This window comes from Flavihumibacter sp. ZG627 (assembly GCF_000814325.1).
In the GTDB taxonomy this organism is placed as follows: domain Bacteria; phylum Bacteroidota; class Bacteroidia; order Chitinophagales; family Chitinophagaceae; genus Flavihumibacter.
The window spans coordinates 519,044-576,714 of sequence record NZ_JPHF01000001.1; the positions used below are offsets into that span (position 1 = coordinate 519,044).

The 57,671-nt window shown below is 43.1% G+C and carries 45 protein-coding genes and 1 pseudogene (2 of these 46 running past the window's edge); 34 read left to right on the forward strand and 12 right to left on the reverse strand.

Annotated features, from left to right (window positions below):
- The 16 genes from HY58_RS02300 to HY58_RS02375 form a co-directional block, all read left to right on the forward strand.
- Positions 1 to 1,081, forward strand: the final stretch of a protein-coding gene (locus tag HY58_RS02300) for a hypothetical protein (RefSeq protein ID WP_052323778.1). Its footprint begins 1,118 nt before the window's first position; only the last 1,081 of its 2,199 coding nucleotides appear in the window; its start codon lies beyond the left edge, outside the window; it ends in the stop codon at positions 1,079 to 1,081.
- Between the two features lie 35 nt (positions 1,082 to 1,116).
- A complete protein-coding gene (locus HY58_RS02305) occupies positions 1,117 to 2,895 on the forward strand; it encodes an ABC transporter ATP-binding protein (protein WP_039127023.1) in 1,779 nt (592 codons plus the stop codon).
- A 77-nt stretch (positions 2,896 to 2,972) separates the two neighbouring features.
- Positions 2,973 to 4,073: a F0F1 ATP synthase subunit A gene (gene atpB, locus HY58_RS02310; protein ID WP_039127026.1), complete on the forward strand. Its 1,101-nt coding sequence runs from the start codon at positions 2,973 to 2,975 to the stop codon at positions 4,071 to 4,073.
- A 44-nt stretch (positions 4,074 to 4,117) separates the two neighbouring features.
- Complete coding sequence (gene atpE / locus HY58_RS02315; RefSeq protein WP_039127029.1) at positions 4,118 to 4,366, forward strand: ATP synthase F0 subunit C; 249 nt, start codon at positions 4,118 to 4,120, stop codon at positions 4,364 to 4,366.
- A gap of 119 nt (positions 4,367 to 4,485) precedes the next feature.
- The gene (gene atpF / locus HY58_RS02320; RefSeq protein WP_039127033.1) at positions 4,486 to 4,989 is read left to right on the forward strand and encodes a F0F1 ATP synthase subunit B; all 504 of its coding nucleotides are present in this window, start codon (positions 4,486 to 4,488) and stop codon (positions 4,987 to 4,989) included.
- Between the two features lie 25 nt (positions 4,990 to 5,014).
- Complete coding sequence (gene atpH, locus HY58_RS02325; protein WP_039127037.1) at positions 5,015 to 5,578, forward strand: ATP synthase F1 subunit delta; 564 nt, start codon at positions 5,015 to 5,017, stop codon at positions 5,576 to 5,578.
- Between the two features lie 30 nt (positions 5,579 to 5,608).
- A complete protein-coding gene (gene atpA / locus HY58_RS02330) occupies positions 5,609 to 7,186 on the forward strand; it encodes a F0F1 ATP synthase subunit alpha (protein ID WP_039127039.1) in 1,578 nt (525 codons plus the stop codon).
- Between the two features lie 285 nt (positions 7,187 to 7,471).
- Positions 7,472 to 8,185 carry a hypothetical protein gene (locus tag HY58_RS02335; protein WP_156123540.1) on the forward strand — a complete coding sequence of 238 codons (714 nt, stop codon included), beginning with the start codon at positions 7,472 to 7,474 and terminating at the stop codon, positions 8,183 to 8,185.
- 36 nt (positions 8,186 to 8,221) lie between these two features.
- The gene (locus HY58_RS02340; protein WP_156123541.1) at positions 8,222 to 8,668 is read left to right on the forward strand and encodes a hypothetical protein; all 447 of its coding nucleotides are present in this window, start codon (positions 8,222 to 8,224) and stop codon (positions 8,666 to 8,668) included.
- Between the two features lie 313 nt (positions 8,669 to 8,981).
- The gene (locus HY58_RS02345; RefSeq protein WP_039127050.1) at positions 8,982 to 11,216 is read left to right on the forward strand and encodes a TonB-dependent receptor; all 2,235 of its coding nucleotides are present in this window, start codon (positions 8,982 to 8,984) and stop codon (positions 11,214 to 11,216) included.
- A 38-nt stretch (positions 11,217 to 11,254) separates the two neighbouring features.
- The gene (locus HY58_RS02350) at positions 11,255 to 11,896 is read left to right on the forward strand and encodes a hypothetical protein (protein WP_039127055.1); all 642 of its coding nucleotides are present in this window, start codon (positions 11,255 to 11,257) and stop codon (positions 11,894 to 11,896) included.
- A gap of 50 nt (positions 11,897 to 11,946) precedes the next feature.
- On the forward strand, positions 11,947 to 12,621 hold the full coding sequence (locus HY58_RS02355) for a hypothetical protein (protein ID WP_039127058.1): 675 nt from the start codon (positions 11,947 to 11,949) through the stop codon (positions 12,619 to 12,621).
- Complete coding sequence (locus tag HY58_RS02360; RefSeq protein ID WP_039127061.1) at positions 12,614 to 12,904, forward strand: transcriptional regulator; 291 nt, start codon at positions 12,614 to 12,616, stop codon at positions 12,902 to 12,904. Before HY58_RS02355 ends, HY58_RS02360 begins: the two co-directional genes overlap by 8 nt.
- A 66-nt stretch (positions 12,905 to 12,970) precedes the next feature.
- Entirely contained in the window at positions 12,971 to 13,906 is a 936-nt protein-coding gene (locus HY58_RS02365; RefSeq protein WP_039127063.1) for an ABC transporter ATP-binding protein, read from the forward strand.
- Positions 13,884 to 14,723 (forward strand): ABC transporter permease, encoded by an 840-nt coding sequence (locus HY58_RS02370; RefSeq protein ID WP_039127065.1) that lies wholly within the window; start codon positions 13,884 to 13,886, stop codon positions 14,721 to 14,723. Before HY58_RS02365 ends, HY58_RS02370 begins: the two co-directional genes overlap by 23 nt.
- A 1-nt stretch (position 14,724) precedes the next feature.
- Positions 14,725 to 15,477 carry a hypothetical protein gene (locus HY58_RS02375; RefSeq protein ID WP_052323781.1) on the forward strand — a complete coding sequence of 251 codons (753 nt, stop codon included), beginning with the start codon at positions 14,725 to 14,727 and terminating at the stop codon, positions 15,475 to 15,477.
- A 22-nt stretch (positions 15,478 to 15,499) separates the two neighbouring features.
- On the opposite strand, the gene pdxA is transcribed toward HY58_RS02375, so the two are convergent.
- Positions 15,500 to 16,600 carry a 4-hydroxythreonine-4-phosphate dehydrogenase PdxA gene (gene pdxA / locus HY58_RS02380; protein WP_039127067.1) on the reverse strand — a complete coding sequence of 367 codons (1,101 nt, stop codon included), beginning with the start codon at positions 16,598 to 16,600 and terminating at the stop codon, positions 15,500 to 15,502.
- Positions 16,601 to 16,672: 72 nt separating this feature from the next.
- Here pdxA and rsmA point away from each other — a divergent pair, with 72 nt between their 5' ends.
- From rsmA to HY58_RS02420, 8 genes are all read left to right on the forward strand, one after another.
- Positions 16,673 to 17,434: a 16S rRNA (adenine(1518)-N(6)/adenine(1519)-N(6))-dimethyltransferase RsmA gene (rsmA, locus tag HY58_RS02385; protein WP_039127070.1), complete on the forward strand. Its 762-nt coding sequence runs from the start codon at positions 16,673 to 16,675 to the stop codon at positions 17,432 to 17,434.
- On the forward strand, positions 17,427 to 18,350 hold the full coding sequence (locus tag HY58_RS02390) for an NAD(P)-dependent oxidoreductase (protein WP_039127917.1): 924 nt from the start codon (positions 17,427 to 17,429) through the stop codon (positions 18,348 to 18,350). Before rsmA ends, HY58_RS02390 begins: the two co-directional genes overlap by 8 nt.
- Before the next feature lie 143 nt (positions 18,351 to 18,493).
- Positions 18,494 to 21,691, forward strand: coding sequence for a SusC/RagA family TonB-linked outer membrane protein (locus tag HY58_RS02395; protein WP_039127073.1), 3,198 nt, complete (start codon positions 18,494 to 18,496; stop codon positions 21,689 to 21,691).
- 21 nt (positions 21,692 to 21,712) lie between these two features.
- A complete protein-coding gene (locus tag HY58_RS02400) occupies positions 21,713 to 23,155 on the forward strand; it encodes a SusD/RagB family nutrient-binding outer membrane lipoprotein (protein WP_039127076.1) in 1,443 nt (480 codons plus the stop codon).
- 187 nt (positions 23,156 to 23,342) lie between these two features.
- A complete protein-coding gene (greA, locus tag HY58_RS02405) occupies positions 23,343 to 23,816 on the forward strand; it encodes a transcription elongation factor GreA (protein ID WP_039127080.1) in 474 nt (157 codons plus the stop codon).
- A gap of 146 nt (positions 23,817 to 23,962) precedes the next feature.
- Positions 23,963 to 24,670 carry a hypothetical protein gene (locus HY58_RS02410; protein ID WP_039127084.1) on the forward strand — a complete coding sequence of 236 codons (708 nt, stop codon included), beginning with the start codon at positions 23,963 to 23,965 and terminating at the stop codon, positions 24,668 to 24,670.
- Positions 24,667 to 25,065 carry an HIT family protein gene (locus HY58_RS02415; RefSeq protein ID WP_039127087.1) on the forward strand — a complete coding sequence of 133 codons (399 nt, stop codon included), beginning with the start codon at positions 24,667 to 24,669 and terminating at the stop codon, positions 25,063 to 25,065. Before HY58_RS02410 ends, HY58_RS02415 begins: the two co-directional genes overlap by 4 nt.
- A gap of 245 nt (positions 25,066 to 25,310) precedes the next feature.
- The gene (locus HY58_RS02420) at positions 25,311 to 25,871 is read left to right on the forward strand and encodes a hypothetical protein (protein WP_039127089.1); all 561 of its coding nucleotides are present in this window, start codon (positions 25,311 to 25,313) and stop codon (positions 25,869 to 25,871) included.
- Positions 25,872 to 25,883: 12 nt separating this feature from the next.
- On the opposite strand, the gene ruvC is transcribed toward HY58_RS02420, so the two are convergent.
- On the reverse strand, positions 25,884 to 26,453 hold the full coding sequence (gene ruvC, locus HY58_RS02425; protein ID WP_039127921.1) for a crossover junction endodeoxyribonuclease RuvC: 570 nt from the start codon (positions 26,451 to 26,453) through the stop codon (positions 25,884 to 25,886).
- A gap of 19 nt (positions 26,454 to 26,472) precedes the next feature.
- Between ruvC and HY58_RS02430 the strand changes: the two genes are divergently transcribed.
- Positions 26,473 to 27,516 carry a lysylphosphatidylglycerol synthase domain-containing protein gene (locus HY58_RS02430; RefSeq protein WP_039127091.1) on the forward strand — a complete coding sequence of 348 codons (1,044 nt, stop codon included), beginning with the start codon at positions 26,473 to 26,475 and terminating at the stop codon, positions 27,514 to 27,516.
- Between the two features lies 1 nt (position 27,517).
- Entirely contained in the window at positions 27,518 to 28,315 is a 798-nt protein-coding gene (locus tag HY58_RS02435; RefSeq protein WP_039127093.1) for a DUF3108 domain-containing protein, read from the forward strand.
- A 54-nt stretch (positions 28,316 to 28,369) separates the two neighbouring features.
- On the opposite strand, the gene HY58_RS02440 is transcribed toward HY58_RS02435, so the two are convergent.
- The 5 genes from HY58_RS02440 to HY58_RS02460 all read right to left on the reverse strand — a co-directional run bounded on the left by HY58_RS02440 (position 28,370) and on the right by HY58_RS02460 (position 32,620).
- Positions 28,370 to 29,263: an MBL fold metallo-hydrolase gene (locus HY58_RS02440; protein WP_039127923.1), complete on the reverse strand. Its 894-nt coding sequence runs from the start codon at positions 29,261 to 29,263 to the stop codon at positions 28,370 to 28,372.
- Positions 29,244 to 30,572, reverse strand: a complete 1,329-nt coding sequence (locus HY58_RS02445; protein WP_039127095.1) for an MFS transporter — start codon at positions 30,570 to 30,572, stop codon at positions 29,244 to 29,246. Before HY58_RS02445 ends, HY58_RS02440 begins: the two co-directional genes overlap by 20 nt.
- Positions 30,573 to 30,584: 12 nt before the next feature.
- On the reverse strand, positions 30,585 to 31,406 hold the full coding sequence (locus tag HY58_RS02450; protein ID WP_039127098.1) for an undecaprenyl-diphosphate phosphatase: 822 nt from the start codon (positions 31,404 to 31,406) through the stop codon (positions 30,585 to 30,587).
- A gap of 7 nt (positions 31,407 to 31,413) precedes the next feature.
- Complete coding sequence (locus HY58_RS02455; RefSeq protein WP_052323782.1) at positions 31,414 to 31,677, reverse strand: DUF3098 domain-containing protein; 264 nt, start codon at positions 31,675 to 31,677, stop codon at positions 31,414 to 31,416.
- 70 nt (positions 31,678 to 31,747) lie between these two features.
- Positions 31,748 to 32,620: an ABC transporter permease gene (locus tag HY58_RS02460; RefSeq protein ID WP_039127102.1), complete on the reverse strand. Its 873-nt coding sequence runs from the start codon at positions 32,618 to 32,620 to the stop codon at positions 31,748 to 31,750.
- A 198-nt stretch (positions 32,621 to 32,818) separates the two neighbouring features.
- Here HY58_RS02460 and leuS point away from each other — a divergent pair, with 198 nt between their 5' ends.
- Together leuS and HY58_RS02470 are read left to right on the forward strand one after the other, a co-directional pair.
- Positions 32,819 to 35,608, forward strand: a complete 2,790-nt coding sequence (gene leuS, locus HY58_RS02465; protein WP_039127104.1) for a leucine--tRNA ligase — start codon at positions 32,819 to 32,821, stop codon at positions 35,606 to 35,608.
- A 57-nt stretch (positions 35,609 to 35,665) separates the two neighbouring features.
- A complete protein-coding gene (locus tag HY58_RS02470) occupies positions 35,666 to 36,757 on the forward strand; it encodes a class I SAM-dependent methyltransferase (RefSeq protein WP_052323783.1) in 1,092 nt (363 codons plus the stop codon).
- A gap of 8 nt (positions 36,758 to 36,765) precedes the next feature.
- On the opposite strand, the gene HY58_RS02475 is transcribed toward HY58_RS02470, so the two are convergent.
- Both HY58_RS02475 and HY58_RS02480 read right to left on the reverse strand, forming a co-directional pair.
- On the reverse strand, positions 36,766 to 37,890 hold the full coding sequence (locus HY58_RS02475; protein WP_156123543.1) for a hypothetical protein: 1,125 nt from the start codon (positions 37,888 to 37,890) through the stop codon (positions 36,766 to 36,768).
- A 126-nt stretch (positions 37,891 to 38,016) separates the two neighbouring features.
- On the reverse strand, positions 38,017 to 41,304 hold the full coding sequence (locus tag HY58_RS02480) for a S41 family peptidase (RefSeq protein ID WP_039127111.1): 3,288 nt from the start codon (positions 41,302 to 41,304) through the stop codon (positions 38,017 to 38,019).
- Positions 41,305 to 41,463: 159 nt separating this feature from the next.
- On the opposite strand from HY58_RS02480, the gene HY58_RS19835 reads away from it, so the two are divergent.
- Positions 41,464 to 42,057 carry a hypothetical protein gene (locus HY58_RS19835; protein ID WP_253271485.1) on the forward strand — a complete coding sequence of 198 codons (594 nt, stop codon included), beginning with the start codon at positions 41,464 to 41,466 and terminating at the stop codon, positions 42,055 to 42,057.
- Here HY58_RS19835 and HY58_RS02485 read toward each other — a convergent pair.
- A pseudogene (locus HY58_RS02485) lies at positions 41,977 to 42,882 on the reverse strand (LacI family DNA-binding transcriptional regulator); the annotation flags it as partial. The gene HY58_RS19835 and the pseudogene HY58_RS02485 overlap by 81 nt on opposite strands.
- Positions 42,883 to 43,144: 262 nt before the next feature.
- Here HY58_RS02485 and HY58_RS02490 point away from each other — a divergent pair.
- The 4 genes from HY58_RS02490 to HY58_RS02505 all read left to right on the forward strand — a co-directional run bounded on the left by HY58_RS02490 (position 43,145) and on the right by HY58_RS02505 (position 54,396).
- Positions 43,145 to 46,114, forward strand: coding sequence for a SusC/RagA family TonB-linked outer membrane protein (locus HY58_RS02490; protein WP_052323784.1), 2,970 nt, complete (start codon positions 43,145 to 43,147; stop codon positions 46,112 to 46,114).
- 18 nt (positions 46,115 to 46,132) lie between these two features.
- Positions 46,133 to 47,668 (forward strand): RagB/SusD family nutrient uptake outer membrane protein, encoded by a 1,536-nt coding sequence (locus HY58_RS02495; RefSeq protein WP_039127117.1) that lies wholly within the window; start codon positions 46,133 to 46,135, stop codon positions 47,666 to 47,668.
- Positions 47,669 to 47,742: 74 nt separating this feature from the next.
- A complete protein-coding gene (locus HY58_RS02500; RefSeq protein ID WP_039127120.1) occupies positions 47,743 to 51,057 on the forward strand; it encodes a VCBS repeat-containing protein in 3,315 nt (1,104 codons plus the stop codon).
- A 9-nt stretch (positions 51,058 to 51,066) separates the two neighbouring features.
- Complete coding sequence (locus HY58_RS02505; RefSeq protein WP_039127123.1) at positions 51,067 to 54,396, forward strand: VCBS repeat-containing protein; 3,330 nt, start codon at positions 51,067 to 51,069, stop codon at positions 54,394 to 54,396.
- On the opposite strand, the gene HY58_RS02510 is transcribed toward HY58_RS02505, so the two are convergent.
- Both HY58_RS02510 and HY58_RS02515 read right to left on the reverse strand, forming a co-directional pair.
- Positions 54,390 to 55,298 carry a hypothetical protein gene (locus HY58_RS02510; protein WP_039127126.1) on the reverse strand — a complete coding sequence of 303 codons (909 nt, stop codon included), beginning with the start codon at positions 55,296 to 55,298 and terminating at the stop codon, positions 54,390 to 54,392. The genes HY58_RS02505 and HY58_RS02510 overlap by 7 nt on opposite strands.
- A 6-nt stretch (positions 55,299 to 55,304) precedes the next feature.
- Positions 55,305 to 56,264 (reverse strand): GyrI-like domain-containing protein, encoded by a 960-nt coding sequence (locus HY58_RS02515; protein ID WP_039127128.1) that lies wholly within the window; start codon positions 56,262 to 56,264, stop codon positions 55,305 to 55,307.
- A gap of 65 nt (positions 56,265 to 56,329) precedes the next feature.
- Between HY58_RS02515 and HY58_RS02520 the strand changes: the two genes are divergently transcribed.
- Positions 56,330 to 57,671, forward strand: partial view of a glycoside hydrolase family 65 protein gene (locus tag HY58_RS02520; protein ID WP_156123544.1) — the 5' portion only. The gene runs 704 nt beyond the window's last position; the window shows 1,342 of its 2,046 coding nt (coding positions 1–1,342); its start codon is at positions 56,330 to 56,332; the stop codon falls past the right edge of the window.

Sequence of the window (57,671 nt, forward strand, 5' to 3'; positions counted from 1 at the left end):
ACTTAAAGGAGTTCCCACCGATAGCCTGTTCATGACCATGAACTTCGACTATTTCAGGAAGTTCATCAAAATGGCCGCTGCTTACAATGAGCTTGATACCCTTCTTAAGCTTATGCCCGATTCAAATGCAACCGTGCTCATGAAATCGTTCATGTTCGGACTTGAGAAAACAACGGATATGAACAACGTAGAAGACGCCGTTGACGTTGCGGATGCCTATAGCTCCATCTTTGAAAAAAATAAAGTGCTTGCTGCCAATATGCTGGAAGAGGCCAGATGGAACTATGACAGGGCTCAACGTAACGGTGACCCTAACGGTCAGAAAGTTTATTTCATAGAGAAGACCCTTTTTGAATCGGCCGACGCCAGCGCAAATATTGACCTCTCCAAAGCGCTTGGTATCCCTCCCGTTTATACCGTTGATTATAATCGCCTGGCTGATTCATCCGGACGTATCATCCAGCAGGTTTTCTTTTATGGGGATGATGATAAAGATGGACAAATGTCTTATGCCAACTTCATGAGAATGTTTAGGGGGAAAGACGACTGGAGCATTACTGAAAATGCGGATTTTGTAACAATAAAGAATACAAAGGGGAAACCAGTATGGATATTCGCCAATAAACCTCTTTACGGTGAAGATGATCCGGATACAAAAGCCCAGGAAAAGCTCCGTGCTTACCTCGACAAAGAAGGTCTGGAACCTACTATATTCATCCATCGCGGACATAGCTACCATGTGAAATCATCACTTGGTCAAATAACACCTTCGGCCCGTATTGTGATATTGGGTTCCTGCGGCGGATACAATAACCTTAATGATGTTCTCACCATAAGCTCAGATGCGCATATCATTTCTTCCAAGCAGATCGGTACGCGCACAGTTAATGAACCGATACTGAACGCCATCAATACCAATCTGAGAAATGGACAGAATATTGAATGGATGCCCATGTGGAACGACCTTTCCAAATTGTTCAGTGGTGAGTCTAAGGAAAGGTTCGATGACTATATACCGCCTTACAAAAATCTCGGTGCTATCTTCATTAAGGCTTACAGGGGCGTGGAAGAAGAAGAGTAAGTTTCTTACCGTTTACTGTTTCCTATATTTGCCGGATGTCATCTACCGCCGCAAAGAAGATATTTGATGTTGCCTTGTTGAAACGCGTATTTCAACTGGCTGCACCTTATAAAAAGAAGGTATTCCTTTCACTGGCTCTGGCAATTTTGCTGGCATTATTGTCGCCCGTAAGACCCTACCTCATTCAGATCACGGTAAATGATTATATCCGTAATGGAATGCTCGATTGGGTGATCCGGATAACCATTATCCAGGCGGCCTTCCTGCTTGTGGAGACAATATTCAGGTTTTTATTTTCTTTCACAACGGCATGGCTTGGACAATCAGTTGTTAAAGACCTCCGGATAACAGTTTTTAACCGCGTTATAAGGTTAAATCTTTCCCAGTTCGACAGGACCCCGATTGGTACCCTCACCACCCGTACCATCAATGATATTGAATCGATCAATGATATTTTTGCTGATGGTCTCATTCCCATCATCGCTGATCTTCTTTCCATTATATCTATTCTTGCCGTTATGTTCTGGGTCGATTGGAAGCTTGCCCTGATTGCGCTGGCACCATTCCCCTTCCTTATACTTGCTACCTATATATTCAAGGAAAGCGTCAACCGCTCCTTTATAAGGGTGCGAAATGCCGTAGCTGCACTTAATGCCTTTGTTCAGGAGCATTTGACCGGCATCCAGGTTGTACAGGCTTTTGCCGCGGAAGAGAGAGAGTATAAAAAATTCAAAAAGATAAACGCTGAACATCGTAGTGCCAATGTGCGCGCCATTTTCGCTTATTCAGTTTTTTTTCCCGTGGTGGAAATAGTTCTGGCAGTATCTACCGGGCTACTGGTTTGGTGGGGTGCCAGCAAGGCAATGCAATTGCCAGAATCGGAAGCAGCTGAAATGGCGGGGAAAATGATCGCCTTTATCCTCTATCTCAACCTCTTATTCCGCCCCCTCCGGGTTATAGCCGATAAATTCAATGTGCTGCAGATGGGTATGGTAGCCAGCGAAAGGGTTTTCAAGGTGATAGATAATGATGATTATATAAAAAATGAGGGCAGCTTCGCCCCAAAAAAAGTTAATGGTAAAATAGAATTCGACCATGTATGGTTTGCTTATAATGAGGAGCGGTATGTGCTTCGCGACCTCCATTTTACTGTTCAACCCGGCGAAACTGTAGCATTGGTTGGACATACCGGTAGCGGAAAAACTTCTATTATAAGTCTCATAAACCGACTTTATCATATTCAGAAAGGCCAGATCTGTATTGACAGTGTAAACATTGAAGATTATTCCCTCGATTCACTTCGTGCCCAAACGGGGGTGGTTCTACAGGACGTCTTTCTTTTTTCCGGATCCGTGATGGACAATATTACCCTGCGTAATCCGGAAATTAGTCGCGAGCAGGTTATCAGGGCCGCCCAACTGATAGGAATGCATGATTTCATTATGGAATTACCCGGTGGCTATGACTATAAAGTTATGGAGAGGGGTAGTACCCTTTCATTAGGACAGCGGCAATTGCTGTCGTTTATACGGGCATTGCTCTATGACCCCAGTATACTGATCCTCGATGAGGCAACTTCCAGCGTGGATACTGAAAGCGAAAAACTTATCCAGCATGCCATTGAAACCCTCATCTCCGGCAGAACGGCCATCGTAATTGCCCACCGTCTGAGCACTATCCGTAAGGCAGATAAGATCATTGTGCTCGATAAAGGTGAGGTAAGGGAGATAGGTAACCATGAAGAACTGATGCAGAAAGGAGGTTATTACCATTCCCTCTATGAAAGCCAGTTTATGAAGGCTATCCAGGATTGATGAATCCAAACAATTTCCCTGAGATTTTTCTACATTCAACCACTCCTCCCTATCTTTGCGCAAAATTTAGGATCGGCATGGCAAAAAATAGCATCAAATCTTTACTGGTAGCGGCTTTCAGCGCAGTTTTATTGGTATTGGGAACGGCTGTTCACGCCAATGAAGGCGAGGGTGAGGGCCCGAAAGCGGAATTCAATGCCGGTGAAGCCATCCTCCATCATATTGCGGATGCACATGAATGGCATTTTTTTACAATAGGTGATACCCATGTCACGCTTCCCCTGCCGGTAATACTCTATTCTCCACAACGTGGACTGTGTATGTTTTCCTCCGGCAACTTTCACCACGGCGAGTCGGCCTATAATGGATATAAACTTGATCATGGCCATGTAGTTGCAGTAAATGAAAATGGAACAGTTGACGAATCGGTTAAGGTCTATGATTTTTCGATGACCAAGAATGTTGTGCAGATGCTCCTTGCCGTTATAACCCTGATCTGGCTCATGACCAGCATCGCAAAAAAATACCAGCAAAACGGCGCAACCAAAGCACCAACTGGTTTGCAGAATGCAATTGAACCCGTTATCACCTTTGTTCGCGATGAAGTTGCCCGCCCCAACCTCGGCGCTAAGTACAAAAAATACCTTCCCTATCTACTGACGGTTTTCTTTTTCATCCTAATCAATAACATATTCGGTCTAATACCCGGTGCTGCAAACGTAACAGGCAATATTGCCTTTACAGCCCTGCTGGCGCTTATATCTTTAGTGGTGATACTTTTCAGCACGAACGGTCATTTCTGGGGACATATATTCTGGCCTCCGGGCGTACCCTTCCTGGTGAAACTGATCCTGATACCGGTTGAACTGCTTGGTGTTTTCATTAAACCCGCTGCCCTCATGATACGTCTTTTCGCGAACATGACTGCAGGTCACATCGTGATCCTGAGTTTTGTGTCGCTGATCTTTATTTTCGGTCAGATGAGTACGGTAGCAGGATGGGGCTTCTCACCGGTATCAATTGCATTTTCTGTATTTATATATGTGATCGAAGTTCTGGTTGCTTTTATCCAGGCCTTCATCTTCACCAACCTTACTGCCGTTTTCATCGGTCAGGCATTTGAAGGTGAACACCATCATGAAGATGCTCACGGGCATGAAGCAGCGAAAGCACATTAATAATTAGAATAAAGATTTTTTATAAACATCAAAACACAAAGTGTATGTCAATCATGAACATCCTGTTGGAAGTAGGCCAGGCACAGTTGGGTGGTGCAATCGGAGCCGGACTTGCCGCAATCGGTGCTGGTATCGGTATCGGTCAGATCGGTAAAGGTGCGGTAGAATCAATTGCCCGTCAGCCTGAAGCTGCTAACGACATTCGTGGAAACATGATCCTGACTGCAGCGTTTATCGAGGGTGTTGCCCTGTTCGCTGTAATCGCAGGTCTCTTGGCCGTATTGACCAAGTAATCCACCTTAAAAAAGTGCTGCATCCGGAGCAAAGGGCCGAGGGTGCAGACCTTCTTTACAGGTAAGAGGTAAGAGGTAAGAGGTAAGATTTGAGATTTAAGATAATTTAATATAATACCATGGAATTATTACTGCCTGCTTTAGGGTATTTTGTCTGGACACTGGTAGCCTTCCTTATCGTGTTCTTCATTCTGAAAAAATTTGCCTGGAAGCCCATATTGTCAGCTTTGTCTGAAAGGGAGAAAAATATTGCAGATTCAATTGCAACTGCCGAGCGTGTAAAAGTGGAGATGGCACAGATGAAGAGCGAGAATGAAGCACTTATGCAGCAGGCACGGGAAGAACGTTCCCAGATGATGCGCGAGGCAAAAGAGATCCGCGATAGAATGATCAATGAGGCAAAAGACCAGGCCAAGCTGGAAGCGGGAAAAATTCTTACAGATGCACAGGCATCTATAGAACAACAGAAGAATGCCGCACTAACTGATATGAAGAATAGTATCGGTAACATGGTCATAGAGGTAACGGAGAAGGTTATCCGCCGCGAGCTTGCAAATAAAACAGAACAGGAAAGCTATATCCGGACTCTCGCCAACGAACTTGGCACAACAGCAAGGAATTAATTGAAACAACTAGAACAAGCGACCCATGCGTAATACACGTGTTGCCAAAAGATACTCAAAGGCCCTGATGGACCTTGCCGTCGAAACCAACCAGGTGGAAGCGGTTAAAATGGATGCTGATTCCATAAGGTCGGCCATTACTGGTGAACTTAACCAGGTACTGATGAGTCCCGTCATTAAGCATGAGAAGAAAATAGCCATATTCAAGGCCATTTTCAGTGGAAAGATCTCCCCGCTCACAGAATCCTTTTTCAACCTGCTTTTTGCAAAAGGCAGAGAAGTAGGTACTGTAGATATTCTCAATGCATTTGATGAAGCTTACCGCGAACTGAAAGGTATCCAGATCATTGAACTTACCACTGCTGTACCAGTTTCTGATGAAGTTAAAGAAGTGATCATCCACAATTTCAGTCAGCTAGAAAGGTTCAAGAATAAAAAATTGCAGATCAACGAAAAAGTGAAAGAAGAAATCCTCGGTGGCTTTGTTGTTCAACTCGATGACCAGCTTTATGATGCAAGTATCCGCCACGACCTGGATGTGATCAAAAAGCAGTTTGTGGACAATATGTATATTCAGAAACTGAGATAAGAAATAAAAAAAACGTCTAAATAAAACGATATGGTAGACATTAAACCAGATGAAATATCAGCGATACTGCGCCAGCAGCTTAGCAACTTCAACACTTCTGCCGACCTGGAAGAAGTGGGTACCGTTTTGCAGGTGGGTGACGGTATTGCCCGTGTTTACGGTCTGAACAATGTACGTGCAGGTGAACTGGTTGAATTTGCCAACGGTGTTAAAGCCATTGCATTGAACCTGGAAGAGGATAATGTGGGTGTGGTATTGATGGGTGAATCTTCCGAGATCAAAGAAGGCGATAAAGTTAAACGTACCGGTAAGATCGCTTCCATTAAAGTGGGAGATGGACTTGCCGGTAGGGTTATCAATACACTTGGACAGCCAATTGATGGTAAGGGTCCGATTGCAGGCGAATTGTACGAGATGCCGCTGGAGCGTAAAGCCCCGGGGGTTATTTTCCGTGAGCCGGTGAAAGAACCACTCCAAACCGGTATTAAAGCTATCGATGCAATGATCCCTATCGGTCGCGGCCAGCGTGAATTGATCATTGGTGACCGCCAGACAGGTAAAACTGCCATCGCGGTGGATACCATCATTAACCAGAAGGAATTCTTCAAAGCAGGTAAAACTGTTTATTGCATATATGTAGCTATCGGGCAGAAAGCGTCCACCATCGCCGGTGTGATGAAGACCCTCGAAGAGCATGGTGCAATGGAATATACCACTATCGTAGCTGCATCGGCTTCAGATCCTGCTCCACTGCAGTTCTATGCCCCCTTTGCAGGTGCCGCTATTGGTGAATTTTTCCGTGATACCGGACGCCCTGCCCTTATTATTTATGATGATCTTTCAAAGCAGGCTGTGGCTTACCGCGAAGTATCACTCCTGCTGCGCCGTCCGCCGGGCCGCGAAGCTTATCCTGGTGATGTATTCTATCTTCACAGCCGTCTTCTGGAACGTGCTGCCAAGATCATCGGAAAGGATGAAGTGGCTCGTAACATGAACGATCTTCCTGATACTATCAAACACCTGGTTAAAGGCGGGGGTTCCCTTACAGCTCTTCCGATCATTGAAACACAGGCTGGTGATGTTTCGGCATATATTCCAACTAACGTTATCTCCATCACTGATGGCCAGATATTCCTGGAAGGAAACCTCTTCAACGCAGGTATCCGTCCCGCTATTAACGTTGGTATCTCGGTTAGCCGCGTAGGTGGTAACGCACAGATCAAATCAATGAAAAAAGTAGCCGGTACGCTTAAGCTTGACCAGGCCCTTTACCGTGAAATGGAAGCCTTCTCAAAATTCGGGGGCGACCTTGATGCCGCTACCAAAGTTGTACTTGATAAAGGTGCCCGTAATGTGGAGATCCTGAAACAGGCGCAGTATTCACCTTTCTCAGTAGAAAAGCAGGTTGCTATGATCTACCTCGGAACACAGGGTCTGCTTCGTGATGTTCCCGTTCGCCGTGTTAAGGAATTTGAAGCCCAGTTCCTCCTCGAAATGGAAAACAAACTTCCAAATGTTCTGGCTGAGTTCAAGAAAGGAAACCTTCCTGAAGATGGCGTTGGGAAAATGGTTGACCTCGCAAGGGGAATTATGAACCAGTTTAAGTGAGGAAGTAGGGAATAGGCAATAGAAAATAGAAATATCAAAAAGGTCAACGGATACAATCTGTTGACCTTTTTGCATAAAATACGGTCCATTCGTCGAATTCTACGAAAGCCGGCTTGCATATTCCGGATATCCATGCCATCTTTGTACTGCTACCTAGCACTATTCCAATCCTCCTTTGAATTTCTCCGCTCAAGATCCCCATATCCCCCTCTCCCAATCCTAAGAATTACATACTGGTCGTTTCCAATGCCTGTGAGCATCGTACACTACTTCTGATCATCGATTATGAATTTAAAGTACCCTGGCTCCATGGTTTCCTGTTTTGCAACAACATTTGCTGCATTCCTGATCATTGCCACTTCATTTATAGCTAATAAAGTTTCAGCGCAGTCATTCGACCATAGCGTTAGTAATAAAGTAGCAGCTTCCGCTTTTACAACCGGCGGCATGTCTTTTAAAGCCTTACTTAAACAAGGTTTTGTATCACTTCAATGGAATGCTGCCGCCAATGATTCAATCCAGGAAGTGACTATCGAAAAAAGTCTGGATGGCATATTATTCCATACTGTTAGTGTGGTAGATCAAAGTATCAGCACTAATATTTCAGAACCCTCCGCGTATAATGACGACCTTATTGCAGATAAAATGAATCCTGTATTCTATCGTCTCCGGGTAAAGCATCAGAATGGCAGGGAAACGATCTCGTCCGTGAAAAAGATTGATCCTCAATCAGCTCCGCAAATGATCATGATCTCCATTCCCGCCCAGGTTACAGGCGATAGTTTACAGTTTTCAATTCCCGACAACTGGGTTGATAAAAAAGTTGTGATCGAGATTTATAACAATGCTGGTGAACTGGTGCGTAGAATCACAGAACCACAAGCAATGCAAATTATAGATGTAGAAATGTTTGACCTCGCTGCAGGCACCTACCTGATCAGGACAGGCTGTGAAAAACAACTTGCCGTAAATTATGTAGTGAACCCAGCAAAGCTCTAGGCCTGCCATTTGCATCGGCATTATAAAATGTCTGAGATGAAAAGGTACAATATGAAATTCCCCATAATGGGAACAGTGTGGATGACCATGGTTCTGGTGCTGATGCAGGTATCGCTCCTTGCGCAAACAGTGTCTTTGGCAGAAAATGTGAATGATAATGAAAAAGTTTTCCGGGCTATTAAGCAAAAGGATAAAGTGATGCTGGAATGGGATGCGTTTACAATTTTAAGGGGAAGTCATTTCGCACTGGAGCGTAGTATTGATGGAAAGTCGTACAAAACCATCGCTCTGGTTTTTATGGCGGAAGATCCTGCAACAATACCAACTTATGGATACGCCGACCGTTCTGGGGTAAATGAAGGAGGGAATGTGTTCTACAGGCTTTTGGTTTACGACCGGAATGAGAAAGTTGTCAGGAAAATGGAATGTAGCAGGGACGATAAGATGGATTTACATAAAGGAATGGCGGTTACAAAATTTTAATGTGCATATATGTTGAAATTGTAAAATACGGTAACGATATTTGTACTCCGCGTCTTTATCCAATTTCTCCGATTTACCAGCTCATCTCCAATATTATGGAAACCAGATAAAATATTGGTGAGTTGGCTCCTGATTAATAATACAATGTAAGTTTCAGATAAATAATACCTGTTCAGGTGAACAGGACTATATACTATTTAAGACAGTTTTAAAGGGTACGATCAACAAGGCCTGGTTATTCTTAACCGGGCATTTTTTCATCCAATTTGGTTTATATAATAAACTGGTTTATATTTGAAATAAAATAAGCAAGGTGAGAACATTGTGGGTATTATTCCTGGTTTCAATGCTGGCGGGCTCTGTAACCGCCCAAACCACCATTCGGGGGAAGGTGAAAGACAACAAGGGAAAACCTGTTCCGGGTGCTAGTATATCACTTAAGGGAACCTATGATGGAGCTACAAGCGATTCAACCGGAACCTTTCAGTTCATGACAGTCGAAAATGGCGAGATGTTTCTGGTGGTCAGTTCCATCGGCTATGACCCACTCGAAAAGGCAGTGTTGCTGAATGGGCAGCCTCTTGACCTTCCATTACAGCTTCGGGAAGCCGCCGATGAGTTAAAAGCAGTAGTGATAACAGCCGGGAGTTTTGAAGCGAGTGATTCCAAAAGAACAACCGTTCTGAATTCCATTGATATCGTTACCACGGCCAGTGCCAATGCTGATGTAACTGCTGCGATAAGAACCCTTCCGGGTACCCAGCAGGTAGGGGAGAAGGAGGGTCTTTTTGTAAGGGGGGGCAGTGGTGAAGAAGCCCGGGTTTTTATTGACGGCACCCTTGTCAACAACTTCTTCTTTACATCGGTCCCCGATATTGCACAACGCGGTCGGTTCTCGCCTTTCCTGTTCAAAGGCACTGTGTTTAGTTCGGGTGGTTATTCAGCTCTTTATGGACAGGCACTATCCGGAGCACTCGTACTCGAAACCATTGACATGCCTGAACAAAATGCTGCAAGTATCGGAATATCCACGGTGGGTGTCAATGGCGGATATCAATACCTCAATAAAGAGAAAACCTTTACCTGGGGCGCTAACTATTCTTACACTAACCTGCTTCCATATTTCGAGTTGGTGAAGCAAAGACCTGATTATTTTAAAATCCCCGTCTTACATTATGGGGATGCAAATTTCAGGATTAAAACATCGAAAACCGGTATTCTCAAATTCTATGGAACCTGGCAGGTTAACCAGTTAGGATTAAGATCTCCTGATATAGATTCTACCCGTCTTAAGAATTCATTTAGTCTCTTTAACAACAATCTATATGCGAATTTATCGTGGAAGGAAAAAATAGGCAGTCATTGGAAACTTTTCCTTGGCAGTTCCTATAGCAATAACCTTGATGAGATAAGTAATCAGTTACAGGACGAAAATAATGATCCGGTTTTTAGTACGGAAATGCCTTACCGGTCAAAGAATTTTAACGGCGATATCCGCGCAGAATTGTCACAGGTTAAAGGAGTACTGGATAGAAGGCTATGGGGTTTAAGCATACTGCGGTTTGGTGGTGAATGGCTCTATTTTCGGGATCAATTGAATTTTACTGATTCAATAAGTAGTCGTAGCACCACTATCAATGATCATTTCAAAGCAGGATTTCTGGAAACCGATATTTATATCACCAATAATATTGCTGCCAAACTTGGAGCGAGATGGGAGCATTCCTCTTTGATGCAAAAATCAAATCTGGTACCGCGGGTGTCACTAGCCTATAAACTCGCACCCAAAAGCCAGGTTTCACTTGCCTATGGAATCTTTTACCAGAAACCCGAACGCAATCAGTTGGTTATTAACCAGGAACTTGATTATACCAGGGCAACACATTATATAGCCAATTACCAGAAAATTACAGCGCTGAATGTTTTCAGGGTGGAAGCGTTCTACAAGAAGTATGATGACCTGGTAAAGACGGTTCCGTTATTATCAAATCACGGAAAAGGATATGCGAAAGGGATTGAGCTTTTCTGGCGCGATAAAAAAACATTTAAAGGGGTCGATTATTGGATTTCTTATTCCTTCCTTGATACAGAAAGGGATTACCTCAATTACCCGGGTTTGCTAAAGCCAAATTTTGCAGCCAGTCATACTGCCTCATTGGTTATAAAAAAATTCATCACAAAACTGAAAACACAGTTCAATGCCTCTTATTCATATGCAACCGGAAGGCCATATTATAATATCCGCTATAATGAAAATGAGGGCAAAACGTTAGTAGCAGATCGCGGAGAAACCATTGACTTTAATAACCTCAGTTTAAGTGTTAATTACCTCCCCAATATAGGTCGGCAGAATGCAAAAGCTTTTACGGTTTTTGTTTTATCTGTTACCAATGTGCTCAACCAGGAACAGATCTATAACTATAATTATTCCTATAATGGTAGTATAAAGCAGGCTGTTCGCCCTCCTGCCAACCAATTCTTTTTTCTTGGCTGCTTCATTAGTCTCGGTGTAGACCGGACAGAAGATGTAATCAACAACAATCTCTAATTCATAAATCTTAATTCTTAATTCTTAAATCTTACATGATGACAAAGTGTTTCCTGCTTCTCTCCCTGCTTCTCCCAACATTATCAATGATGGCACAATCTGATAAGTATAAAACAGCGATGGTACAGCAGATCGCCAAATTAGACGGGGCCATGCAAAACGGGGGATTTACTGACCTTGCAAATAGTTTCGAACGGATTGGTGACGCCGAAAAGGAACAATGGCTTCCTTATTATTACGCAGCTTATTGCCAGGTGATGAATGGATTTATGGAGAAAGATAAATCAAAAGTGGATCCACTTGCCGATAAGGCGGAAGCCCTAATAACCAAAGCGGAAACCATTGCTGGTGCCCCAAACAGCGAAACAGAAGTTATCCGGAGTATGATTGCATCGAGCCGGATGATGGTTGATCCGCAGAGCAGATGGATGCAATATGGACAGGTTTCTTCAGGGCATATGGAGAAGGCAAAACAACAGGACCCTGCCAATCCGCGCCCCGTTTACCTTGAAGCACAATCCAAATTTTATACTCCGGAACAATTCGGTGGCGGAAAGGCTGTTGCAGCGCCGATCTTTGAAAAGGCTATCGCCATGTTCGATCAGTTTAAACCTGCCTCAGAAATACATCCTTCATGGGGAAAGTCGGCTGCAGAATACTTTTTATCACAGTGTAAGTAAGAAGTGATAATATTGAACTTATCCAAGCATCATCAAATAAAACACTTGTAATGTCTCAACCCGAAATACCTGGTAACAGAACCACCAATTTGATTAATCCGGATACGGATCCACCAAATACAATGTCAGAATCGGAAAGCCTTGCATTAATCAGCCAGATGATTCAGACTGCCCGCGAAGAACATAATGAGAATGGATTGGGGTGGAGGGTTTGGGGATGGATTCTGTTCATTGCCTCGCTGGGAACTTTCTTCATGTTGGAATATAACCTTAAAGGATCATTCTGGTTCTGGAACCTGGCCTTGCCGGTTGGCGTGATCCTTATGGTCATTACCTCCTACAGGAAGAAAAGTCATAAGCGGAACCGGACTTATGCACAGGACCTACTGGACAGGATGGGAGTGGGATTTTTCGCCAGTATTCTTTCAATGGTAGCCGGCATCAATTTTTATTACCAGGTTGCTGACAATCCGGGTGATATCGACTTCTGGGGGTTCTTCTTCATTCTCTATGCTTTCTGGATGTATATACATGGCAGCGCACTCAGGTTCAAACCTCTGATGGTGGGCGCTGCCCTGAATTGGCTTGCAGGCATAGCGATGTTTGGGATAGATGATATGAAGTATGAAATGTTGGTCGGCGCCCTGGCTATTCTCCTGGGCTACCTTGTACCCGGTTACCTTCTCCTGCATCAATCCAAAAAGGAGTTATCCCGGAATGTTTAAAGACCTTGACCCCATATTGCACACACCACTGCGGCTGGCTGTTGTTTCCCTGCTCATCAGTGTAAAGGAGGCGGAATTCACATTTATCCGTGAAAAAACCAATGCCACTGCTGGCAACCTGAGCGTACAGATGAACAAGCTGAAAGATGCGGGGTACATTGAGATCATAAAACAATTCAAAGAAAACTATCCGCAAACCATTTGCAGGATCACGCCAAAAGGCATAAAGGCTTTTGCTGAATATGTTGCCAATCTTCAATCTTATCTCAAAACGGATTCATAAATCAGGTAAAGCTTTAAAAACAATCCCTCCAAATTACTGTTATAGGCAGTAATCAATTTTTTGCGGATGGGTGCAGTTATTGAAGTAAAGAACCTGGTAAAGGCTTTCGGCGACCTGCTGGCAGTGGATGATCTCTCATTCACTGTATATGAGGGGGATGTTTATGGATTCCTCGGACAAAATGGGGCAGGTAAATCCACCACCATAAGGATGCTGCTTTCTTTGATCAGACCCGATTCCGGAAATATCACACTACTTGGGAAATCACTTCTCACCAAAAGGCACGCCATATTGCGGCAGATTGGTGCAGTAATTGAAAGACCCGACCTCTACAAATACCTCAGCGCCTATGAGAACCTCTCCATTTTTGCCCGAATGAGCGGTATAAAACCTGTCAATCGCAGTTTGATGGATCAACTTGAACAGGTGGGTTTGGCAGAGCGTGCTCATAGTCGTGTGGAAACTTATTCGCAGGGCATGAAACAGCGGTTAGGTATTGCCGTTGCATTGATTCATGATCCGCGGCTGGTTATTCTTGATGAACCTACTAACGGGCTCGATCCCCAGGGTATTGCTGATATGCGCAACCTTATAATCGGCCTGAGCCGCAATCTGAAAAAAACAGTGCTTGTTTCTTCCCATCTTCTGAGTGAGATCGAACAGATTGCTACCCGAATGATCATTATTGATAAGGGCAAAAAGATAGTAGAGGGTAACGTAGATGAATTATTTCATCCTGGTAACAACAGGGTGCACCTCGAAGTAGCTGAACAGGAAAAAGCCTGGCAACTGCTTTCTGAAAGCAGGTGGGGCCAGAACCTTGAAAGGGAGGATAATGCACAGTTGGCCCTGCAAATGCCACCAGAAGATGTTCCCCTGCTGGTGCAGTTTCTTGTAAAAAATGAGATCAGCATACTCTCCGTAAGAAAGGCAAATACACTGGAAGATTATTTCTTATCCCTAACCGCAGGAAAACAACATGTTGCAGCTTTTACAAATTGAACTATTTAAGATTTTTCGCAGACCACGAACCTATATCAGTTTTGTGGCAATCGGCGCTATTGTAATGCTTATTTTACTGGCATTCTATGTTGATGGGGCAAACTATATGGCATTTGGACTTCAAAGCCTCACGCAGAGTTTTGAGATACAGGGGAATGTTTTGAATGGATACCTGATCTGTTTCATCATACTCCAAACACTCCTGATCCATGTGCCTTTGCTGATTGCTCTTGTAGCTGGCGACCAGGTGGCAGGGGAGGCCAATATGGGAACGCTACGGCTTCTTATCACCAAGCCAGTGAGCCGCACCAACCTTATGCTTGCAAAATTCTTTGCATCCGCAATATATACCATGATGTTACTGGTATGGATGGCATTCCTTGCATTATTACTGCCCGTGCTGATTTTCGGTACAGGTGATCTGATGATCCTCAAAAGCGAAGAAGTTGTGGTGCTGTCAAAAGCAGATGTGTTATGGCGTTATTTTGCAGCTTTCGGGTTTGCGGCAATTGCCATGACAACAGTTGCAGCACTGGCATTCCTGCTTTCGATATTTGCCGAAAATTCTATTGGTCCTATTGTTTCCACGATGAGTGTGATTATTGTGTTCACCATTCTGAGCACTCTCGATATCCCAATTTTTAATGCAATCAAACCTTTTCTGTTTACAACACATATGATCGGATGGAAAGGATTCTTTGATGAGCCCGTTTCATGGCAGCAGGTTCTGCAATCGGCAGGAATTTTGATCATACACATAGTTGGCCTCGTAGTGGCCTCCGTAATAATTTTTAGAAAAAAAGATATTCTATCCTGAAATGAAAGCTATTACCATAAAATTTTCGCTTGCAGTACTTCTGCATCATTGTACTAATATTAAACGGGTTATTCCCATACTGCTGGTCATGCTGTTATTATCGGGCACCAGTAACTTGCTGGCGCAGGATGCAAATGGATTATTGTCTGAAATTAAAACAAAGCTTCAGAAGGTAAATGACTATGTAGGTGAAGGCAACCTCGTAACTGATGTATCCTTTATTAATATTCCCGATTCAAAAGTGAAGGTCTATTTCCGGCAACCAGACCAATTCAGAATAATCAAAGCCGATGGTATTTCCATTTTTCCTAAAGGTGGAATGAGTGTTAGTCTCAATACTCTTTTATCGGGAAAAGACTTTGTTGCTGTGCCGGGTGGTTATACAACCTACAATAAAAAGAAAATGGCCGTTGTGAAACTTTTGCCAGTGGCAGAAAATAGTGATGTGGTGTTAACTACCCTGGTAGTTGATGAATCAACCGCGTTGGTACACAAAACCACTACAACCACAAAAGACAATGGTACTTACGAAACATTTTTGGAATACGGAAAATATCTATCCTGGGGCTTGCCCGATAAGGTTCTTTTTGTTTTCAATACCAATGCATACAAGCTACCTAAAGCGGTTACTATGGAATATGAAGGAAGTAAAAAAGCCGCAGCTAAAAAACCTGCCGGTGATGGCAAAGGACGCGTATCCGTTACATATGATCGTTACCTCATCAATAAAGGCCTTCCCAAAGGGATATTCTAACCTCCATCACTCCATCCCTCCATCACTCCTCTTCAATGCGTTCATCCACCGCGTTGGCTAAAAACCGGTTGCTTACTTTTTTCAGTGGATTGCTGCGATTGGCTATGAATTCCTCCCTTTGGCGGATTATATCCAAACAGGTGAAAATGGCACTGAACATGGAACTTTCATCTGCCACATTCTTTCCTGCTATGTCAAAAGCGGTACCGTGATCAGGTGATGTACGCACTACCGGGAGTCCTGCAGTAAAATTAACCCCCTCTCCATGAGCAAGTGACTTAAAAGGAATTAGTCCCTGGTCATGATACATTGCAAGCACAGCATCAAAGCGTTCGTGGTATCCACGTGCAAAAAATGCATCAGCGGAAAATGGTCCCTGCACTATACTATTGCCCTGTTGTTTAAATTCCTTAATGGCAGGTTTAATGATCTCCTCCTCTTCGTTTCCGATCAATCCCTCATCGCCTGCATGTGGATTAAGTCCCAATACTGCGATCTTTGGTTTGTCTATTCCAAAATCCTTACGCATACTATCCTCTACCAGCCTTAGTTTAGATAATATATTCTGTTTTGTGATGAATGGTCCTACTGCAGTTACAGGAACATGTTCAGTTAACAGCGCCACCCGCATATTGGGTGCAACCATAAGCATAAGAACTTCTCTCGCATTGAAAGCATCTTTCAGGTAGGGGGTATGGCCGGTGAAAGGAAAGGATTCTCCCTGGGTGTTTTTTTTGTTTATAGGAGCAGTAACCAATCCGTCGATATGTCCCTCTTTCAAAGCCTGCACAGCACTGGTGAGTGATATTACAGCAAATTTTCCACCTGCCTCCGTTAGTAGGCCCGGGGTAATGGCTACATCTTCTTCCCAGCAATTAAATACGTTCACCTGCTTATGGTTGAGGCGGCCGAAATCTTTTAAGCTCTGGAAGTTTAAATTGTTTTCAGGCAATGCCTTCCGGTAAAAATTGATGGCTTTGTTGCTGGCAAAAATAACCGGGGTACATATTTCAAGAAGCCTGCTATTTGATATGGTTTTAAGGATCAGCTCCAGGCCAATACCATTGAGGTCACCACAGCTGATACCTATAACGGGACGGTTATTATCGGGAATAGTTGACATGGTCATTGATTAAGAAAGTGTAAAAATACAATATTCGGGGGGCGCGGGCAATACTGTATTTTTGCGGGCGCTATGTATACACTTAAAAAATCACTGGGTCAACATTTCCTCCGCGATGAAAATATTTGTCGCAACATCGTAGCTGCCCTTTTGGAAAGGCCATTTACCAAGCTCCTGGAAGTAGGCCCTGGTGGTGGTGCGCTTACCAAACACCTCCTAACTATTGACGGTATAGAATTCAAAGCAGTGGAGTTGGATACGGAGAAAGTACAATACCTTCAAAAGACCTTTCCGGCACTTGTAGGTAAACTCATCCATCAAAGTTTTCTGGATATTGATCCGCCGTTTGAAGGAAGCTTCACCGTAGTGGGAAATTTCCCTTACAATATCTCAACACAGATACTTTTTAAGATCCTTGAATGGGATGGGCAGGTGGAAACAGTTATAGGGATGTTCCAGAAAGAAGTGGCACAGCGCGTTGCAGCAGCACCCGGCTCAAAGGTGTATGGAGTTATTAGTGTATTGATCCAGGCCTTTTACCGGGTTGATTATCTTTTCGATGTATCTCCTGAATGTTTTATGCCGCCACCTAAAGTGATGAGCGGTGTAATTCGCCTTGTACCAGTTGATGATATACCTCTCATGCGTAGCCGAAAGGACTTTACACTACTTGTGAAAACAGCATTTAATCAACGACGTAAGACGCTTCGAAATGCAGTGCGGGGATTGTTTCCTCCCGAGGTGCTGGCTGATTCTTTTTTTAACCAACGGGCCGAACAACTTACAGTGGCTGAATTTGCGGCCCTAACTTTCAAAATGAATGGCAATGGCTAAAGTGCTGATAACAGCTAAAGTGCATCCATGGATGGCTGAAACACTGGAAGGGAAAGGTTATGAAGTACTCTACCTTCCTGCGATCTCTTATGATGAATTGAAAGAGATCGCGAAGGATGTTATTGGCCTCGTTGTAACCACCCGGCTAACGATAGACAGACATGTACTGGATGCTGCACCAAACCTAAGATGGATCGCCCGGCTTGGAAGTGGCATGGAACTTATAGATGTTAGCTATGCAGAATCGAAAGGCATAAAATGCGTTAGCAGCCCCGAAGGAAATCGTAATGCAGTTGCTGAACATGAACTGGGAATGTTATTATCACTGCTCAACAAAATAAACAGTAGCGCATGTGAAGTGAAAGAAAGAAAATGGATTCGTGACGCAAACAGGGGAACTGAACTGACTGGTAAAACTGTTGGGATTATCGGCTTCGGGAATACGGGGGGTGCTTTTGCACGGCTTCTGGAACCTTTTGGAGTAACAGTGTTGGCGTATGATCGTTATCGTTATGACTTTGCCCGTGGTTATATTCATGAGGCCAACCTGCAGCAGATCTGCCGGTATGCGAATGTTATCAGCATGCATGTTCCCCTTACCGACGAAACATTTCATATGGCAGATGATGATTTTTTTGACAGCCTTCAACTTCAACCTGTATTTCTTAATACCAGCCGGGGTAAAGTACAAGATACATCTGCGCTTATACGTGCCATCGAAAAGGGTAAGATCCGCGCTGCGGGCCTCGATGTGCTTGAAAATGAGAAACTTGAATCCTATTCTGAACTCGAATATCAACAACTAACCTGGCTTTGCAGCCAGCCTAATGTTCTTATAACACCTCATATAGCAGGGTATAGCGAGGAAGCATACCTGAAAATGGCACAGGTGGTTGTTAATAAATTATTCCTATAGTATATTGAACCGTTAGTATGGTAAAAATTGTATTTTTTTATATAAGCTAAAAAAATATATAATTTCTTACCGCGTGGCAATCTTAACATTTAATTAAGTTTAAAAAACATAAACTATATTGGCGTCGTAAAAATTAACCGCACATGAGAAAAATTTTATCACTGCTTTCCCTGGGCATGCTATGTTGTGCCTTATCATTTGGGCAAGCAAAAACTGTAAGTGGTCGGGTAACGGATGACAAAGGCAATCCTGTTCCCTATGCCACTGTGAAATTGAAAGGAAGTAAACAAGGCGTTTCAGCCGACCAGAACGGTAATTATACCATTTCTGTTAAACCTGGTGACATACTTGTTATTTCCTCAACAGACATCGTGCCGAAAGAAGTTACTGTCGGCGATGCAATTGTTTTAAACGTTCAGGTTCAGCAAAATGATGCTGCACTGAGTGAAGTGATCGTAACTGCACTTGGATTGAAAAGGGAGAAGAAAGCACTGGGATATGCCGCCCAGGAAGTTTCAGGCGAGAACCTGACTTTCTCCAATAATGTGGATGTAAGTTCGGCTCTGGCAGGTAAAGTTGCCGGAGTAAGACTTCTTGGATCTCCTTCTTCTACTTTCGACAATGCCAATATTATGATCCGTGGTGTGCAGGGATTGGGCCTTACCACACCTCTTTATGTCCTCGATGGAACTCCTGTTGACCAGAATGCAGTAAGTATGGATAATGTTGAGTCCATTACAGTACTGAAAGGTGCCGCTGCAACTGCTCTTTATGGTCAGCGTGGTGCTGCGGGTGTTGTAGTTCTAACCTCCAAAAAAGGTAAACGTAATTCCGGATCTACAATTGATGTGAAGAGTAGTATCAGTTTTGAAAAAGTATCTATTCTTCCTGAGTACCAAAACTCCTATGCAGGGGGTTATAGTTCTGCGCTTAGTAATCCTGCCCAGTATGGTGGCTATATGGATGACCAGGGTTGGTACAAATTCTTGTATGATCCTAGTATTCACCCTGCCGAATGGGCTGGATGGGATGGTCAGAATATCCTGGAATATGGTGCCGATGAAAGTTGGGGGCCTAAGATTGATGGTACTACCCAATACCGTCCGTGGTATAGCTGGTATCCTGGAGAAAATTTTGGTAAAACAGAAGTTATCAGGGCACAACCAAATAATGTGAAAGACTATTTTGAGACTGGCCGAAATCTTACCAATTCAGTGGCTTTCAATAATAGTGGCGCAAGTCATACTTTCCGATTGTCATACCTGAACCAGGATAGAAAACTAATCCTGCCTAATACAAAGCGTCAACTTCACCAGTTGGGTATGAACGGTATCTATGACATTTCTAGCCGGGTTTCTATATCAACTGATATGCAGTATACCCTTGATGAAAGAACTGGTCAGCCATTTGAAACTTACCGTAATGATGGTTTGAACGTAACGCAGAACTTTAACCAATGGTTCCAGCGGCAGTTAGATATCAAAGGCATGAAGAATTACCGTGAACCAGATGGTCGTGTTAATTCATGGAACATCGGAGATCCTAATACTACCGGCGATATCAATGCAATTACAACTCCCCAATACTGGGATAATCCTTTCTTTATAGCTAATGAAGCATATGGCACCAGCAGAACACACCGCCTCGTAGGAAATGTTGGACTTACAGTTGAAATTCTGAAAGGCTTGAAATGGTATTCCTATGTCAGAAAAAGCTCGTACAATTCTGTAAACGATTTCAGAAGGGGAACTGGTGGTCTCGAATTGGATGCATATTCACAGAGCCAGGACCAGAACAATGAAATGAACTATGAAACAAACCTTGGTTATGTGAAGAAGTTCGGTAATATTTCTTTTGATGGCTATATTGGTGGAAACATCCGTAAAAGTAAAAGAGAATGGCAGAGCATGTCTACCAACGGCGGACTTTCAGTTCCAAACTGGTTTAATATCCGTGCTTCAAAAGAAAAGGCAAATTATTTTAATGATCTTGATCAGCGTATGGTCAGAAGTGTGTATGGTAAAGCTTCTTTCGGCTTTAAGAACTTCCTTTTCCTGGATGTTACAGCACGTAATGACTGGTCTTCTGCATTACCACTTGATAACAACTCTTATTTCTACCCTTCTGTTACTACCAGTTTTGTATTCTCTGACTTATTGCAGGGAGATATTAAAGATTGGCTGACCTTCGGTAAATTACGTCTGGCCTACGCTTCAGTTGGATCTGATATCGACTATGCACAGGTTAATACCGACCTTGTTGGTGGTGCGCCATTTGCTGGTACACCAATAGTTACTACAGGAAACATTTACAGAAGCGGCCGGGTAACTCCTGCACTTGCAAAATCTTATGAGGCTGGTCTTGAACTAAAATTGTTCAGAAAGCTTGGTGTTGACTTCACGGTGTACCAGAATGACAATACTGACCAGATCATCAATGTTGACGTGTCGGCAACAAGTGGTTTCAACCAGGCACAGGTTAATGCTGGTTTGATCCGTGCAAAGGGATGGGATCTGACACTAACTGGTGATATCCTTAGTGACAGGAACAAAGCATGGCAGGTGAGCTTCAACCTTGCACAGAATAAGAGTGAGATCGTAGAACTTGCCGAAGGCCTTAATACTTATTTGTATTCAACTACCTGGAATGATACTCGCCTTGAGCACAGGGTAGGCAAGCAATGGGGTACACTTGTAGGAAGAAAGTACAGAATTGATCCCAAAAATGGTAAAGTTATCATTGGAACAAATGGTGTTCCACAGTATGACATCAACCAGGAGATTGGAAACGTTCTTCCTGAATTCACAGGAGGATTTGTAAATAATTTCCGTTACAAGGCTTTTGATCTTTCTTTCTCTATTGATTTCCAGAAAGGCGGTATGTTTTATTCAACCACAAGAATGTTCCTGGAAGGAACCGGGCTTGCTGCTGAAACTGTTGGTGTGAACGATAAAGGCAATGATATTCGTTCTTTCCCAAGTTTGGGTGGTGGTGTTCGTGTAGATGGTAGTGATGGAAATGGTGGCGACAGAACTGTTTATGTTCCTGCTCGCCGGCACTACTATACCAACCTGCAACGTGATGCAAATAGCTTTGTATATGACGCCTCTTACGTAAAATTGCGTGAAGTTCGCCTTGGCTATAATCTTCCTAGTAACATTACTAAAAAGGTGATGGTGAAGGATGCTAACTTCAGCGTATTTGTTAGCAATGCATGGTTGATTTATGCTGAAACCAAAGATCTGGGAATTGACCCTTCTGAGCTTGAATCATCATGGACAGAAGGTGGGCAGTTGACAGCAACCCGCCAGATTGGTGCAAGCCTGAAACTTACATTCTAACCTATCAAAACCAAATTAGAAATGAAGAATACATTATATAAATCGTTATTATGTGCCTTCCTCGTAACCGGAGCAGTTTCCTGTTCAAAGTACGATGAAAGCTTCAACGTAAACCCGGCTAACCCCAGTCCGTTAGCCCTTCAAACCCGATTCCTTCTTTCAAGTGCTCTTCAAGGTGTTGAAGACGGCAGCTTTTCTATCAATGCAGGGAATTTTTATGTTCAATATCTTGCAGAAGGACCCTATCCCGGAGCTTCCCTATACACTGGTAAAAACTTTGATTGGGCAGGCATTTATACCGGACCACTTTATGACTTACAGCAGATCCTGAACCTTGTGGAAACACAAGCACCAGCAGCAGCCGAGGGAAATGGTAGCTACGCTAACCAGAAAGCAGTAGCTACAATACTTCAGTCTTTTCTTTATATTCAAATGACTGACCGTTGGGGGGCAATTCCTTATAAGAATGCTCTTAAAGGATCTAATGATCTTAAGCCTGTTTATGATAGCCAGGAAAGTATTTATGCAGATGTTTTTGTAAAACTTTCAGAAGCAGTTTCATCAATTGATGGGGGAAACCCCGTTGCTGGCGACCTGCTTCTTGGTGGTGATATGGAAGCATGGAAAAGATTTGCCAATACTTTGAGAATGTCGATGGCTCTTCGTTTATCTAAAGTTGATGCAGCGAAGGGAAAGGCAGAATACAATGCGGCAATTACTGCTGATGGGGGTGTGATCAGCTCCAATGACGAAAATATAGAGTGGAACTATATCGATGATCCTGCTTATTTCAATCCCTGGTATCAGAACTATACTATTTCCAATCGAAATGATTTCGCTATCAGTGATGTTTTAGCCAATTACATGCTGGATAAAGGCGATAAGAGAATTGAAGTATATGCTGAAGAACTGGCAGGAGCAACTCCTTACAAAGGATTGTTATACGGATCCAGTGCTGCTAAAAATATTCCGGGTGCTTACAGCCGTGTAGGTGATGCATTCAGGGGTAAAACAAGTCCAGCAAGGATTTTCAATTATCCCCAGGTACTTTTTATGCAAGCGGAAGCTGCTAAAATCGGTTATATTGAGGGTGGCGATGCTGCTGCTGCCTTGTTCTATGCTGATGCAATTAAAGCCTCATGGGAAATGAATGGGGTGTTTAACCTTGCTGATTTCACTGCTTATTTGGCGGAGGTAGCGTATGTTCCTGCTTCAGGATATGAGCAGATTATGACTGAAAAATGGGTTCATAACTACCTTAATGGTTATGAAGCCTGGAACGATTGGAGAAGAACTGGTTATCCTGTTCTTGAGCCCGCTGAAGACGCAGTTGATACACGCGGTATTCCTGTACGCCAGGGTTATCCAACCAAAGAAGGTGCTCTTAACCGCGAAAGCTATGAGGCTGCCGTGGCTACTCAAGGTGTGGATGATAACTACACATTTATCTGGTGGGATAAATAATATTTATTACAAACTGTTGATTATCCAGATAATTTTAAGGGCCGTCTCTCCGGAGACGGCCCTTTTTTTAACCCTCTTGCTTGGTGGTTAGAACATAGTTGTCTATCTTTGATTCAATTAAGTGCAACGCTTTCGCATCAGCTGAAGGCGTTGTACTTTTTTTTACTTTAACCAAAGGAGGTTAACTATGACAGATGTAATCTATGTATCAAAAGAGACCCTCGAGCAGATGAAGGTAGAACTCCAGCACTTAAAAGGAGTGGAGCGCCCCGCTGCCTCAAGAGCCATTGCCGAGGCACGGGAAAAAGGTGACCTCAAAGAGAATGCAGAATATGATGCAGCAAAAGAAGCCCAGGGCTTGCTGGAAGCAAAGATCAAGAAAATGGAAAGCGATCTTGCCCTTGCCCGTATCCTGGATGCCACGGATATCGATACCAGCAAAGTATCGATCCTTACCAAGGTAACTGTATCAAATATGGCTACTAAGAAAACCGTTACCTACCAGATCGTTTCAGAGAAAGAAGCCGATCTTAAATCTGGTAAAATATCTGTCACCTCACCTATCGGCCAGGGATTACTTGGTAAAACTATCGGTGAAATAGCTGAAGTGAAGGCACCCGCCGGTATCATCAAGTTTAAAGTGGAAGCCATTTCCGCATAGATCCAACCAAACGCCATAAAATTCTTCTTAAAGACGACCACCAACTGGTCGTCTTTTTTTTGCCCCATTTCCCGATAACAATTTATTAATAATCCGGTAACATTGGCTTCATTTTGAGATAACATTGGGTGGATAGCTTTGCACCCATGTTACGCGTTATATTATTTATTCTGTTGATAATACCTGTAAGCATCCAGGCACAGCGTACTATTAAATGGAATGGGCTCCACCTCAATGCGATCGATAAACAGGGGCGCAAGCAGGGAGAATGGCTGTTCTTCGACAAGAAAGGCAACGCTGTGATGCAATGCAGTTTTAATAATGATATGGTGAGTGGGCCAAGAGTATTCTTTAATAATGGCGATACAATACTGGTTCGGCTGGAAAGGAAGAATGACCGGGAACCATTCATTTATTATTATAAAAACCAGCAAATTAACGGCGTCTTTGCCCATAAAGGGGATGACTTCAATATTGAACTGGATCATATTCCCGCTGGCTTTACCGCGGCAGATATACGTGAATTGAAACGCTGGTACGCAGTTAAAATTGAACCCGTTTATATGTTCGGGGTAGAGCGACTCGCAGATTATTTTAGTGCAGCTTATTATAAATCGAACGCCATTCCCAACTGGCACCATAACTTTGTACTAACCATCAATGCATCGGGTAAGGTAACCAATGTGGAGTGGGAAGAGAAAGACGAGTTGTGGACAGCTAACCTGGAAAGGGAAGTGTTTGATATGTTCTACAGCATGGGCCGCTGGCAACCATTCTTCGATACCTGGCAAACCCAGGAAATTAAAATAACGATGTCATTAGGTGCTGATTTGAAAGCAATCACAGCAAGATGACAATATTCTCAAAGATTATCAACCGCGAGATCCCTTCCTATAAGATCGCCGAAAATGACAAGTTTTACGCCTTTCTGGATGTATTCCCCATAACCCATGGGCATGTTCTGGTAGTACCTAAAATGGAAGTGGATAAATTCTACGAAGTTCCGGATGCCTATCTTAGTGAAATCCTTGTATTCGCAAAACCTATCGCCAAAGCCATAGAACAGGCCTTTCCCTGTAATCGCGTAGGCTCTGCTATTATCGGCATTGAGGTTCCACATGCGCATCTCCATCTTGTCCCCATCAATAATGCCGACGACCTCAACTTCACCCGTGGCAAAATCACTGTAACAGAAGACGAACTTAAGACGGCACAGGAAAAGATCCTGGCTTATTACAGGAATTTATAATATCCCTTTTTTGCTGTTCACATCGCTTTTTTAGCTGTTCACATCGCTTTTTTTGCTGTTCACCACATTTTATTGGATGGAATAAAATATATATATAATATAGCATGTTGTTTTCAGCGCCTTGTATTTTCAAACCAGGAGTAATTCCGACGGATGTTGGCGATACGTTGGCCGCAGTATAATCGAAGCATATTCGAAACATACGCTGAAAGCCGCTATTTTATTAATGTTTAAAGCAATATTCTATGGCAAAAAATGCAAACAATGCGATTTTGGAGGGCTTTTATGGAAAGGTGGATGGAGGTTATATCCTTCGCCGCCGGGGAAAAACTAATCATATCTATAAAGCCCCTCCTCCCTCCGGTAAAAAGCCGTCAAAAGCACAGCTGGAAAACCGTCTGAAATTCAAAAAGGCAGTAAAATATGCCGTAAAAGTGAAGCGTACCCCTGCTCTTCGGGCTCGGTATGCTAATAAAATGGAGAAATGGCAAAACATTTATAACCTTGCAATAAAGGATTTCCTCAAATCCCCGGGGATCCTGAGCTTCGAAACCAAAAATTACAAAGGCCAACCCGGAGACAAGATATTTATTACTCCCCAGGATGACTTTGCAGTTGCTAAACTTACCATATCAATTTTTGACCCCCATGGTAATCTGGTTGAAAAAGGAAAGGCCTTTTCTGAAAGGGGCGTCTTCTGGGAATATTGCACCACTGTACATAATGAACACTGGAAGGGGAGTACCATCTCCATGAAAGTATTTGACCTGCCGGGGAATGAAGGCTTGGCCGATACTATTGTTTAGCAGGGTAGAAATTTATGGCTGCCGGAGGCGATGAATATTCTGCCTTATAAAGTCGTCCCAGCCCTTTGCCTTTGACTGAAGGGCTGGTATTACTGAACTGGTCTGGTAATGATGACAAATGGCAACTGCAAGGGCATCAGATGCGTCAATATATTCCGGTACTTCCGTTATGGTGAGTATGCGCTGTAACATCTGCCATACCTGGTGCTTATCGGCATTTCCGTTACCGGTGATGGATTGCTTTACTTTTTTAGGTGAGTATTCGCATACTTCCAGTCCCGCCTGTATGGCCGCCGCTATTGCCACGCCCTGTGCCCGCCCCAACTTAAGCATACTTTGAACATTCTTACCAAAAAATGGTGCTTCAATAGCGAAAGTAGTTGGTTTATATTCAGCTATCAACTCCACTACTTTTCTATGTATCAGTTCCAGCCTTACATGCTGGTCCTTTTTTGCATTCAGTTTCAGCACATTCATATGAACCAGCTCCAGTTGCTGACCATTGATGGCCAGAATACCGTAGCCCATCACAATGGTACCAGGATCTATTCCAAGAATTATTTTAGAGGGCTTAACTGACAAGAGATTATTTTTATCGGGGATGATCAGTACCAAAAATATCAAAATCTTTCTCAACTACTGGCTGGGACCAATAATATTCCTATGGCTCACCTGGGCAATTTATAACCAGGTGATCTCACAACCTGATCTGCCACAGGCCTGGATCAATATTAAGGCATCATTAAATGCCGGTGGACAAATACGAATAATCGCCGTAATTCTTTTAATGATCGTAAACTGGGGTATTGAAGCAGTGAAATGGCGCGAACTGCTTCGTCCACTGCATCATCTTTCCTTATGGCGGGCCCTGAAGGCAACACTTGCTGGTGTTGCATTTGCCGTGAATACACCTAACAGGATCGGGGAATATGGTGGCCGTGTTCTTTATCTTCCTGACAACAAAAGGTTGCAGGCCGTTTCACTAACGCTGATTGGCAGCTTCAGCCAGTTACTGGTAACTATGATGGCAGGTACAGCCGGGCTCTGGTTATTATACTTTGGGGCCCTGGAAATTCATCCTCCCGCTTATTGGTCATCAAATGCATTATGGATAAGAGTTCTTTGCCTTGTATTATCAACAACAACCATTTTGTTATTGTTAGTATACCTTCGCATCAGCTGGCTTGTCAGGCTCTTTGAACGCCTGCCGGGTGTTGATAAATGGGGTAAAGCATTGCTGGTGATTGACCACCTGCCGGTTAGAATTTTGTTAAGAGTGCTCGGATGGTCAATGATACGTTATACAGTATTTGTGATTCAGTATATATTACTGCTCCAAAGCTTTGAAGTAACATCATTGATCTGGGTTTCAAGCTGGATGATCAGCGTGCAGTTCCTGATGCTTGCAGTTATTCCCACTATTGCTCTGGCAGAACTGGGATTGAGAGGACAACTGGCACTTGAATTGTTTGGATGGATCAGCACAAATACATTGGGTATTGTAACTGCTTCTATCGCGCTATGGCTGATAAACCTGGTTACACCTGCACTGATTGGCAGCTTACTGATCATCCGGATCAAGATCTTTAATCCTATGAATAAAAAGGATACCCCCGTTGGGGAGATCCCGAAAAATGAAATTTGAAATGAAGTTTAGTACCATAACTGCTACCTTACTGGCCATTTTCTTTTCGCTTAAGCTGAATGCTGTAAATGAATTCTGTGGTATTCGTAATGTTGCCTTCCAGGGTGGTGAGTCTACTACTTATAAGGTCTTCTATACACTTGCAGGAGTATACATCGGGGCGGGTGAAGCAAGTTTCAATGTGAACCTTACTAACCTCAATGGCAAGCCCGTGTATCATCTTATTGGTGATGGGAAAACCTATAGCTTCTACGATAGCTTTTTCAAAGTGCGTGATCGCTACGAATCTTTTATTGATACGGCTTCCCTTCAGCCATACCGTTTTATCCGTAAGGTGGATGAAGGTGGATATAAGAAATTCCAGACGGTGAATTTCGACCATGCTAAAAACAAGGCTATCTCCAATGAAGGCACATTCAATGTTCCAAATTGTGTGCAGGACGTTGTGAGTGCAATCTATTATGCAAGGAATATCGATTTCAACAAATACAAACCCGGCGATAAGATCTACTTCAATATGTTCCTCGATAATGAGACATTTAATCTTTATATCCGTTACCTGGGCAAGGAAACCATTAAGACAAAATACGGAAAGTTCCGCGCCATCAAATTCAAACCCCTACTGGTTAAGGGAACTATTTTTGAAGGGGGGGAGAAGATGGTTGTATGGGTTAGTGATGATGGAAACAAGATTCCATTACGTATTGAAAGTCCAATCAGTGTAGGTAGTGTAAAAGTGGATATGATGAATTATAAAAACCTTCGTTACCCGCTCAGCAGTTTAATATCGCTGAATTAATCGCCACAAAAAATTAACTGCGGCAGAGAATCCTTTTTTCTTTCCCTCGCTAATTCACAGATCAGAGAGTGCCAATACATCTCTACTGCGTATACCCTTCTCTGTAAGTTGTAATGTACAACATTCTATTTGCGGATCATGTTCAAAGAAAAGGATATAATCATTCCTTAAGGCTTCTTCAAGAAATAATTTCTTTTCTGCAAGAGTGGTAAGAGGGAACATGTCATATGCCATCACATATGGCAGCGGAATATGCGCGGCAGCGGGCAGGAGATCAGCCATAAAAACAATGGTCTTTTCCTTGTAGCGGATTTGAGGCAGCATCATGGAATTGGTATGTCCGCTTACAAACCGTAAATCAATATTTTCATTAAAAGAAGTTTTCAAAATGTTCTCCGGTGGCGATGACATCCAGTTGTTCTGTGAACTTCCTTTTGCATAAGGCAGTTCAATGAATTGTAGTTGCCCGCTTTCTTTAATGGGTAGTATATTCTCCTTCAGAAAAGATGCTTTCTCGCGATCATTGGGCTCCACAGCCCAGTTCCAGTGTTCTTCATTACTCCAGTAAACTGCATTTGGAAATGCGGGTAATAATTTATCGCCCACGCGAAGTATACTTCCGCCGCAATGATCAAAATGCAGATGTGTCAGTATAACATCAGTAATATCTTCCCGGTTAAATCCGTGCTTTGCCAATGATTTGTTGAGGGTTGCATCACCATGCAGATGGTAATGTCCAAGAAATCTGGCATCCTGTTTATCACCAATCCCATTATCAACCAAAATCAATCTCTTGCCATCTTCTATCAGCAGGCATCGCATACTCCAGATGCAAAGATTGTTCTCGTCTGCTGCGTTGAGTTTGTTCCAGATAGATTTTGGAACAACCCCGAACATGGCTCCTCCATCAAGTTTGAAATTTCCCGTATCAATGGTGTATAGACGCATAATGCTTTTCATAAACTTTTTTGGTATAGAGTAATGCAAAGAGTCCTAAAACAAAAAATACACCCAGCGCTACAATTGAATTACGCATACTCCCGGTTAGTTCCTCCATATAGCCGAATGTGAAGATCCCGATAACGATTGCGATCTTTTCGGTTACATCGTAAAAGCTGAAAAAGGAAGTTGTATCTTTTGTTTCCGGGATCAATTTTGAATAGGTACTTCTGCTCATACTCTGTATTCCTCCCATTACCAATCCCACTCCGCTGGCCAGGAAATAAAACTGCATATGAGTCTGAACAAAATATCCGCCCACACAGATTCCGATCCAGAGTATTACTGAAAGTATAAGTACATTCAGGTTGCCGATATATTTCGAAAGCCTGCTCATAATGATGGCTCCCACCATGGCTACCAATTGAATAAGAATAATGGTGATCAGTAATTTGGGTTCGTCATCCGGGTTGGGGAATATGGTCTTCTTGGCAAATCCGGCGGCTACCAGCATTACTGTTTGCACTCCCATACTATATAGAAAAAAAGCAAACAGGAATCGTCGCAGGGCTGGCATATGTTTTAATTGATTCCATACCAGTTGCAACTCATGAAAACCATTAACCAGAACATGCTTTTTAGCCTGTCTTTCTTCCTTGCTGGTTTCGGGCATTACGCGAAGGGTTAGCTGCGCAAAACCAAACCACCATAGACCTACCAGGAGGAATGATATCCTTGCGCCGATGGTTTTATCCGTTTCATCCAGCCCGAAGAGACCGGGTTTTAAGATCACCACAAAACAGATTATCTGCAGTAATACACTTCCAATATAGCCCAGCGCAAATCCTTTGGCACTGATCCTGTCCTGGTCTTCCGGCGCTGCTATATCTGGTAAATAGGAATTGTAGAACACGATACTGGACCAATAGCCGAGGGCTGCGATGGCAAACATAATAATGCCGTATTCGATGCGGGTGGGAGTAAAGAAAAATAGTGATACACATGCTGCGGATCCAAGAAAACAAAATGCCCGCAGGTAACTTTTTTTGTTTCGTTTATAATCTGCGATGGATGAAAGTATAGGCGAACTGAATGCCACTACCAGGAATACCACCGCAAGTGCATAGTCTATGAGGGCTGTATTCACAAATTCACGCCCGAAGAAGTTGACTTTATGGTCACCATTTCCGTTTCCGGTACTACTGATGGCTACAAAATAAGCAGGGAAAATGGTGGATGTGATAACCAGGTTATAGGCACTGTTCGCCCAATCATACATTGCCCAACCATTTATAACTTTCTTGGGAGCAGTAACCATATTTGAGGTTTGTTAAATGATACCCGTCCACAGCAATATAAGAAGAATTATCCCTGCTGCAATCCGGTAGTAACCGAACCAGCGGAATCCATGTTTCTGAAGAAAGCCAATAAAGAATTTAATAGCCAGTAATGCAACAACAAAGGCTACGATATTTCCAACAATGAATGCAACCAGATTATCGGTTGATGCTAATAGCAATTCATAACCTTTCTGTTCCCCGCCGCCTTCAGTCTTCCAGTTTTTAAGAACAAGTGAATATCCTGTTGCGGCAGCCATGGTTGGAACAGCGAGGAAAAAAGAGAATTCTGCAGCAAGATTCCTTGACAATTTTTGCTGCATACCTCCAATGATAGATGCTGCACTGCGGCTCACACCTGGTATCATTGCTATACATTGCCATGTGCCTATGATCATAGCCCGGCCAATGTTTATGTCTTTTTCTTCCCTGATCAGCGGATGTTGAAAATACCTGTCAATAAAGATGAGAACAATTCCGCCCACAAGCAGTGAAATAGCCACTGTAAGCGGACTCTCCAGCATGGCGTCAATCTGGTCCGAAAAAAGAAAGCCTAATACCAATGCCGGTATCACTGCCATCACAAGCTTGATGTAAAAGCTGAAACTTTTGAAATCAACAAACTTCTTCCAATAGAGCACCACAACCGCCAGTATTGCGCCCAATTGTATGGCTACTTCAAATAGTTTGGTAAATTCTTCTTTATGTATGCCCAGTAATGTGCTGGCAATGATCATATGGCCGGTAGAGGACACGGGCAGAAACTCCGTCAATCCTTCAACGATGGCAACGATGACGGCTTCAAAAATACTCATGTGGTAATCAGGCTTTTTTTGGCTTCCTGAAGATGGCTACTACTTCCAGGGCGAGGCCCGCCAAAATAAGGATTGGTGCGATCGTAATCCTTGTGGTGCTATAAACCTCTTTCTGGTCAAATACACCGGCATCTGAACTTTTACCACCTGCCATCAGGAGCATTCCCAATGCAATTACTGCAATTCCAGCGATCATGAAAATATAGTTCTCTTTCCCAAACAAGCTTTCAGAAGTGTGGGTGTGAATGGTTTTGGTGGCTTTCTTCGACATAACTTATTTTAAATATTGTAATATAAATCTTACCTCTCAAATCTTACCTCTTACCTCTTACCTCTTACCTTTAGTACAGGTCATCCAGCTTCATCTTAAGATACTTGATAACGCTGCGATGTGTACTTAGCAAAGAAATCAGGATACCCAGTATAATGATGCCTCCTCCAAGCAGTAATAACCAGGTCATATCACGCATGGCCTTAAGCTCTGGCAACTGTTTCTCGGCGAAAACTATCAGGGCAATTATTCCAGCAACAGCAATGAGTCCTGCGAAAAGGCCATTAATGATCGCTCTCATATCCATTGGCTTTGCAATAAATCCACGGGTTGCACCTACCATCTGCATGGTTTTGATGAGAAACCTGTTGCTGAACATGGCAAGCCTGATGGTATTATCAATAAGTACGATCACTACTATGCACAAAACAATCGCGATGATAAGTAATACAAGGCTGATCTTTTGAACATTCTGGTTAAGGTTGTCAACCAGTGATTTCGGGTATTGCACATCGTTGACCCCGATATTCTGCTCGAGGTCAGTAGCGATGGCTGAAAGAGAATCGGAATGCACATATTGGTTACGAAGCTTGAAATCGATACTGGCGGGCAGTGGATTGGCATCAAGAATATTCTTCCAGTCGTCATTGCCATCAGCCATGAACTTATCGCGGGCGAGGTCTTTGGTGACGTATTCGTATTCCTTTACGTAAGGCTTGTCCGCTATATATTGTACCAGCGCAATACTGTCTTTTGGGCTGATATTTTCGCGCAGGTATACCCTTACCTCCACATTTTCCTTGAAGTATTGTCCCAGTTTGTTGGCATTGATCACGATCCAGCCAAGCAGACCAAGAATGAAGAGCACCAGCGAAACGCCCAGGATGGACATGAAGTAAGATGGTTGGGAACGTTTTGCGGATGATTTTCCGATTTGCGTCATGTTTTCAATTTTCAGTGGGTTAGTACCGTATCAATGGGGACAAAAATAGCGGTTTTACCGGTTCAGTTTGTATTTTTGTGCCCCACTAAACGATTGTGACCAGCAGTATTATTGCGGGTTTGAAAGCATCCCCTCAATTTTAGGCTGGTTTTCACATTTGCGGAAATTACCGAATACCAATCAACGAGCAACAAATCAATGGACTACAGTTTCAGGCAGATCGAAAAAAAATGGCAGCAGCAATGGAAGGAATCCAATGCATACCAGGTATCCAACAATTCGGATAAACCGAAATGTTATGTGCTTGACATGTTTCCCTATCCAAGTGGATCAGGGTTACATGTAGGCCACCCGCTCGGGTATATTGCCAGTGATATCTACAGCCGCTTTAAGAGACTTAAGGGGTATAATGTGTTGCATCCTATGGGTTATGACGCATTCGGACTTCCCGCAGAGCAATATGCAATTGAACATGGTGTTCATCCCGCCCTGAGTACGGAACAGAATATAGCAACCTTCCGCAAGCAACTTGATAATATAGGTTTCTGTTTCGATTGGAGTCGCGAGGTGAGAACCTGTGAACCGGAATATTACCGCTGGACGCAGTGGATCTTCCTTCAGTTATTTAAATCCTGGTACAACAGGCATCTTTCCCGCGCCGAGCCTATTGAACAACTTGTTTCCATATTTGAGAAAGAAGGAAATTTTTCGCATATATGTCCGGGTGATCCTTCCATTGTTTTTTCGGCAACGGAATGGAAAGCATTTACAGAGAAATACCAGCAGGAAATTCTCATGCATTATCGCCTTGCTTATTGCGGGTATGGTGAGGTTAACTGGTGCGAAGCGCTTGGTACTGTACTTGCCAATGACGAAGTGATCAATGGATTGAGTGAAAGGGGAGGGCATCCGGTGGTAAAGAAAAAACTTCGCCAATGGTATCTCCGTATCACAGAATATGCTGATCGCCTGCTGGAAGGTTTGGAACGCATCGATTTCTCTGATGCTATGAAAGAAATGCAGACCAACTGGATCGGTAAAAGCTATGGTGCGGAAATTGATTTCGAAGTAAAACTTCCCGGAGCGGAAAGTAATGCGCCATTCGCCAAACTCAGGGTTTATACAACCCGTCCAGATACCATTTTTGGCGTTGATTTTATGGTTGTTGCACCCGAACTGGAGATCGTGGAATCCCTGAAATCAAAGGAACAGGCGAACGATGTTGATGCATATCTAGATTATGTGAAAAGTAGAAGTGAGCGTGAACGTATGGCTGAGAAAAAGATCAGCGGCGTGTTTACTGGCTCCTTTGCTATCAATCCATTCAATGGCCGCGAGATCCCGATCTGGATATCAGAATATGTACTTGCCGGCTATGGCACGGGCGCAATCATGGCAGTGCCCTGCGGCGATGAGCGCGACCATAAATTTGCCGAGCATTTCAATATACCCATCACTAACATTATCGGAGAATTCTATGATGGAAAGGAAGCCAATCCAACCAAGGATGCTGTATTGGTGAACAGTGATTTTCTTACAGGTGTTCAGATGCGGGAAGCCATACAGATCGTAAATGAGAAGATAGAGTTGATGGGAATCGGCAAACGCAAAGTTAACTTCCGCATGCGCGATGCAGCATTCAGCCGCCAGCGTTATTGGGGTGAACCATTCCCCATAAAGTGGATGGATGGCCTGGCCATTGCTTTGCCCGAATCGGAACTTCCCCTTGAACTGCCCCATGTTGATAGCTATAAGCCTGGTCCGGAAGGTGAAGGACCGCTTGCCAATATTCCGGAATGGGTAGAAAGGGAACTAGAAACCAATACCATGCCCGGATATGCCGGCTCTTCCTGGTATTTCCTGCGTTATATGGACCCTCATAATGACGCTGCATTCTGCGATAGGAAAGTCAGCGATTATTGGGGGCAGGTTGATATATATATTGGAGGAACAGAGCATGCCGTGGGGCATCTCCTTTATAGCCGCATGTGGACCAAAGCCTTGTATGACCTGGGTTATCTTGGATTTGATGAGCCATACAGGAAACTTGTTAACCAGGGAATGATACAGGGCAGCAGCCGCTTTGTATATCGTCTCCACGGATCTCAAACATATATTTCGAAAGGCTTGCTCAGAAATGAAGAAACTTACCAGGGCAAACCTGTTGATAAGATCCATGTTGATGTCAATATTGTTGATGGATATGAACTTGATATAGAAGCATTCAGGAGTTGGAGACCCGATTGTTCTGCTGCTGAATTCATACTTGAAGATGGTAGATACATTTGCGGTAGCGAAGTGGAAAAGATGTCCAAGTCAAAATTCAATACGGTCAATCCGGATCATATCGTTGAAAGATTTGGAGCAGATACTTTCCGTATGTATGAAATGTTCCTAGGGCCGGTTGAAGTCAGCAAACCATGGGATACAAAAGGTATTGAAGGAGTCCATCGTTTCCTGAAAAAATTATGGAGACTTTTTTTTGACGAAGAAAAGGGCTCGATGCTTACGGATACCGAACCAACAGCTGCCGAGCTTAAGATTTTGCATAAGACCATTCGGAAAATTGAAGAGGATACAGAAAGATTTTCTTTCAATACAGCTGTGAGTTCTTTCATGATCTGTGTTAATGAACTCAATGACCTGAAATGTCGTAAGAAAGCAGTACTGGAGCAATTACTCATTCTGCTTACTCCTTATGCACCACATATCAGTGAAGAACTATGGCATCAGATCGGGAATGAAGGAAGCGTTCTGGATACAAGCTTCCCCATCTTCAAAGAAGAGTTTGTAAAGGAATCAGCAAAGGCATACCCGGTTGCCATCAATGGTAAAACCAGGACAGAAATTACCATTGCGCTTGACGCCGACCAACAACAGGTAGAGAGCCTTGTGATGGCAGATAATACCGTCATTAAGTGGCTGGAAGGTAAACCAGCGAAAAAGATAATCTATGTAAAAAACAAAATGATCAATGTGGTAGTGTAGAGAAGGGGTTGAAATTGCGTAACTTTAAGGCAGTTCTTTTTATAAAAATTCATTAAAATGGAAACAGCCGAAGTTAACCCCAGTACGTCAACTTCTCCCGCGCTGAACCAGGCCCGGATGGAGAAGTTTTTAGAAAGAGTTGTATCCGATTTTGGCGCCGCATTCAGCACTACGCTGAGTTTTATTGGCGACAAACTGGGCCTTTACAAAGCCATGGCTTTTGAAGGCCCGATGAATTCTGAGACCCTTGCAAAAAAGACCGGTACCACTGAACGCTATGTTCGGGAATGGCTGATAAACCAGGCAGCTGGTGGCTACATTGATTATGATCCTGAAACAGGCAAATATTCCCTCCCCGATGAGCATGCTATTGCTTTAACAGACTCTGAAAGTCCATTCTATGTGGCTGGTGGGTTCCAGGTAGTAAGTTCCCTTCAGAAAGCAGAGGAGAGAATTACCACCATTTTCCAGACCGGAGAAGGTATGCTCTGGGGAGAACACCACCATGATCTTTTTGAAGGAACAGAAAGATTCTTCCGGCCAAGTTATGCCGGAAACCTGGTGCACGACTGGCTCCCCGCATTGGATGGAGTGGTAGAAAAGTTGCAGAAAGGTGCTATGGTTGCTGACATTGGTTGCGGCCATGGAGCTTCCACCATGATCATGGCGAAGGCATTTCCCAATGCTGTTTTCACGGGCTACGACAATCATGGGCCTTCCATTGAAAAGGCTAAGGCCCATGCATCCGGTGAGAAGATTCCCAACGTAAAGTTCCAGACCGCCTCCGCACAGGATTTTCCTGATCATTCCTTTGACCTGATCTGTTATTTTGATTGCCTGCATGACATGGGCGACCCCATCGGCGCATTGAAACATGCATATCAATGCCTTGATGATGATGGTACCATCATGGTAATTGAACCGATGGCAGGCAAACAGGCTGAAGAAAATTTCAACCCCGTTGGCAGGGTTTATTCCGGAGCCTCAGTACTCTGCTGTTCTCCAAATGCAATGGCTTCAGGAGGTTATGTACTGGGCACTGTGGCATCCGATTCTGCATTGGAAGAAGTGGCCCGCGGAGCAGGATTCACCCGTTTCAGGAGAGCTACGGATGCGCCATTTAACAGGGTATTCGAAATCAGGAAATAATGGGCTGATTATTGTTCACCTGGCTTTGGTCGCATGATCCTTACCATGGCACTACTTTGCTCATTGGCAAAGAGACGTGCCTCGTATCGCTTGTCACCAACAATTGCAACCATCAGGGAAGTGTTCGGAGGAATGCTTCCCAAATTTTCTGCTACCATAACAAGTTCATTGTCTTCACCAAGTTCATCAGCATTCAATCTGATAGTATAGGGCTGATCGGTAAGCCTTATATGTTGAAACAATAATTTGCCATTAAGAAATAATGCAATGGAGTCACCATCTACCTGGGCATTATCATAAAATCGCAGTTCAATTGTTTGGGCGGTTATTGGAATAACTGTTTGCAGTACGTTTTTACGCGTAGTGAATTTCGTTTCATTCACCGATGGTATTGGTTTGGCAGGTGCGGCCACAACCTGGGTTTCAACTGTGTCGGGTTTTTCCGTTGGGGGAGGGCTTACTATTGTTGTAGTTACTGCCGGTGTTGTAACAGCAGGTGTTGATGAAGCCGGAGCTGTGACTACAGGTGCAGTGCCATCATTTTTTTGTGTACCGGGTTTAATGGCGACTGCATCAAGGGAAGGTTCTTCCGGTATCTTCGACCCGATTCCCATATTGCTGATGCTGTCAATTAATTCAGGATCATTTGTTCCCACCAGGTAATTGTCAATGATGAAATCCCATTCATCGGGGAATAAAGGTTTTTTTCTTTTCTCCAACTGAACGGAACCATTCCGAATGGATTTATTGTCGCGGTTGGAACTTTCACCATCAAGGTACATCTCTTCACCACCCGGACAATTAAAATCAGCCACCATCAGTTGGGCGGCAGGGTCGGCACTGATCTGCAATAATCCTTTCTTACCCTTTTCTTCCAGCAACATTTCATCCCACCATATCACGGAATTAGTAGCTGGATCAAAATGACCTTTTATACTGTATCTTTTGAAAGCATTCCGGTTGTGATAATAATATGCAACACCCACAAGGTTATCACCGCTTTTGATCAGCTTGATCTCTGTATTGCTTCCATTGATCTTTCCCCTCCACACACCCGTAATATTCTGAGCAAAAAGATTGCTGCAAAGGGTGGTAATAAGCATTAGTGAAAAGACCAGGCAGAGTTGCTTCATGTTGCGATTGTTTCCATGCTAAGCTAACGAGTGCTTCTGATAACTAGTATAAACAATATCATAAAAAAAAGACCGGACATCTGCCCGGTCTTCAAATCTTACTTCTTACCTCTTACCTCTTACCTCCTAGAAGCCTTTCTTCCCCTTGTTCTCCTCCACCGTCTTCAACATTTCCTTAACTGCAGTTTCGATCTGCGGATCGCGGCCATTCAGGAAATCTTCATATGATAAGGGTACCCGGATATCCGGTTCTAATTGCAGGTTTTCGGTTGGGCGCCCTTCTTTGCCTATTGTTGCAACCATAGGAATGCCAAATACTATGGTTGGATCAATCTGTTGTTCCCACCATACGGCTGTTCCTGTTCCTGGTACAGGCATCCCTATCAACTTACCCACTCCATTTTGTTTATAAACGTAAGGGAAGATGAATGCATCACTATAATTGCTTTCACTCATCACAACGCAACTTGGTTTTGACCATCGGCCCATCGGTTCACCATCTTTCAGGCGATTTCCCTGTGGAGCGAAATCGAGGTATTTTTTCCCGCTCAAAAAAGTATAAAGGTCGTCATGAAGCCAGCCACCACCATTAAAACGTGTATCAACCACCAAGGCCTCCTTGTCAAAATTCTTTCCCAGTACAGCATCAAATGTGTTACGGAAACTTCCGTCATTCATACCCTGTACATGCACATAACCAACTTTTCCACCACTTAACTTGTTGACCATTTCATCCATCTTTTTCACCCAGCGCTTATACATGAGGGTTGCTTCATCGTTAAAACTGATGGGCTTAACCGTTTCTTCCCACCGCTTCCCTGTTGAAGGATCATATATGTGCAGCAGTGTGTTTCTCCCTTCTTTGCGGTTCAATAGGGCCGCCCAGTCATTTTTATCGCTGATAGCTTCTCCATCCATCTTTTCAATCACCATGCCTGCTCTTAGCTTACTGGTTGATTTATCAAGAGGTCCGCCTTCAATAACCTCTGTAACTTTCAGACCATCGCCCGTTGAAATTTCATCATAAAGTAAACCCAAAACTGCAGTGGCATCCGGATTCTGAACCTGTGGTGAATAACGGCCACCAGTATGTGATGCGTTCAATTCCCCTAATAATTCACTCAACAGTTCCTGGTAGTCATAGTTGTTAGCTACATGCGGAAGGAATTTTGCATAGTCGGTCTTTAAGCCTTTCCAGTCGATACCATGAATGGAAGGGTCATAGAATTTTTTCTGTACCTGCCTCCAGGTATGATCATAAATATATTCCCGCTCCTTGTATGCATTGAGTACCATTTCGCCATTAATGGATATTGGCGTTACTTTACCCGCATCATCAACTTTTACAAGGGAACCTTTATTGGTTACAAATAATGATTTGCCATCCTTGCTAACCCTGATGCCACTCGGTGTTCCGCCAAGTTTAGCCAGGATCTTAGTTTCCCGGGTGCGGGGTTCAGTTACCCATAGGTCATAACCTTTTTCAAAAGAAGCAAGATAATAGATCTTACTGCCATCATTACTCACTACATAATCAGCAATAGTGGAAGAATTTATGGTGAGTCTCTCCACTCTGTTCTCAAGGTTATCAACCAGTGGCGTCCAGGATGGTTTTTCAGGGGAAAGAACTTTATCAGCCTGCTTTTTATTTTTATCTTTCTTTTCGTTATTGTTTGCAGATTCACCTTTTTCCTCTTTTTCTTTATCTTCTTTTTCTTTCAGGAGTGCATACTCTTCTTTGCTGAGTTTGAATTTATCATAAAGCTCCTGGTCAAGGAAGCCTGCATAAATATCTACTTCACGGCTTCCCTGCATGGCCAGCGATTTGCGCCCTTCTCTGGAACTTAACCATGTGAGCACCTTTCCATCCTGTGACCATTTCATATTGCCCTGTCCAAACCCGCTCTTCAGCGGGTGCATGATACCGTTAGAGCCATCTGCCTTGATAAGTGCCATATTACCAGTGAACCAGTTGCCTTCACCATCATCGGAAATGATCCACTTTCCATCCGGACTCCAATTGAAGTTCCAATCACCATCCGAATAGGAATAGTTCCTTCCCTCTGGTAACAAGGTCCGGGTTTTCCTGCTGACCGTATTATACACTTTCAAAATGTTTCTCTCTGCCACATACGCGATCTCTTTTCCATCCGGCGAAAATTTGGGCTGGTATTCTTCCTCCTCTGTTGCAATCAACGGTTCCTCAGTAATGACTGTTGATGCATAGAAATAGGGTTCTTCTTTTCTGCTTATGGTTGACTTATAAATATCCCAGTTATCATTTCGTTCAGCAGCATAGATCAGGCTTCTTCCATCGGGGCTCCACTGCACCATTCTCTCCTGCTGGGGAGTATTGGTAATTCTTTTTGTTTGTACTCCTTCCACGCTCGTTACAAAGATCTCACCGCGTGTAACAAAGGCTATCTCTTTTCCATTGGGTGATAGTTCAAATTGTGTAACATTACCATTGATGGATACATTTTTTTCCACACCTGCACGTCCATCATTGAATATCTGGATAGGAACTTTGGTGGGCAATCCACCCTCTTTTAGTGTATAGATCTCACCATCGTAAGTGAAGCAAAGTGTATTGTCTCCTCCAATGCTGAGATGTCTTACAGGATGCCTTTGCAGTTTGGTAACCTGCTGCTCTGTCATTTTATTTCGTACAGGCGTTTTATAAATATTCTGCGAACCATTTTTTTCGCTCAGGTAATAAACAAACTCGTCATCCTTGCTAAACACAGGTTCGCGGTCTTCGCCTTCATAACCACTTATCTGACGAAAGGTTTTTCCTGCTGTTTCCATGATCCAGATATCGCGGGTTACAGATGAGTTGTGATGTTTGCGCCAGGCATCTTCATAACCTTTCCTGTCCTGGAATACAATTTGGTTTCCCTTACTGTTATAACGGGCAAATTCCATTCCGGCGGATGAAATAAGCTTATTACGTCCACCTTTAACCGAAACGGAATAGAGATTCATGAAAAGCCGTGGACTATAGAAACGAATATTCTTTTCCGGAATATTCCGTGCGCTTCCAAAAACCACTTCCTTATTATCAGGGGTAAAGTCATAGGGGTAGTCAGGTGCGCTATGCCATGTGACCCTTGTAGGTGTACCCCCCGTTGAAGGCATGGTAAATACATCAAAATTTCCATACCGGTCTGAAGAGAAAGCTATGGTCTTTCCATCGCGGCTCCATACCGGCATCATATCATGTGCCTCATGAATGGTGAGTGGAACGGCCACACCACCACTTGCATCAACCCGGTATATATCGCCTTTGTAGCCAAAAGCAATTGTTTTACCATCCGGACTAATAGCAGGGTATCGCATCCACAATGGATTTTCCTGACCAAATGCAGATGCCATTGCCATAAAAAAAAGCAGGGCAGATAATGACGATTTCATATTTCAGCTGTTTAGTACCGTTAAAGTTATATGTGAACCGTGCAATGAAGTGCAGGGCTTTCACAATCGTTCTAAAAAGATTATGAATGGCAGAATCAATACTTAAACAAATGAAGCAGGCGAGGGCCGGCTTTCAGAAATTCATATAAAATCAGGATTATGGCATTTCCAAACCAGGAGTTGATAAGGGCATTGCGACAAACTGCGGACCGGCTTCGTAGCGGTATTTATTATTCATGGGGGCATCATGGTGGATGCAATTGTGGCAATTTACTGCAGGTAGTGACGAACCTCAGTAAGGAAGAGATTCTCCGGCATGCCCATAATGGCACTGGTGAATGGACCGAACTGGCAGAGGAGTATTGCCCGGTTACCTCCGCTCCAGTAGGGCTATTAATGACCCGTTTACAGCAATTAGGTCTTACACCAACCGATATCCATAATATCGAATACCTCGAAGACAGGGAGGTATTAGATTGGCTTCCCGGCGGTTTCCGGTGGCTAAAGCGGAACGTGCGGGAAGATGTGATCCTGTATTTCGAGGCTTTTGCGAACCTGTTATCTGCAAAGTTGGTAATGCAGCGTTCATTGAACCAACTCCACATCAAGGAAATGGGTATCAGGGAGAAGGGGCATTTTCATGATCAGTTGGAGGAGCAGCAGGGCCGCAGCCCTTCCCAACCCATATCCGGAGGTTCGTATATAAGGAATACGGAAAGGAAGGTAGCCAGGCAACTCGCCATCGCTGATTGATATCAAATACAGATCTTCCGGTATACGAATTTTAAATTCATATATGGTTTGCATAATACCTGCCAGGATCTCATCACTCATGGCAAAAAGAGTTGAGGGCCGGTTATTACCCTGCCACTGTTCACGGAACAAATTGCCTGCTTCCTCTTTACTGGTGGCAAAGACTATATCTGATTCCCCGAGGGCATATCCATGTTCTGAGAGTTTATTCCGGAAGCCTTTTATGCGGTCGTCAGTGATAGACATACGGGGGTCGCCAAAAATTCCCAGGATCCGGGTGTTGGAGGGTTGGTCTTTCCAAAGTTTTTCCACGGCCATCCTGGATGCCTGCTCTCCTGGAATGACTACTTTATGGGCAATGGATCCTGGAAGCGTCTTATCGAAAAAAACAATGGGTGTACCGGTGGCTTCCAATTCCTGAAAATGTTCTATATCATGGCTCTGACGCGAAAGGGACACAAGAACACCATCCACCCCCATATTGGCACAGATCTCTGCATTTTCTATTTCCCTGTCAATGCTGTCATTGGAATGTAGGATCAGGAGATTGTAGCCCTTTTCGTGGGTCACTTCTTCCACCGCCCTGATCACCGACGGAAAAAAGAAGGGAGAGATCTCGGGAATTATAAGGCCAATTGTATGGCTATTTCCCCTTCTCAGGTTGATGGCCATATGATTTGGGCGGTACCCGAGTTTATCAGCAACTTCCCGGATCGATTCACGTAAGCGGGCACTTACGTCAGGATGGCCTCTCAAAGCCCGTGAAACGGTGGAGGGATTGATATTGAGGCGTATAGCAATATCTTTAATTGTTGGTCTGGGCACAAATAAGGAATTTATTGTTAAATTTCAGTAATATTGTCCTAATATGTAACTTGTACACAACAAACGTTTGCGAAACCGTTTGCCGGACAAAAGTTAATAAAGTATTAAAAAAAAGAATCAATTTGATTGCGGATTTCTTGCCAGGTTTTTCGTTGTATGATCATTTTTAATGCAGCGTTCTTCCTTGCCTGACTGCCTAATATACACTTCAATAAACGACTTTCATAACCGTCACGAAAACCAAAACTAAAATTTAAAAATTATGATTGCTGCATTGCCACGTTGGGTGAGGGGGTTATCAACTCTCTTGCTACTGCTTTTCTTAGGCTCAGCCATTCAGGCGCAGGAGCGTACTATTACAGGAAAAATCACAGATTCAAAAGATGGCAGTCCACTAATTGGTGCAACTGTTACTGTAAAAGGCTCAACCCGGGGCACTTCAACCGGTAGTGATGGAACCTTCAGTCTCGCGGGTGTGCCTGCTAATGCTTCAAGGCTGGTTGTTACATCTGTTGGTTTTACAACCCAGGAAATTGATATTTCTAATAAAAGTGAAATTGAGGTTGGACTGGTTGCTTCAGATGCTGCTCTCAGTGAAGTAGTTGTTGTAGGTTATGGTACTGCAAGGAAAAAAGACCTCACCGGATCAGTAGCCTCAGTAAAAGAAAAAGATTTTAACCGCGGAGTAATGGCTGCTCCCGATCAACTCATACAAGGTAAAGTTGCTGGAGTTCAGGTTCTGAATAACAGTGGTCAACCCGGTGGAGCTACAACCGTTCGTATTAGAGGTAATGCCTCTGTACGTGCTGGTAACCAGCCTTTGTATGTAGTAGATGGTGTTCCTCTTGATAATAATAATGCCCGAAGCGGCGCAACCGGTGCAATTGGAAATACACCAGGGGCTAACCCGTTAAACTTTATCAATCCGAATGATATCGCATCCATGGATGTATTGAAAGATGCATCTGCTGCAGCCATTTACGGATCACGTGGTTCAAATGGTGTTGTGTTGATTACCACAAAGCGCGGACTGAGTGGGGAGCCATCAATAACATTTAATACTTCAGTTGGTTTCAGTAACCTGTTGAAGAAACTGGATGTGCTTGACGCCGGTGAATATAGAGCCGCCCTTGACAAGTATAATCTTACACAGGGTGATTTTGGAGATGATGTTGATGCCATGGATGCTATTGCGCGTACGGCTATCACTGAAAATTATAACGCATCTATTGCAGGTGGTAATGACCGTGGCCGTTATCGTGTATCTCTCGGATACATGGACCAGGAGGGTATCATGCGTAAAGCTCGATTCAGAAAGTATACCGGTAATATTTCTGCTGGTTTTAAATTTCTGGAAAGCAAAAAACTTGGACTAGACGTTAACCTGCTTACTTCCCATAACGTAGAAGATATAGCTCCGATCTCAAATGATGCAGGCTTCCAGGGAAGCATGGTAGGTCAGGCTTTGCAATGGAATCCTACGCGCGCTCTCAGAAACGCCGATGGCACTTTATTCGTGGAAGCTGGTTCCACAACGGTAAACCCATTGGCAATGTCTGAAGCCTATAATGATTTGTCTAACCTTACGAACGTGTTGGGAAGCATTTCACCATTCTACCGCTTTAACAGCAACTTTGAATATCGCATGCTCTTCAGCGTTCGTTATGCAAGTGGTAACCGTAACCAGGAGATCAAGGATTGGATAAATATCCAGAACGTTACTGACAGAGGTATTGCTGCCTCAAGCAATAACCAGCTGGTAACTACACAATTCACAAATACTTTGAATTACACTAAAGACATCAATGATAATTTTAGTGTAACTGCACTTGTTGGTCATGAATACATGAAGTTCCAAAACAAAGGATTTTTCTTTGCTGCTCAGGACTTTGATGAATTCGGTCTGAATTACTACGATTATTTCCAGTACTCTACAAATGCAAGCAGGAGCGTCTTTTCTTTTGCTGATCCAACCTCTGAGCTGCAATCTTACTTCGCAAGGGCAACCCTTAATATGTATGATAAATACCTGCTTACTGCAACTTTCCGTGCTGACGGATCAAGTAAGTTTGGTTCTGATAATAAGTATGGTTACTTCCCTTCCTTTGGTGCTGCCTGGAACATCACTAATGAAGAATTCATGAAGGGCAGCAATGTTTTCAACACACTGAAATTAAGAGCTGGTTGGGGTATCACTGGTAACCAGGAGTTTCCTGCCGGCGCCTCCCTTACCCGTTATCGCTTCACCGCTCCAGGACAGGCGCAAAGAACAAACTTTGGTAATGATAAATTGAAATGGGAAACATCTGTAACAACCAATATTGGTCTTGACTTTGGTTTTGCCAATGACAGGGTATATGGTAGTATTGATTATTTCAAAAAAGATACCGAGGACTTTCTCTTTGAGCAGTTCATTGCACAACCCGGCCCTGCTGGTAAATATTGGGTGAACCTGCCAGGTAATATCATCAATGAGGGTATTGAAGTTGCATTAAACACGGCCATTATCCGCAGCTCAGACCTTAACTGGAACCTCGGTGTGGTGGCAACTTTCCAAAAAAATGAACTCACCAACTTCGGTAGCCAGATCATTGAAACAGGTGGTTTGCACGGACAGGGTATTTCCGGAACTACCATTCAGCGCCTCATAAATGGTCAGCCACTTAATGTATTCTATCTGCGCGACTACCAGGGCATCAATAAAACTACCGGACAGAGTGATTATAGTAATGAAGGCCAGCAGATTTATGCAGGAGATCCAAACCCTGATTTCATTCTTGGTATCAGTACTGATGTTGCCTGGAAAAAATGGTCTCTTGGTGTAAACCTGAATGGCGCATATGGCCACCAGATTTACAACAATACTGCCAATACTGTACTTCCAATTGGCAACCTCGGAACAAGGAATGTTGCGAAAGACCTGGTATCTACGGCTGACCTCGAAAGCCAGTCTAACCCCGTTGCTGCCTCTACACGTTATCTGGAGAAAGGAGACTACCTGAAACTTGCAAACGCAACATTGAACTATAGCCTTGGTAAAATTGGTAAGACCTTCAGGAATGTGAATATTTCTCTCACCGGCCAGAATCTTTTGCTGTTCACAAATTACAGCGGTTTCGATCCGGAAGTGAATACGGACAAATCTATTGATGGCGTTCCATCATTTGGAATCGAGTATACTCCGTTCCCATCTGCACGTACCATATTGTTGGGTGTAAACTTTACTTTATAACGGAAAACCAAAAGCAAAATGAAAATCAAGAATATATTAATCTTAGCCACTCTTTCTACCACATTGCTTTTCTCCTGTACAAAGCTGGAGGAAGAGTTTGATGACAGCCTTAGTGCTGTTGCGGAAGACGATATTGATCCGCAATCTATCCTCCAGGGCGCCTATTCTGCATTGAATACTCCCTTCCAGGACCAGAGCCGCTTCTGGGCTGCCCAGGAGCATACAGGCGATGCCGTGATCGGACCAACACGTGGTGCAGACTGGGATGATAATGGGGTTTGGCGTGTTCTTCACAATCACCGCTGGAATGCCGACCATGGATTTCTTCGTGATACCTATCGTGAACTTCAGCAAACTCAGTATTTCTCAACAAACGTGATTGCATTATCTGCTGCATCTGCGCAGCAAAAGGCGGAAGCAAGATTTATTCGCGCACTCTCCATGTTCTGTACACTTGATGGATGGGACCAGGTTCCATTCAGAGAGGGTGAAAATTTTGAAGATCTTACTATCCTTCCTGAAACCAAAAAAGGAGTGGATGCTGCAAACTTCATCATTGCTGAACTTGAAGCCGCTGTAGCCAGCTTGCCAAACGGACCTATGATCAAGGCAAACAAGAATGCGGCTAAAGCCCTCATGATGAAGGTTTATCTTAACAAAGCCGTCTATAAGGACAGAACCAAGCAGCCCGCAGCTGGCGACTTCGATAATGCCGATATGGCCCGTGTTATAGCACTTGCGGATGAGATCATTGCATCCACTGATCCAAAGTACTCACTGCAGGCAAGCTATTTCGAAAACTTCGCACCAAATAACTCCGCCATTTCTAAGGAGATTATTTATGCATTGGAAAATACACCTGGGGTTAGAGGTGGTAACGTAAGAAGCCGCTGGTTTGCACAATTACATTATAACCAGAATCCTAGTGGATGGAATGGATTTGCAACACTTTCTGATTTCTATGACAAATTTGAAGAAGATGATGATCGTCTCGTTCAGAGTTACCCCGGCATTACTTCTGTAGGTGGAGTAAAAGTTGGATTCCTGGAAGGTCAGCAGTTTGATCAGAACAATGTTGCCCTTAAGGATAGAAAAGGTGCACCTCTGGCTTTCACAAGGGAAGTTAAACTCACTGAAACTGGAGATAATCTTGAAATTACAGGTATCCGTGTAGTGAAATACCCTATTGATTATGTAAGCGGCGACCAGTCAGATAATGAATATGTAATATTTCGTTACGCTGATGTATTGTTGATGAAGGCTGAAGCGCTACTCCGTTCAGGTAATGAGGCTGCTGCAAGGGATATCGTAAATGAGATCCGTAATTTGCGTGGTGTGGATGATTTTACTACCCTTACATTAGACAATCTGATTGACGAAAGAGGCCGTGAATTGTATTGGGAAGGATGGCGTCGTAATGACCTGATCCGTTTTGGTAAGTTCCTGGATGCGTGGCAGGAAAAACCAGCCAGCGATGCGAAATACCTGCTGTTTGCAATTCCAAACGAGCAGCTCGCAGTTAATCCGAACCTCACACAGAATCCTGGATTCTAATAAAAACATAATCGGATAAAATTCAAGAGGTCATTGTAACAAATGACCTCTTTTTATTTGTAGATTGATCTCCTATGCGTAGATATTGTTGTACATTGATGATAGTGCTTTCTCTCACAGCATGTAAGCAAAAGAAGAGCACTCAAACACTTTTTGAACTCGTTGAAAAATCCGGTATCAATTTTACCAATACGGTGAGTAATACCACCGACTTCAATATTTTCAGCTACAGGAATTTTTATAATGGCGGCGGATGCGCCATTGGAGATATAAATAATGATGGATTGGCTGATGTGTTCTTTACTGCTAATATGGGCAGTAACAAACTCTATATAAATAAGGGTAACTGGAAGTTCGAAGATGTATCGGACAAAGCAGGAATTACCGAAAGCAATAAGTGGAGCACTGGAGTAGTGATGGTTGACATCAACAATGATGGCTGGCTTGATATCTATGTTTGCAATGCCGGGTACCAGCGCGGCATGCGCCAGGAAAACGCCTTATTCATAAACCTGAAAAACGGAAGTTTCAAGGAGTCTGCCCGTGAATACGGACTGGCAAATGATGGTTATACTACCCACGCTGCTTTCTTTGATTATGACCTTGATGGTGACCTCGATTGTTATATCCTGAACAATAGTTTTATTCCTGTTAATACGCTAAACTATTCCAACAAAAGAGATCTGCGTGCCAAAGATTGGCCGGTTGCAGATTTCCTGAAAGGCGGTGGCTCCTATCTGCTGCGTAACGATAACGGTAAATTTATTGATGTTAGCGAAGCATCTGGTATTTATGGTAGTTTGATAAGCTTCGGACTTGGGGTTACAGTAGGAGATGTTAACGGTGACCTATATCCCGATATATATGTTTCCAATGATTTTTTTGAACGTGATTATCTGTATATAAATAATCGTAATGGAGGGTTTACAGAAGAGCTGGAAAGCTGGATGCAACATATCAGCCATTCATCCATGGGTGCGGATATGGCCGATATTAATAACGATGGCTATCCCGATATTTTTGTGACAGAGATGCTACCTGATGATGAAACCCGCCTCAAAACCACCACTGCATTTGAGCATTATGATGTTCAACGCCTTAAAGAAAGATCAGGATTTTACAACCAGTTCATGCAAAATACTCTCCAGGTAAATAACCAGAATGGCAAATTTATGGAAACCGCTTTTTTCAGTGGTGTAGCAGCATCTGACTGGAGTTGGGGTGGATTGATATTTGATGCCGATAATGATGGCTGGAATGATCTCTATGTAAGTAACGGAATTTATAATGATGTGACTGATCAGGATTTTATTGACTTCTTTGCTAATGATATTATTCAGAAAATGGTGCTTACAGGGCAAAAAGAAGATATTGAAGGAATTATCGGAAAGATGCCTTCAAGGGCCATACCGAATAAGATGTATCGAAATAACGGACGATTACATTTCACCGATATGGCAGGTGAATGGGGGATAGCGATACCTTCCTTTTCTAATGGTGCTGCCTATGGTGATCTTGACAATGATGGTGACCTTGATCTGATCGTCAATAATGTAAACCAGGAATCATTCGTTTTTCGGAATAACAGCCGTCAGCAAAACGGGAATGCATATATAGCATTTTCCCTTGAGGGCGATAGTTTGAACCGCTTCGCCATCGGCGCCAAGATCAACTTATTCACTAGTGATCAAATCCTGAGCCGCGAGCTGGTACCTACACGAGGATTTCAATCTTCTGTTGAGTACAAAGTGAGTTTTGGCTTAGGCATTACAAATCCGGATTCCGCAGTTATTACATGGCCTGACAGAAAAAGAACAGTTATAATCAGGCCGGAAGTAAACAAACTTCATGTTGTAAAGAAAAATTCAAAGGCTATCCAGGGTACTTCACTATCAGAAAAATCATCTCCGCAAATATTTGATGTTGATAGTACGGTATTCAAAACGCACCAGGAAGATGATCAAATTGATTTTTATAATGAACGTAATATTCCGGTTATGCTTTCACGGGAAGGACCTAAAGCTGCGGTGGCAGACCTTAATGGAGATGGCAAAGAAGATATATATATATGTGGCGCAGAAGGACAGACAGGTAGCTTATATATTCAGGGTGATAATAGTTTCCGGCTGGTTAATATAGCGGGTGCCGAAGAATTTGTTTCCGTAGAAGAAACTGTGGCCTGCTTCTTTGATGCCGATGGTGATGGTGATAATGATCTCTTCATTGGTGCAGGAGGTAATCATCATCCTCCTAATAGTAAAGAACTGCAGCACAGGCTTTACCTCAATGATGGGAAAGCTAATTTTACGATTGCTACAAACAGCTTTTCGAGGAATAGTGTAAATATATCAGTCGCAATTCCAAATGATGTGGATAGTGATGGTGATCTTGATCTTTTTGTAGGTGGCAGGTCTGTACCTTATCAATATGGAATTGCGGCAGATAGCTATTTGTATATAAATGATGGTAATGGGAAATTTATTGATCGATTAGCAGATTGGAACAAAACATTGGTAAAAGGTGGAATGGTAACCTCCGCCGTATGGGTTGACCTTGATAAGGAGGGGAATAAGGAACTTGTAATTGTAGGCGAATGGATGTCGCCCAGCGTTTATAGAATTCGCAATAATAAACTTGAACCTGTTTTAACGGGGTTGGAACATTTATCAGGATGGTGGCAAACAGTTACCACGGCCGACCTGGATAATGATGGTGATCAGGATCTGATAATGGGGAATTTTGGAAGTAATTTTTACCTGAAGCCCGACAGTGTCAACCCTGTTAAACTATGGAGTAGTGATTTTGATAAAAATGGGAATGTAGATAAAGTATTTACCAGAAGCATCGGCGGAAAGGATATGCCAGTTTTCTTAAAAAGAGAACTCACCGATCAGATCCCATCATTAAAAAAGCAGAATCTTCGCCATGAACAATATGCAACCAAATCTATCCAGGATCTTTTTAACGCTGAAGATATTAAAGAGGCTGTGATGAAGGAGTTTAATTACAGTTTGTCCATCATAGCCATCAATGATGGCAAAGGAGGGTTTAGAATTATGGAGATGCCCTACCAGGTTCAACTGGCGCCCGTAAATGCGATCGTTTGTACTGATTTGAACAGTGACGGAAAAATTGATTTGCTGATGGGGGGAAACAATACATTTTTACAACCCCAGTTTGGAAGGCTGGATGCAAGCTATGGGCATGTGCTTATCAATGATGGGAATGCAGGTTTCAGTTGGTTGTCCCCGGCGAAATCCGGTCTTCAGGTAACAGGGGTGATCAGGCAGATTCTTCCCTTAAATCAAAAAGGCAAAACCTCCTTTATACTTCTTCGTAACAATGAAAAACCTGTTCAACTTACTATAAGGACCAAATCGAAAATATAGACCACTATCATGGAAAGGATCAATCCATATTTCTTCATTTTTTCTTTACTTTCTCTCATTCTGTCTTGCGGCAAGAAGCAAGATGAGACCAATTTATTTAAAGTACTTTCAACCGATCAAACTGGCATATCCTTTTCAAATACACTCAAGCCATCCTCAGAACTCAACATGTTCAATTACATGTATTTTTATAATGGAGCTGGGGTAGCTGCCGGAGACTTTAACCAGGACGGAATGGTGGACCTTTTTTTTGCAGCTAATCAACAGGGTAATAAGCTCTACATGAATAATGGTGAGTTCAATTTCCGCGATATAACTGCATTAGCAGGCATACCACAAGACGGAGGTTGGTCAACTGGTGTTTCAGTTGTAGATATTAATAATGATGGGCTACTTGATATATATGTATGCAGAGTAGGCTCTTTTGGACCATTGAAAAGCAGGAACCAACTACTGGTAAATAAAGGCAATCGCAATGGTATTCCGATATTCTCTGATAGCGCAACGGCATATGGACTTGATTTTTCAGGTTTCAGTACCCAGGCAGCGTTTTTTGACCAGGACCTTGATGGTGACCTTGACATGTATCTGATGAACCATTCATTGCACCATAATGGAACTTTCGGTGAAAGAAAATTGTTTACGGGAACTTATCATCCCCTTTCAGGTGATAGATTCTATCGGAATGATTCGGGAACATTCAGGGATATGACCCGCGAGATAGCTATTAATAGTTCAGCAATCGGATATGGTCTGGGCCTGGTAATAGCAGATATCAATCTGGATGGATATCCTGACATCTACATTGGAAATGATTTCCATGAAAATGATTACCTGTATATAAATGACAGGAAAGGTGGATTTATGGAACAATCCGAACAGTCACTCATGCATACATCACAGTTTTCAATGGGCGTAGATGTCTCGGATATAAATAATGATGGATCTCCTGAAATTTTTTCAGTAGACATGTTGCCAGCTGATTATAAGATTCTTAAACGGTCTTTGGGTGAAGATGAATACAATCTCGCACAGATGAAAGTTAAGTATGGTTACCAATATCAGTTTACACGTAATAATCTTCAGTTGAACAGAGGAAATGGCCATTTTAGTGAGATAGGTTTATTCAGTGGCATTCATGCTACGGATTGGTCATGGGCCCCACTCTGGTTTGACATGGATAATGATGGGTATAAAGATTTGTTTATCTCAAATGGCATTCCTAAACGGTTAAATGATATTGATTATGTCAATTATATTTCAAATGGGGAGATCCAGCAAAAAATTGGTGCAGGTAAAATGGAGGAAAGCGATATGGCTATAATCGAAAAATTTCCCCAGATCAGGTTGATGAATAAATTTTACATCAATGATAAGGAGCTTCGTTTCCTTGATATGGAGAAAAAGATTGAAAATGAAAAACCTGGCTTCTCTAATGGTGCTATATATGCCGACCTTAACAATGATGGATACCTCGATATAGTCGTAAACAATATTGACGCACCTGCCACAATTTATCAGAACACAAGTTTCGATAGCACAAATAAAAATTGGCAATTCCATTTAATGGGCTCCCCTAATAACTTGAATGCATTGGGAGCAAGGGTGGTTATGTTTTCGGGTGATAAAATACTTACAACTGAGAAATCGCCTGTGCATGGCTTTCTTTCTTCTATGGAAATACCTCTTCAGGTTACGGCAGGACGATCGGTTATTGACTCAGCATTTTTAATATGGCCCGATGGAACATATGAGCCATTTAAAATTGATACCCTTGCTAAGCAGCCACGATTTAACTGGCGCCCTAACCTGCCAGCTTTTGACTTTCATTCCCTTTCCGTAAAGGGCAAGCCGGAACCTCCTTCACTCACATTTGTTGAGAATGAATTAGGTATTAAATTCAAACACGAAGAGAACCGGTATGTGGATTTTAACCGCGAACCACTTGCTCCAAATATGCTGTCAACAGAAGGTCCCGCTCTGGCAGTAGGCGATATGAATGGAGATGGGAGGGAAGATATTTTCATTGGAAACGCAAGGAATAAAAGGCCATCGGTTTACATGCAGCTTCCGGATGGCAGGTTTAACGTATCTGTACAACCTGCCCTGGATGCTGATAGCGCTTTCGAGGATATTAGGGCTGCCTGGGCTGACATGAATGGTGATGGCGCCACCGATCTCATTGTGGTTAGCGGTGGGAATGAATTTTATGCTAAAGATCCAATGCTGGCTCCCCGACTTTACCTTAATGATGGAAAAGGGAAACTTAACCGCTCGGTAAATGCTTTTCCAAATATTCACCTTACTTCGTCAAGGGTGCTGGTGTGTGATATAAATAAAGATGGATTAAACGATCTTATTATCAGCGGACGTGCTGTTTCTTTTGCATATGGTGAAATTCCGCGTTCATATCTCCTGTTGAATGATGGCGGTTCACGATTCAAAGATGTTACAAACACCCTTGCACCGGAACTCACAAATTGCGGTATGATAACAGATGCACGTTGGATTGATATGGATAGTGATGGTGATGAGGATCTTCTGGTGGCAATGGAATGGGAGCGAATTACGTGGTTTGAAAACAAGCAGGGAAGATTATTTAAAATGAAACTGGGTAATGAATATGGTTGGTGGAATATGGTCACTCCTTTTGATGCGGATGGAGATGGCGATATTGATGTACTCGCTGGCAATCTTGGCCTCAACAGCAGATTGAAAGCAGAGAAAGAGCACCCTGTAAAATTGTACTATAATGATTTTGATGGCAATGGCCGTAAAGAAACTATTCTCACCTATTTTCATGATGGCTTCGAAAAACCATTTGCTAATAAGTTTGAGTTGGAAAAGCAATTACCGGTACTAAAGAAAAAATTCCTCTACGCTGAGAATTTCGCTAAAGCTACCCTCGAAGAATTGTTTAGTGTAGAGAAACTCAAAAGCTCTATAGTTCATCATGCAGATCATTTTGCAACAACCCTTTATATCAATGAGGGTAAAGGTAAATTCAGACCAATAATTATGGATTCTCCATTGCAGTGGTCCCCTTGTAGAGCAGCATCAATAATTGATATAAATGGTGATAAATTACCAGATCTTCTTACTGGGGGTAATTTTTATGGGGCAAACATTGAAATGGGCCGTTATGATGCAGATTATGGAACTATGTCTCTTAATCTGGGGCAAGGTAAATTCCAGGTATTAAAACTTCAAAACCTGGCGTTAAAAGGCCAGATAAGAGATCTTCAAATCATCAATACTGTAACGGGGAAAAACATCGTTGCTGCGTTCAACAATGACAGCCTGCGCATTATCAGGATTTCCCCTTCCAAAGTTCAGTAAACAGGGTAACATACTTCAAGTCTTGTAATTGTAGAATCTGCCAATGACAACTCAGGTGCCGTGATTCGGTGATATGGAATGGCCATACTTATATATTGATGGTCGAGCTTGAATTGTTCTATGGCGGCATATGCCTGTTCAACACGCATATAGGGCCCTTCAAAAGGAGTCACCAACAAGTTCTTTCCAAAAGGCATTCTCTTTAAGGGGAAAGGACTGTTATTTGGTATTGTTTCAGGATGATTGATTCCGATGCTACCATACAATCTTATAGAATCATCACCTTCGCGTGTAAAGTGAAAGATCCTCTTACCATTGAAGCCTGCATTTTTTTGCTCCGCATAATCAATCAGCACTTCAAATATTTTTTGCATGGTTTTCTGCCTGTCCTTATTTGTTGTTGTTATAGCGTAGTAGAGGAATGTGCTGTCAGGCACTTTGGCCTCGTGAATATCATAACCATAAAATGCCAGCGGACTTTTCACCAGATTTTCAAGTTTACCGAAACTATTCACCATAGCCGTCTGTTCTTCATTAAAACCAATCATTTTTTGCCATAAGCTCGCTTTAAATGATAAATGAAGATCTGTTTTTGCTTCACTGGTTTTAGCTGGCTGAGCGCTTATGAGGAACCTCTTGGTTTTACTTTTTTTCCTGATTGTATATATAGCCATACTGGTACCCATTGTAGAAATATTTAGCACTCTGTCATGATACATCTGACGCAGTGTCTTGTTCATCCACCGATCATAATTGACTGGCATTATCAATAGCTCCATCAGCCTGCCTGTTTTTAAAGGGAATGTCTTTTTTTCGACATGGGTAAATACAGGCAGGTAAAATAAAACCCAGATGAACCCAAGACCAATTAATATAAGAATGAAGATGTTCCTTTTACGCATACTAGATCAATTGATAGGGTAGCAGACCTTTATTTCAACCACTTCATCGGGATTAAAACCATAACCTGCTGTCTGGAAATCTTCAAAAGGAATGGTTGTACTCACCAATGCATAATCACTCCTGTATTTTTCAAGGGCCCTGTAAACAGTCTCAATATTCTTATAGGGACCTTTGAAATTTGCTACAAGCAATTTGCTGCCGGTTGGAATGGTTTTTTTTGTGATACCATCGGATGGCTTCGGTGTAACGGTGCTTTGGACGGAAAGACCTGCAAAGATTTGTAACTCGCCGGCTTTTATTGGCCGGCTATAAAACAGCCTTTTACCATTATGCGCGATCCGGTTATTTTTAACATAAACCAATAAGGAATCAAAGAGAATGCGTGAGGCAGCAGCTTTTTGTGTAGGCTCAATGGAGGTGGTAATAAATAACAAACTACTATCCGTAACATTGTCGCGCCTTATCTCGTAACCATAAAAACGCCTCGTGTCATTAGTAAAAGATTCAAGGTTTTTCAGGCTCCTGATTACTTCTTTTTCCACCTCATCCTGATCAAGCATTTGTTTCCAAAGTGTATTTGAAAGGGTTAAGCTAACCACGGAAGCGCCCTTTTTTCTGCTATCGGGTGAAGCAATAAATCGAAACCTTCTCCTGTCATCCTCATGCTTGAAAGAGATTACAGCTTCTGAGGGTGTTGCAGAAATAAGTTTGAGCTCGTGAGCAGGGGCTGTTATTGAGGGCGAAGGCAGTGCTATGATGTTGTATCTTGTACTGTCCTGGTTTGCAAAGGGAAGAAACCACCGTGGGAGTTGAACCGCACTCGTTAATTGTTCCATGGTCTTGTGCAATGAATAAGGTACACTGGCCCTGGTAGTAAAATTAATCGGGATGGTCACAGAAAGAAGGAGCACCATGCTCAGTATTCCCAGGATCATAACGGATAATAACTTTCTTTCTTTTCGCATAAAACCGGATTACATCGTAATCTGTTGGTAAATTTAGTACTCCTTCTCTTTAAAATATGCTGCATATGCAATTACTATTGAAATTAATCACTGTTAAAGCTTTGCTGTTTGCCAGCAGCCTGTCTGTTATGGCCCAGGAGCCCGATCCATGGTCAATTACCGCCAGAACAATCAATGCTACAGAGTATTATGGAATTACAGTTGCCAATGGTATGATTGGCATCGTTTCCGCACCGGAACCCTTTAAGGTGAAAGATGTGGTGCTTGCCGGTGCATATGATCAATATGGGCGGGGCCGCGTGAGTAATTTTCTCCGGAGTTTCAATCTGTTGAACATGACGCTGGATATTGACGGGAAACGCATGGACACAAAGTCGGCCACTAATTTTACTCAGAAACTCGACATGCGTAAAGCTTCCTTCACCGCTTCCTTTGATTATGCCGAAAAGGCCAGTATAACCTATAGCTATTATTCACTGCGGCAGTTGCCTTTTACGGTACTCATGGACGTTAGTATAACACCTAAGCAGGATATTAGTATCAATGCTGCAAGCGTGATGGAAGCCCCGGATGCACTACGGGATGTACAGAATTACTATAATGAAATCGACAGGCCACATGTAGTTTTAAGTTTGCTCACTTCCTCTGCTAAAAGCCCAACCGGTAAACTCCAACTCTGTGCTTCAAATACTTTTCTTTTTCAAGAGCACCATGGCGAGGAACCCCGTGTGGTGCATGAGATGTGGGATAATAATATGCACCTGATGAAATTTACCAGGAAGTTGAAAGCTGGCCAAACCTACAGGTTTTCAATTGCCGGATCCTCTATCACATCAGCCCATCACGATGATCCGCTTAATGAAGCAGAGCGACTTACAATTTATGCAAAGCTGGAGGGCCGCGACCGGCTGCTTCGCTTTCATGAGGCTGCCTGGGAGGAACTCTGGAAATCGGATATCATCATTGATGGCGACCCGCAGGCACAACAGGATATCCGCAGCATGATCTATCATCTTTATTCTTTTACGCGCGAGGGTACAGCGCTTTCGCCATCGCCAATGGGGCTCAGCGGACTTGGATATAATGGCCATGTTTTCTGGGACACAGAACTCTGGATGTACCCGGCACTGCTGGTATTAAAACCCTCTATTGCCAGGAGTATGGTAGAATACCGGTTCCAAAGGCTTGATGCTGCAAAAAGAAACGCCTTTTCAAAAGGCTTCAAAGGAGCGATGTATCCATGGGAAAGTGCAGAAACGGGCGTGGAAGAAACCCCCGTTTGGGCATTGAGCGGTCCTTTTGAACACCATATTACTGCCTGTGTAGCTATTGCTGCGTGGAATTATTATTGCGTTACGCAAGACAAGCAGTGGCTGAGGGACAAAGGATGGCCCATTCTTTCTGCCA

Excerpts from the sequence above, each read along its gene's own strand:
- HY58_RS02410 (WP_039127084.1), top strand. The coding sequence starts at position 23,963 with ATGTTACGCGTTATATTATTTATTCTGTTGATAATACCTGTAAGCATC.
- HY58_RS02480 (WP_039127111.1), bottom strand. The coding sequence starts at position 41,304 with ATGAAATCGTCATTATCTGCCCTGCTTTTTTTTATGGCAATGGCATCT.
- atpF (WP_039127033.1), top strand. The coding sequence starts at position 4,486 with ATGGAATTATTACTGCCTGCTTTAGGGTATTTTGTCTGGACACTGGTA.
- HY58_RS02335 (WP_156123540.1), top strand. The coding sequence starts at position 7,472 with ATGAATTTAAAGTACCCTGGCTCCATGGTTTCCTGTTTTGCAACAACA.
- HY58_RS02420 (WP_039127089.1), top strand. The coding sequence starts at position 25,311 with ATGGCAAAAAATGCAAACAATGCGATTTTGGAGGGCTTTTATGGAAAG.
- HY58_RS02505 (WP_039127123.1), top strand. The coding sequence starts at position 51,067 with ATGGAAAGGATCAATCCATATTTCTTCATTTTTTCTTTACTTTCTCTC.
- HY58_RS02510 (WP_039127126.1), bottom strand. The coding sequence starts at position 55,298 with ATGCGTAAAAGGAACATCTTCATTCTTATATTAATTGGTCTTGGGTTC.
- HY58_RS02415 (WP_039127087.1), top strand. The coding sequence starts at position 24,667 with ATGACAATATTCTCAAAGATTATCAACCGCGAGATCCCTTCCTATAAG.
- HY58_RS02370 (WP_039127065.1), top strand. The coding sequence starts at position 13,884 with ATGTTGCAGCTTTTACAAATTGAACTATTTAAGATTTTTCGCAGACCA.
- atpH (WP_039127037.1), top strand. The coding sequence starts at position 5,015 with ATGCGTAATACACGTGTTGCCAAAAGATACTCAAAGGCCCTGATGGAC.
- atpE (WP_039127029.1), top strand. The coding sequence starts at position 4,118 with ATGTCAATCATGAACATCCTGTTGGAAGTAGGCCAGGCACAGTTGGGT.
- HY58_RS02455 (WP_052323782.1), bottom strand. The coding sequence starts at position 31,677 with ATGTCGAAGAAAGCCACCAAAACCATTCACACCCACACTTCTGAAAGC.
- HY58_RS02365 (WP_039127063.1), top strand. The coding sequence starts at position 12,971 with ATGGGTGCAGTTATTGAAGTAAAGAACCTGGTAAAGGCTTTCGGCGAC.
- HY58_RS02445 (WP_039127095.1), bottom strand. The coding sequence starts at position 30,572 with ATGGTTACTGCTCCCAAGAAAGTTATAAATGGTTGGGCAATGTATGAT.
- HY58_RS02305 (WP_039127023.1), top strand. The coding sequence starts at position 1,117 with ATGTCATCTACCGCCGCAAAGAAGATATTTGATGTTGCCTTGTTGAAA.
- HY58_RS02390 (WP_039127917.1), top strand. The coding sequence starts at position 17,427 with ATGGCTAAAGTGCTGATAACAGCTAAAGTGCATCCATGGATGGCTGAA.
- HY58_RS02360 (WP_039127061.1), top strand. The coding sequence starts at position 12,614 with ATGTTTAAAGACCTTGACCCCATATTGCACACACCACTGCGGCTGGCT.
- HY58_RS02490 (WP_052323784.1), top strand. The coding sequence starts at position 43,145 with ATGATTGCTGCATTGCCACGTTGGGTGAGGGGGTTATCAACTCTCTTG.
- HY58_RS19835 (WP_253271485.1), top strand. The coding sequence starts at position 41,464 with ATGGCATTTCCAAACCAGGAGTTGATAAGGGCATTGCGACAAACTGCG.
- pdxA (WP_039127067.1), bottom strand. The coding sequence starts at position 16,600 with ATGTCAACTATTCCCGATAATAACCGTCCCGTTATAGGTATCAGCTGT.
- HY58_RS02470 (WP_052323783.1), top strand. The coding sequence starts at position 35,666 with ATGGAAACAGCCGAAGTTAACCCCAGTACGTCAACTTCTCCCGCGCTG.
- HY58_RS02500 (WP_039127120.1), top strand. The coding sequence starts at position 47,743 with ATGCGTAGATATTGTTGTACATTGATGATAGTGCTTTCTCTCACAGCA.
- HY58_RS02395 (WP_039127073.1), top strand. The coding sequence starts at position 18,494 with ATGAGAAAAATTTTATCACTGCTTTCCCTGGGCATGCTATGTTGTGCC.
- HY58_RS02435 (WP_039127093.1), top strand. The coding sequence starts at position 27,518 with ATGAAGTTTAGTACCATAACTGCTACCTTACTGGCCATTTTCTTTTCG.
- rsmA (WP_039127070.1), top strand. The coding sequence starts at position 16,673 with ATGTATACACTTAAAAAATCACTGGGTCAACATTTCCTCCGCGATGAA.
- leuS (WP_039127104.1), top strand. The coding sequence starts at position 32,819 with ATGGACTACAGTTTCAGGCAGATCGAAAAAAAATGGCAGCAGCAATGG.
- HY58_RS02375 (WP_052323781.1), top strand. The coding sequence starts at position 14,725 with ATGAAAGCTATTACCATAAAATTTTCGCTTGCAGTACTTCTGCATCAT.
- HY58_RS02450 (WP_039127098.1), bottom strand. The coding sequence starts at position 31,406 with ATGAGTATTTTTGAAGCCGTCATCGTTGCCATCGTTGAAGGATTGACG.
- greA (WP_039127080.1), top strand. The coding sequence starts at position 23,343 with ATGACAGATGTAATCTATGTATCAAAAGAGACCCTCGAGCAGATGAAG.
- HY58_RS02355 (WP_039127058.1), top strand. The coding sequence starts at position 11,947 with ATGTCTCAACCCGAAATACCTGGTAACAGAACCACCAATTTGATTAAT.
- atpB (WP_039127026.1), top strand. The coding sequence starts at position 2,973 with ATGGCAAAAAATAGCATCAAATCTTTACTGGTAGCGGCTTTCAGCGCA.
- HY58_RS02430 (WP_039127091.1), top strand. The coding sequence starts at position 26,473 with ATGATCAGTACCAAAAATATCAAAATCTTTCTCAACTACTGGCTGGGA.
- HY58_RS02460 (WP_039127102.1), bottom strand. The coding sequence starts at position 32,620 with ATGACGCAAATCGGAAAATCATCCGCAAAACGTTCCCAACCATCTTAC.
- HY58_RS02495 (WP_039127117.1), top strand. The coding sequence starts at position 46,133 with ATGAAAATCAAGAATATATTAATCTTAGCCACTCTTTCTACCACATTG.
- atpA (WP_039127039.1), top strand. The coding sequence starts at position 5,609 with ATGGTAGACATTAAACCAGATGAAATATCAGCGATACTGCGCCAGCAG.
- HY58_RS02400 (WP_039127076.1), top strand. The coding sequence starts at position 21,713 with ATGAAGAATACATTATATAAATCGTTATTATGTGCCTTCCTCGTAACC.
- HY58_RS02440 (WP_039127923.1), bottom strand. The coding sequence starts at position 29,263 with ATGCGTCTATACACCATTGATACGGGAAATTTCAAACTTGATGGAGGA.
- HY58_RS02515 (WP_039127128.1), bottom strand. The coding sequence starts at position 56,264 with ATGCGAAAAGAAAGAAAGTTATTATCCGTTATGATCCTGGGAATACTG.
- HY58_RS02350 (WP_039127055.1), top strand. The coding sequence starts at position 11,255 with ATGACAAAGTGTTTCCTGCTTCTCTCCCTGCTTCTCCCAACATTATCA.
- HY58_RS02340 (WP_156123541.1), top strand. The coding sequence starts at position 8,222 with ATGAAAAGGTACAATATGAAATTCCCCATAATGGGAACAGTGTGGATG.
- HY58_RS02475 (WP_156123543.1), bottom strand. The coding sequence starts at position 37,890 with ATGAAGCAACTCTGCCTGGTCTTTTCACTAATGCTTATTACCACCCTT.